This window comes from Roseomonas mucosa ATCC BAA-692, assembly GCF_000622225.1.
In the GTDB taxonomy this organism is placed as follows: Bacteria; Pseudomonadota; Alphaproteobacteria; order Acetobacterales; family Acetobacteraceae; genus Roseomonas; species Roseomonas mucosa.
On the sequence record NZ_JHWD01000012.1, the window covers coordinates 6,639 to 63,585 of the forward strand.

The 56,947-nt window shown below is 70.2% G+C and carries 45 protein-coding genes and 2 pseudogenes (1 of these 47 running past the window's edge); 17 read left to right on the forward strand and 30 right to left on the reverse strand.

Annotated elements, in window-relative coordinates:
- Positions 1 to 72: 72 nt before the first annotated feature.
- From BT98_RS24335 to BT98_RS0113350, 4 genes are all read right to left on the reverse strand, one after another.
- Positions 73 to 528, reverse strand: a complete 456-nt coding sequence (locus BT98_RS24335) for a type I CRISPR-associated protein Cas7 (protein ID WP_019462120.1) — start codon at positions 526 to 528, stop codon at positions 73 to 75.
- The gene (gene cas8c, locus BT98_RS0113340) at positions 521 to 2,311 is read right to left on the reverse strand and encodes a type I-C CRISPR-associated protein Cas8c/Csd1 (RefSeq protein ID WP_019462121.1); all 1,791 of its coding nucleotides are present in this window, start codon (positions 2,309 to 2,311) and stop codon (positions 521 to 523) included. The genes BT98_RS24335 and cas8c overlap by 8 nt, the downstream gene beginning before the upstream one ends.
- Positions 2,308 to 2,985: a type I-C CRISPR-associated protein Cas5c gene (gene cas5c / locus BT98_RS0113345; RefSeq protein ID WP_026033380.1), complete on the reverse strand. Its 678-nt coding sequence runs from the start codon at positions 2,983 to 2,985 to the stop codon at positions 2,308 to 2,310. The genes cas8c and cas5c overlap by 4 nt, the downstream gene beginning before the upstream one ends.
- A 196-nt stretch (positions 2,986 to 3,181) precedes the next feature.
- The gene (locus tag BT98_RS0113350; protein WP_026033381.1) at positions 3,182 to 5,437 is read right to left on the reverse strand and encodes a CRISPR-associated endonuclease Cas3''; all 2,256 of its coding nucleotides are present in this window, start codon (positions 5,435 to 5,437) and stop codon (positions 3,182 to 3,184) included.
- 41 nt (positions 5,438 to 5,478) lie between these two features.
- Here BT98_RS0113350 and BT98_RS26640 point away from each other — a divergent pair, with 41 nt between their 5' ends.
- On the forward strand, positions 5,479 to 5,916 hold the full coding sequence (locus tag BT98_RS26640; RefSeq protein ID WP_202801215.1) for a DDE-type integrase/transposase/recombinase: 438 nt from the start codon (positions 5,479 to 5,481) through the stop codon (positions 5,914 to 5,916).
- A gap of 113 nt (positions 5,917 to 6,029) precedes the next feature.
- On the opposite strand, the pseudogene BT98_RS28080 reads toward BT98_RS26640, so the two are convergent.
- A pseudogene (locus tag BT98_RS28080) lies at positions 6,030 to 6,188 on the reverse strand (IS6 family transposase); the annotation flags it as partial.
- Between BT98_RS28080 and BT98_RS28085 the strand changes: the two are divergent.
- Positions 6,189 to 6,368 (forward strand): annotated as a pseudogene (locus BT98_RS28085) (IS5/IS1182 family transposase); the annotation flags it as partial. It lies immediately after the preceding pseudogene.
- On the opposite strand, the gene chrA reads toward BT98_RS28085, so the two are convergent.
- On the reverse strand, positions 6,365 to 7,597 hold the full coding sequence (gene chrA, locus BT98_RS0113370) for a chromate efflux transporter (RefSeq protein ID WP_019462127.1): 1,233 nt from the start codon (positions 7,595 to 7,597) through the stop codon (positions 6,365 to 6,367). The pseudogene BT98_RS28085 and the gene chrA sit on opposite strands and share 4 nt — an antisense overlap.
- 185 nt (positions 7,598 to 7,782) lie before the next feature.
- On the opposite strand from chrA, the gene BT98_RS0113380 reads away from it, so the two are divergent.
- The 3 genes from BT98_RS0113380 (at position 7,783) to BT98_RS0113390 (ending at position 13,964) form a co-directional block, all read left to right on the forward strand.
- On the forward strand, positions 7,783 to 8,376 hold the full coding sequence (locus BT98_RS0113380; RefSeq protein WP_081798591.1) for a transposase: 594 nt from the start codon (positions 7,783 to 7,785) through the stop codon (positions 8,374 to 8,376).
- Between the two features lie 158 nt (positions 8,377 to 8,534).
- Positions 8,535 to 11,330, forward strand: a complete 2,796-nt coding sequence (gene treY, locus BT98_RS0113385; protein ID WP_019462129.1) for a malto-oligosyltrehalose synthase — start codon at positions 8,535 to 8,537, stop codon at positions 11,328 to 11,330.
- 174 nt (positions 11,331 to 11,504) lie between these two features.
- Positions 11,505 to 13,964: a glycogen/starch/alpha-glucan phosphorylase gene (locus BT98_RS0113390; protein WP_019462130.1), complete on the forward strand. Its 2,460-nt coding sequence runs from the start codon at positions 11,505 to 11,507 to the stop codon at positions 13,962 to 13,964.
- A 26-nt stretch (positions 13,965 to 13,990) separates the two neighbouring features.
- On the opposite strand, the gene glgA is transcribed toward BT98_RS0113390, so the two are convergent.
- From glgA to BT98_RS0113415, 4 genes are all read right to left on the reverse strand, one after another.
- Positions 13,991 to 15,427: a glycogen synthase GlgA gene (gene glgA, locus BT98_RS0113395; protein WP_019462131.1), complete on the reverse strand. Its 1,437-nt coding sequence runs from the start codon at positions 15,425 to 15,427 to the stop codon at positions 13,991 to 13,993.
- Positions 15,427 to 16,611 (reverse strand): glucose-1-phosphate adenylyltransferase, encoded by a 1,185-nt coding sequence (glgC, locus tag BT98_RS0113400; protein ID WP_456307565.1) that lies wholly within the window; start codon positions 16,609 to 16,611, stop codon positions 15,427 to 15,429. The genes glgA and glgC overlap by 1 nt, the downstream gene beginning before the upstream one ends.
- A 335-nt stretch (positions 16,612 to 16,946) precedes the next feature.
- Positions 16,947 to 20,411: a PAS domain-containing protein gene (locus tag BT98_RS26180; RefSeq protein ID WP_019462133.1), complete on the reverse strand. Its 3,465-nt coding sequence runs from the start codon at positions 20,409 to 20,411 to the stop codon at positions 16,947 to 16,949.
- Between the two features lie 243 nt (positions 20,412 to 20,654).
- Positions 20,655 to 21,275: a zinc-ribbon domain-containing protein gene (locus tag BT98_RS0113415; protein WP_026033383.1), complete on the reverse strand. Its 621-nt coding sequence runs from the start codon at positions 21,273 to 21,275 to the stop codon at positions 20,655 to 20,657.
- Between the two features lie 59 nt (positions 21,276 to 21,334).
- Here BT98_RS0113415 and BT98_RS24355 point away from each other — a divergent pair, with 59 nt between their 5' ends.
- From BT98_RS24355 to BT98_RS0113435, 4 genes are read left to right on the forward strand one after another with little or no spacing between them, the layout of a single operon-like run.
- Positions 21,335 to 22,120, forward strand: coding sequence for a cell division ATP-binding protein FtsE (locus BT98_RS24355; protein ID WP_019462134.1), 786 nt, complete (start codon positions 21,335 to 21,337; stop codon positions 22,118 to 22,120).
- Positions 22,113 to 23,075 (forward strand): cell division protein FtsX, encoded by a 963-nt coding sequence (locus BT98_RS0113425; protein ID WP_027297244.1) that lies wholly within the window; start codon positions 22,113 to 22,115, stop codon positions 23,073 to 23,075. The genes BT98_RS24355 and BT98_RS0113425 overlap by 8 nt, the downstream gene beginning before the upstream one ends.
- Positions 23,076 to 23,106: 31 nt before the next feature.
- Positions 23,107 to 23,793 carry a YdcF family protein gene (locus tag BT98_RS0113430; RefSeq protein WP_081798593.1) on the forward strand — a complete coding sequence of 229 codons (687 nt, stop codon included), beginning with the start codon at positions 23,107 to 23,109 and terminating at the stop codon, positions 23,791 to 23,793.
- On the forward strand, positions 23,790 to 24,509 hold the full coding sequence (locus BT98_RS0113435) for a lysophospholipid acyltransferase family protein (protein ID WP_019462137.1): 720 nt from the start codon (positions 23,790 to 23,792) through the stop codon (positions 24,507 to 24,509). Before BT98_RS0113430 ends, BT98_RS0113435 begins: the two co-directional genes overlap by 4 nt.
- Positions 24,510 to 24,797: 288 nt before the next feature.
- Here BT98_RS0113435 and BT98_RS0113440 read toward each other — a convergent pair whose 3' ends face one another.
- Positions 24,798 to 25,472, reverse strand: coding sequence for a gamma-glutamylcyclotransferase (locus BT98_RS0113440; RefSeq protein ID WP_051004934.1), 675 nt, complete (start codon positions 25,470 to 25,472; stop codon positions 24,798 to 24,800).
- Between the two features lie 34 nt (positions 25,473 to 25,506).
- Between BT98_RS0113440 and BT98_RS0113445 the strand changes: the two genes are divergently transcribed.
- Positions 25,507 to 26,766 carry a DUF2125 domain-containing protein gene (locus tag BT98_RS0113445; RefSeq protein WP_019462139.1) on the forward strand — a complete coding sequence of 420 codons (1,260 nt, stop codon included), beginning with the start codon at positions 25,507 to 25,509 and terminating at the stop codon, positions 26,764 to 26,766.
- 26 nt (positions 26,767 to 26,792) lie between these two features.
- Here the strand turns inward: BT98_RS0113445 and BT98_RS0113450 are convergent, their stop codons facing one another.
- From BT98_RS0113450 to hmgA, 8 genes are all read right to left on the reverse strand, one after another.
- Positions 26,793 to 28,205 carry a helix-turn-helix domain-containing protein gene (locus BT98_RS0113450; RefSeq protein WP_019462140.1) on the reverse strand — a complete coding sequence of 471 codons (1,413 nt, stop codon included), beginning with the start codon at positions 28,203 to 28,205 and terminating at the stop codon, positions 26,793 to 26,795.
- Between the two features lie 173 nt (positions 28,206 to 28,378).
- Complete coding sequence (locus BT98_RS0113455; protein ID WP_019462141.1) at positions 28,379 to 30,043, reverse strand: alpha-amylase family protein; 1,665 nt, start codon at positions 30,041 to 30,043, stop codon at positions 28,379 to 28,381.
- Between the two features lie 72 nt (positions 30,044 to 30,115).
- Positions 30,116 to 31,156: a WD40 repeat domain-containing protein gene (locus BT98_RS0113460; protein WP_019462142.1), complete on the reverse strand. Its 1,041-nt coding sequence runs from the start codon at positions 31,154 to 31,156 to the stop codon at positions 30,116 to 30,118.
- Entirely contained in the window at positions 31,156 to 32,166 is a 1,011-nt protein-coding gene (locus BT98_RS0113465; protein WP_019462143.1) for a CobW family GTP-binding protein, read from the reverse strand. Before BT98_RS0113465 ends, BT98_RS0113460 begins: the two co-directional genes overlap by 1 nt.
- A 155-nt stretch (positions 32,167 to 32,321) precedes the next feature.
- The gene (locus BT98_RS24360; protein ID WP_019462144.1) at positions 32,322 to 32,576 is read right to left on the reverse strand and encodes a KTSC domain-containing protein; all 255 of its coding nucleotides are present in this window, start codon (positions 32,574 to 32,576) and stop codon (positions 32,322 to 32,324) included.
- A 651-nt stretch (positions 32,577 to 33,227) separates the two neighbouring features.
- Positions 33,228 to 33,860 (reverse strand): maleylacetoacetate isomerase, encoded by a 633-nt coding sequence (gene maiA, locus BT98_RS0113480; RefSeq protein ID WP_026033386.1) that lies wholly within the window; start codon positions 33,858 to 33,860, stop codon positions 33,228 to 33,230.
- 20 nt (positions 33,861 to 33,880) lie between these two features.
- The gene (fahA, locus tag BT98_RS0113485) at positions 33,881 to 35,194 is read right to left on the reverse strand and encodes a fumarylacetoacetase (protein WP_019462146.1); all 1,314 of its coding nucleotides are present in this window, start codon (positions 35,192 to 35,194) and stop codon (positions 33,881 to 33,883) included.
- Between the two features lie 23 nt (positions 35,195 to 35,217).
- Positions 35,218 to 36,585 (reverse strand): homogentisate 1,2-dioxygenase, encoded by a 1,368-nt coding sequence (gene hmgA / locus BT98_RS0113490; RefSeq protein ID WP_019462147.1) that lies wholly within the window; start codon positions 36,583 to 36,585, stop codon positions 35,218 to 35,220.
- A 68-nt stretch (positions 36,586 to 36,653) separates the two neighbouring features.
- On the opposite strand from hmgA, the gene BT98_RS0113495 reads away from it, so the two are divergent.
- Complete coding sequence (locus BT98_RS0113495; RefSeq protein ID WP_019462148.1) at positions 36,654 to 37,211, forward strand: MarR family winged helix-turn-helix transcriptional regulator; 558 nt, start codon at positions 36,654 to 36,656, stop codon at positions 37,209 to 37,211.
- A gap of 6 nt (positions 37,212 to 37,217) precedes the next feature.
- Here the strand turns inward: BT98_RS0113495 and BT98_RS0113500 are convergent, their stop codons facing one another.
- The 4 genes from BT98_RS0113500 to BT98_RS0113515 form a co-directional block, all read right to left on the reverse strand.
- Positions 37,218 to 38,195, reverse strand: a complete 978-nt coding sequence (locus BT98_RS0113500) for an MBL fold metallo-hydrolase (RefSeq protein WP_019462149.1) — start codon at positions 38,193 to 38,195, stop codon at positions 37,218 to 37,220.
- 36 nt (positions 38,196 to 38,231) lie between these two features.
- A complete protein-coding gene (locus tag BT98_RS0113505) occupies positions 38,232 to 38,468 on the reverse strand; it encodes a DUF2783 domain-containing protein (RefSeq protein WP_019462150.1) in 237 nt (78 codons plus the stop codon).
- A gap of 13 nt (positions 38,469 to 38,481) precedes the next feature.
- Positions 38,482 to 40,209 carry an FAD-dependent oxidoreductase gene (locus BT98_RS0113510; protein WP_237719391.1) on the reverse strand — a complete coding sequence of 576 codons (1,728 nt, stop codon included), beginning with the start codon at positions 40,207 to 40,209 and terminating at the stop codon, positions 38,482 to 38,484.
- A 184-nt stretch (positions 40,210 to 40,393) separates the two neighbouring features.
- On the reverse strand, positions 40,394 to 41,698 hold the full coding sequence (locus BT98_RS0113515; protein ID WP_019460346.1) for an NAD(P)/FAD-dependent oxidoreductase: 1,305 nt from the start codon (positions 41,696 to 41,698) through the stop codon (positions 40,394 to 40,396).
- Positions 41,699 to 42,106: 408 nt separating this feature from the next.
- Here BT98_RS0113515 and BT98_RS0113520 point away from each other — a divergent pair, with 408 nt between their 5' ends.
- From BT98_RS0113520 to BT98_RS0113535, 4 genes are read left to right on the forward strand one after another with little or no spacing between them, the layout of a single operon-like run.
- Positions 42,107 to 44,158: a hydantoinase/oxoprolinase family protein gene (locus BT98_RS0113520; RefSeq protein WP_026033061.1), complete on the forward strand. Its 2,052-nt coding sequence runs from the start codon at positions 42,107 to 42,109 to the stop codon at positions 44,156 to 44,158.
- The gene (locus tag BT98_RS0113525) at positions 44,155 to 45,813 is read left to right on the forward strand and encodes a hydantoinase B/oxoprolinase family protein (RefSeq protein ID WP_019460348.1); all 1,659 of its coding nucleotides are present in this window, start codon (positions 44,155 to 44,157) and stop codon (positions 45,811 to 45,813) included. Before BT98_RS0113520 ends, BT98_RS0113525 begins: the two co-directional genes overlap by 4 nt.
- 37 nt (positions 45,814 to 45,850) lie before the next feature.
- Entirely contained in the window at positions 45,851 to 47,374 is a 1,524-nt protein-coding gene (locus BT98_RS0113530) for an ABC transporter substrate-binding protein (RefSeq protein WP_019460349.1), read from the forward strand.
- A 19-nt stretch (positions 47,375 to 47,393) separates the two neighbouring features.
- Complete coding sequence (locus BT98_RS0113535) at positions 47,394 to 48,089, forward strand: SDR family NAD(P)-dependent oxidoreductase (RefSeq protein WP_019460350.1); 696 nt, start codon at positions 47,394 to 47,396, stop codon at positions 48,087 to 48,089.
- Between the two features lie 34 nt (positions 48,090 to 48,123).
- On the opposite strand, the gene BT98_RS0113540 is transcribed toward BT98_RS0113535, so the two are convergent.
- From BT98_RS0113540 to BT98_RS0113570, 7 genes are read right to left on the reverse strand one after another with little or no spacing between them, the layout of a single operon-like run.
- Positions 48,124 to 49,212, reverse strand: coding sequence for a Gfo/Idh/MocA family protein (locus BT98_RS0113540; RefSeq protein WP_019460351.1), 1,089 nt, complete (start codon positions 49,210 to 49,212; stop codon positions 48,124 to 48,126).
- A gap of 11 nt (positions 49,213 to 49,223) precedes the next feature.
- A complete protein-coding gene (locus BT98_RS0113545; RefSeq protein ID WP_019460352.1) occupies positions 49,224 to 50,276 on the reverse strand; it encodes a Gfo/Idh/MocA family protein in 1,053 nt (350 codons plus the stop codon).
- 3 nt (positions 50,277 to 50,279) lie between these two features.
- The gene (locus BT98_RS0113550; RefSeq protein WP_026033062.1) at positions 50,280 to 51,566 is read right to left on the reverse strand and encodes an ABC transporter substrate-binding protein; all 1,287 of its coding nucleotides are present in this window, start codon (positions 51,564 to 51,566) and stop codon (positions 50,280 to 50,282) included.
- Positions 51,567 to 51,597: 31 nt separating this feature from the next.
- Positions 51,598 to 52,830, reverse strand: coding sequence for a Gfo/Idh/MocA family protein (locus BT98_RS0113555; RefSeq protein ID WP_019460354.1), 1,233 nt, complete (start codon positions 52,828 to 52,830; stop codon positions 51,598 to 51,600).
- On the reverse strand, positions 52,820 to 53,926 hold the full coding sequence (locus BT98_RS0113560; protein WP_027297245.1) for an ABC transporter ATP-binding protein: 1,107 nt from the start codon (positions 53,924 to 53,926) through the stop codon (positions 52,820 to 52,822). Before BT98_RS0113560 ends, BT98_RS0113555 begins: the two co-directional genes overlap by 11 nt.
- Positions 53,923 to 54,789, reverse strand: a complete 867-nt coding sequence (locus tag BT98_RS0113565; RefSeq protein WP_019460356.1) for a carbohydrate ABC transporter permease — start codon at positions 54,787 to 54,789, stop codon at positions 53,923 to 53,925. The genes BT98_RS0113560 and BT98_RS0113565 overlap by 4 nt, the downstream gene beginning before the upstream one ends.
- On the reverse strand, positions 54,782 to 55,717 hold the full coding sequence (locus tag BT98_RS0113570) for a carbohydrate ABC transporter permease (protein WP_019460357.1): 936 nt from the start codon (positions 55,715 to 55,717) through the stop codon (positions 54,782 to 54,784). The genes BT98_RS0113565 and BT98_RS0113570 overlap by 8 nt, the downstream gene beginning before the upstream one ends.
- Positions 55,718 to 55,935: 218 nt before the next feature.
- Here BT98_RS0113570 and BT98_RS0113575 point away from each other — a divergent pair, with 218 nt between their 5' ends.
- Both BT98_RS0113575 and BT98_RS0113580 read left to right on the forward strand, forming a co-directional pair.
- Positions 55,936 to 56,574 carry a TetR/AcrR family transcriptional regulator gene (locus tag BT98_RS0113575; protein WP_019460358.1) on the forward strand — a complete coding sequence of 213 codons (639 nt, stop codon included), beginning with the start codon at positions 55,936 to 55,938 and terminating at the stop codon, positions 56,572 to 56,574.
- A gap of 62 nt (positions 56,575 to 56,636) precedes the next feature.
- A protein-coding gene (locus tag BT98_RS0113580) for a Gfo/Idh/MocA family protein (protein ID WP_019460359.1) crosses the window boundary here: on the forward strand, positions 56,637 to 56,947 show its beginning. The gene runs 844 nt beyond the window's last position; 311 of the gene's 1,155 nt are visible here — the first part of the coding sequence; the start codon lies at positions 56,637 to 56,639; the stop codon falls past the right edge of the window.

Below are 56,947 nucleotides of genomic sequence, written 5' to 3' on the forward strand. Positions count from 1 at the left end.
CCGGATCAAGCGTGCGGAAGTCCCGACAGAGCACCATGCCCGCAGCATCGCAGAAAGCCCGAAAAATGATACCTATTTGATGGCCGGTTTAGTAAGCTGCACCGGCCCGCGCACCTGCCCGGCATTGACTCCCGTGGTCATCACCGCGCCAAAGCTGCGGATGTCCCAGAAATTCGCACACATCCAGCGCGTCAGGGCCTGGGACTTGGCCTCGTCCTTCGGCAGCTTCTTCTGTTCGTCGGCCTTGGTCACCTCCGGCATCACGGCGGCCCAGGCGCGCCTGTGCTCGACGTTCAGCGTAGCTCCATCGCGCATGTAGATCTCGTGCCCCGGCCGGTCGCCCCGGGCAAGCGCCACGTAGTTGCGCAGCTTGCGCTTCAGCGCGACGTCCGACACCAGACCGCGGTTGGTCTCGGGGTCCAGGCGCGGCAGGTTGCCCGCATCCGGATCACCGTTCGGGTTGCCGTTGGTGACGTCAAAGAACAGCACGAACTCGTGCCGCCGGGTCAGCGCGGCCGTCTCACTCATCGGTATCGCCTTCCTTGCTCTCTTCCTCGTCCGCGATCTGCCCGGCGGATTTGCTGCCGATGCGCGCGCTGCGCTGGTGGTAGTAGCCGATGGCGAACTCCCCCTGCTTCTGCAGCGCAAGCGAGCGCGGCAGCGAGGGCGGGAGCTGCGCGAAGATCTGGTCGATCTCCTTCTCGATCCAGCCACCCTTGCCTTCCTTGCGCAGCCGGCCGAGATGGTTCTGTACCCCCCGCAGCAGCAGCGGGAAGACGTTGGCCGGCGTGGCGGAGGCGGCGCCGAAGTAGCGGTCGCGGATGGTGGCGTTCACCTTGCCCAGCGAGACGCGCTGGGCGATCTCGGCCATCGCGAAGAGTCGGCCGAGTTGATAGGCCGAACTGGCATTCTCCCGATCGAGGCTCACGGGCGGCGATTCCTTTCGATGGTGCGAGGCGAGCACGGCGCGGATCGCGGCGGCGTGCCAGCCGGTGCCGGCATCGTCGCCCGCGCGCAGCCGAATGATGGCGGTGGCGAGCAGGCTGCGCGGATAGGGCGTGCCGGCGAGGATGGCGCGCGTCACCTCCCCGGCGAGCAGAGGCGGGATGTTGTCGAACTTCTCCTGCAGGGCGACGGTCTTCACCAGCAGACGGTTCACCGAGGGCGGCAACGCGCGCCAGGGCGGCGGCTCGATCGCCAGCGCCGCATAGTGGTCGGCCAGCCTACGGGCAAAGACGGCGAAGTCGTCCGACAGCCAGAAGCGCACGGAAAGACGCGCGGCATTGGGTGCGAGGCCCAGGATGTGGAAGCGCACGCCCTCGGTGAGCTTCGGGTCGGCGTCGCGCAGCGGGCGGCCCTCATGCAGCGCGGCGAGAAGGGCGCGCAGCTTCGCGGCCTCCTCGCCGTCGCGCGCCGGATCTCCCTCCGGGGCGGGCGGGTTGAACAGGGTATCGAAGGCGCTCTCGGCCGCCTCGGCTGTCTCCTCGCCGACATCCGAGGCATCGGCCCAGAACACCACGGTGGTGTCGCCGACCGGGCGCGGCAGGCGATTGCGGCTGCCGCGGTCCAGCATGCGGTTCAGCGCGGCGCCGTAGCGGAAGGCGACCGCCTCCGAGGTCGGGGCATTCGCGCCCTGCTCCTGGCCGTAGGAGCCGAAGGCTTCGAGGTTGAAGGAGACCAACGCCGCGCCGGAACTCTGCGCGCCCTCCACCCCCTTGATGGTCGGGTGCAGCCGCGTGATCGGCGCCTCCATGCCGGAAACGAGGCAGATGGCGCGCTTCCCCTCGCCACCCCCGCGCGCCGCGACCAGAGCGCGCGCGGCCTCCCGTTCATGCAGATAGCGGTGCTCGCCCTCCAGCGCGAAGATCAGGTTGGCGTCCAGCATCTCCGCCTCGAAAGGCGGCGCGTCGAAGCGTTCCGGCTGCCAGGCTTCCAGGAAGCGGCGCAGTGCGAGCAGCCCCGGGTCCTTCGTTTCCGCCAGCAGGTCCAGATGCAGCTTGCGGAAGGCCGCGTGCTCGTCGGCGGTGCGGCGCCCCTGGCCGGCAGTGCGGCCGAGCACATAGGCGCTCTTGTCCCAGAGCAGATTGGGCGAGATGCCCGCCGTCCGCTTGACGGCGGCCGGCACTTCCACCAGGCGAGGCTGCAGCTTCCTGCCGACTTGCTCACGCAAGTCCTTCTGATTGACCGGCTCGCCCTCCGGGGAGAGCAGGATGGCAAAGCCGATCTTCTCGCGGGAGTAGCCGGGCGCCTCCACCTCCCCCCGCGCTGCCATACGGTCATAGTAGCGGTCGAGCGATTGAAGGATGGTCACGTCGCGCTGCCCTCCTCCAGGCAGGCGCGCACATCCACCACCCCGTCACGCATCCGTGCCCGGAAGAAGCGCGAGACCGCGCCCGCCTCATGGTCGATGTCGTGCAGCATCCAGCCCAGGTCGCGGTCGCGCTGGTCCGGCGGCAGGGTGCTCGCCGGCAGCGGGGCCCCGGGCGGGAGCAGCGCGAACTCCGCGGCGAACTCCCGTGTGCCGAGGCAGGGGCGATGGAAGCACTGCCCGGCCTCGGCGCGCCGGTTGAACATCGACAGGTGCTTGGCCGGCGTGTCCTCGGCGCCAGCGCGCGGCGTCATGACGAAATGCGCCTCGATCACATAGGCAACGTCGACGAGCAGGGTGGCGGCCCGCTGCTGCCGCACCTCCTCCATCATCATCCCCAGCCCAGCGACGGAGCCCGCCCGCATGGCGCGTTCCGCCGTGGGGCCGGGGATCTTGCTGGACACCTCGTTGCGGCGGAAGGACTGGAAGCGGATCGGGCGAAGGACATGGAGCCGGTCCACCACCCAGCGGATCGCCGGCTTCCAGTGGATCGCTTCCAGAATGCCGCGCGCGGCGGAAGGGGTGATGACGTCGTAGGAGACACGCTCGACCTTCATCTCCGGGCGGGAGAAGCAGGCGCGGTCACCCCAGACATGCAGCCGGACGCCGAAGCTCATGCCGGGTGCCATGAAAACAGCATGTCTCCCTCCCGAGTTGGCCCGCATCCAGAACGCGAAGATGCCAGACCGATTCGCATCTGACCCGTGGAGAAAGATATACGCTCTATCGTCGCGCGAAAGATGTTCTGGGGACGATATCGTTACGGGAAATTCCCACCGCCCCGATCCTGAGCCGCGGCCGGCAGACGAGGTCTCACCATACATTCTCCTCCACCCGCCGGAGCAGCGCACTGTCCCCCAGCCGCAACCCCGTCTGCTGGTCGTAAGGCGCCTCGGCCACGAAGGTCAGCAGTGCATCGCCCAGCCCGACATGCACCGGGCGCAGTGCCCCTGTCGCGAGCCACTGCGCCCGCGCTTGCCGCAGCACGGACACCGTGTAGGGCTGCAGCTTCCGCAGGTCGGCGGGCAGTGGCCGATCCATCGCCTCGATCTTCCGCAGCAGCTCCTTGGCCTCCGCATCCCAGGCGACGACGACCGGCAGCATGGTTTCGTCGATCAGCCGGAAGGCCTCGGACAGGCTGCGGAAGGGGAACTCGCCGCTCCTCCGCCCCTCGGCGAGGGCCGGCAGCACGCCGCGATACCCGTCCACCATGGTCGCATCCAATGCCTCGTCACCCTGCGTCCAGTACAGCGCCTGGAAGTAGGCCCGGATGGCCTCCAGCCCCAACGGGTCCTCCGTGCGCCCCAGCACGCCCTGCGCCGCCTGCCGGAACCGCTTCAGGCTGTGCGGCACCTTGTCCTCCTGCGGCGTGAACACCACCACCCGCCCGGCCGGCAGCTCCCCATGACGGTTGCAGCGGCCCGCCGCCTGGGCGATGGAATCCAGCCCCGCCTCGGCACGCCAGACCTCGGGCAGCGAGATGTCCACGCCTGCCTCGATCAGGCTGGTGGAGACCAGCCGCACCGGTCCACCGTCACGCAGCCGCTTCCGCGCCTGGGCGAGCACCTCCCGACGGTGCTTCGCGCACATCAGCGTGCTGAGATGCATCGCCCCGGGCAGTTCGCGGATCGCTTCGTACAGCGCCGCGGCATGCGCGCGGCTGTTGACGATGCACAGCATCTGCGGCTGGTCCGCGAAGCGCGTGGCGATTGCGGCGTCGGATACGGGCTGCGGCATCACCTCAACCCGCACGCGCTTCAGCGCGGCGTAGAGGGCACGGGGCTCCGGGGCCAGCTCGCGCGTGTCGTCGAGGTCGAATCCGCCCTTGAAGCTGTCCTTCTGTCGCAGCGCCGGCTGGGTGGCGGTGCAGAGCACGACGCTGCTGCCGTAGTTGCGCGCCAGCTCCTCCAGCGCCGCCATGCAGGGGCGCAGCACTGGCAGCGGCAGGGTCTGTGCCTCGTCCAGCACGATCACCGCCTTGGCCAGGTTGTGCAGCTTGCGGCAGCGGGAGGTGCGGCTGGCGAAAAGGCTCTCGAAGAACTGCACCGCGGTGGTGACGACGATCGGCGCGTCCCAGTTCTCCGCCGCGCGCTTCAGCCGGGTGAGGCTGTCCGGCTCCGTCCCCTCCTCCGATTCCGGGCCTTCCCAGTCCACGCCGGAATGGTGCTCCAGCACGTCGTCCTGCGTGCCCAGGGCGCTGCGGAACACGTCGACGGTCTGTTCGATGATCGCGGTGAAGGGCACCACATAGACCACGCGCCGCAGCCCATGCCGGCGCGCATGCTCCAGCGCGAAGGCGAGCGAGGTCAGCGTCTTGCCGCCGCCGGTGGGCACGGTGAGGGTGAAGAGGCCCGGTGCCAGCGCGGCCTTCGCCCGCGCATGCTCCAGCACCCGCTGCCGCAGCGCGTTGATATCGGGCGCTCCCGTCGTCGGCAGGGCTGCCAGGGACACTTCGAGTCGCTGGCGGAGCATGTCCAGCGGGCTATGGCCGCCGCGGTGCGGGGCCCCGCCCCTGGACCGGGCAAAGAAGGCTTCCGTCGCCAGGAAATCGGCATCCACCAGGCACGAGAACAGCATCCGCGTCAGGAATGCCTGGGAGAAGCCGGGATGAGGGGAGGGCTGGAAGCCGGCCGGCGGCACCATCGCCTGGGCGGGCGGCAAGGGGCCGGTATGCGCCTGCCACCCATCATATGGTTCCAGCCGGTAATCCACACCGAAGCGCGTGGCCCGCAGTTTCTTGCCATCGGCCAACCCAGCATGGTGCGCCGCGATAATGCCAGCCAGCAGCCATCCCACCCCTTTTGGATAGCTGTTCAGGGCCTCCCTTGCTCCGGCCGTGGAATGGTCCGGCCCCTTACGACCTGGGACCGCCGGGGACGCGATGTAGGCCTGATAAGCGTTGGAGACTTTTCCGATGTCATGAAGGAGGCCGGCGATTCGCGCCATTTCTGACCATCCAAAGGCGGCTGCGAAGGAAGCCGCCCGGGTGGAAACATCCTGAAGATGGGAAGAGAGTTCCTCCCAGGAAACGGCTTCCTTGCCTTGAATGGAATGGGCGTACTTCCGCATTGACCTTCCCGATCGTTCTTCTGTGACAGTATCTCTGGTTCCTGCCCGAGGTTGTCGACAGCCGCGGCCAGACGATCGACTTCCTGCTCTCGGCCAGGCGGGACGCGGCGGCCGCGAAGCGCTTCTTCCGCAAGGCGCTGGGGCAGCCGCATACGGTCAACCCTCGTACCATCACGGTGGACAAGAACCCGGCCTGTCCGTCTGCCATCGAGCAGTTGAAAGGGAATGGCGAGCTGTGGCGCTTCTCCCGCCTGCGGCAATGCAAGTTCCTCAACAACATCGTGGAACAGGACCACCGGCGCGTGAAACGCCTGGTCAGACCGGGGCCTGGCTTCGGCAGTTTCCATATGGCGCGACGAACACTGGCGGGCCGCGAGGCGATGGCCATGAACAGGAAGGGACAGGTTCGGGATATCGGCGGGCGGAACATGCGGGTCCAGGCGAGTTCCACCGCCGAGCTGTTCCAGGCTGCTGCCTGATCCGCCTGCTATCCACGCCATTTGCTGCCCGCCGCAAACTGCGCAACACAACCAACGAGGATGTCCAGCACCACCTCGTGCCGGTCTACCACTCACCGGAAATAGTGCAGCACGCCATTGATGCGCAGAAGCACCTCATCGAGGTGCCAGATGTCGCTCGGCTTCGGACGGCGCCGCCGCAGCTTGGCCGCGAACTCCGGGCCGAACTTCCGGCACCAGCCCCGGATGCTCTCGTGCGTGACGGTGATGCCCCGCTCCGCCAGGATCAGTTCCCCCCGACCCGCAGCCGGAAGATCCCGATTCCCTACGATAAGGCACTCTACCGCCAGAGCCATCGCATCGAGGATTGGCGCCGCGTCGCCATGCGCTACGACCGCTGTGCCCATACCTTCCTCTCAGCCATCTCCCTCGCCGCCACCGTCCTCTTCTGGATCAATGAGTCCTGCGCCTAGGCGGCCAGGACCACCCCCATGGCTGCCGTCAGGACGACGGCCAGCCAGACCGGAACCCGCCACCAGACCAGTGCAGCGAAGGCCAGCACGGCAATGGCGAAGTCGGCAGGGGTACGGACGGTGGATATCCAGATCGGGTCGAACAGGGCCGCGGCGAGGATGCCGACGACCGCGGCGTTGACGCCCTGCATGGCAGCGCGTGCCGCCGGCCGGTGCCGCAGCGCGTCCCAGAAGGGCAGCATGCCGTACATCAGCAGGATGCCCGGCAGAAACACCGCCAGCAACGCGAGCACCGCCCCGGCAATGCCGTTCGGCGCCAGATTCTGCGCGGCGCCTACGAAGGCGGCAAAGGTGAAAAGCGGCCCGGGCACCGTCTGGACCACGCCGTAGCCCGCGAGGAACCGGTCGGCGCTGATCCAGCCGGCCGGCACATAGGCACGCTCCAGAAGCGGCAGCACGACGTGCCCGCCGCCGAAGACCAGCGACCCGGCCTGGTAGAATGCCTCGACCGTGGCGACCGCATGGGACCCGGTGGCCGTGGCCAGCACGGGCAGGCCGATCAGCAGGACGGGGAACAGGACGAGGGCTGCGGCCGCGGCACCGCGAGAAACCTGGAACGGCATCGCCGCGCCCGGCGGCCCCGCATCGCCGCCCCGGTAAAGGACAAGGCCCGCCGCGCCACCGGCGAGGATCACGCCGACCTGGGTGAAGGCGAAGGGCAGGAGCAGGACCGCGACGGTGGCCAGCACCGCGATCGTCCGTCGCGGCCGATCCGGGCACAGGCTTCTCCCCATGCCACGGACGGCCTGCGCCACCACGGCGACAGCAACCAGCTTGAGGCCATGCACGATGCCCACGCCCATGCCGCCCGTCGCCCACTCCACCCCATAGGCCGCCAGCAGCATCACCACGGCCGACGGCAGGGTGAAGCCGAGCCAGGCCGCGCACCCGCCGGACAGGCCGCCCCGCAGCACGCCGAGCGAGAAGCCGACCTGGCTGCTGGCCGGACCTGGAAGAAACTGGGCCAGCGCGACGAGATCGGCATAGCCCTTCTCGTCGAGCCAACGGCGGCGGGTCACGAACTCGTCCTGGAAATAGCCGAGATGGGCGACCGGTCCACCGAAGGAGGTCAGGCCCAGGCGAAGAAAGAGCAGCAGGATTCCGAGAAAGCTCCCGCGCTGATCCCCGGCATTCTCCGGGCGCCGGGAACAACGGGAAAGGCCGTCCATGCGCAGTTCCTTCAGGGAACGGCAATCTGGGTCACGGGCTGCGACCTGTCCAATGAAGATCCCGGATCGCGGCCCGATGCCGCGAAGAGGCCGTCCAAGGCCGGCAGCGGCCATGACACCTCCCATCCCTCACCAACAAAAGGAAAATCTTCCTAATTCCGGCCCACCGTGCTATACTTCCTCCCATGCTCCTCCCCCGCCTCTCCCCACCCCAGCCCTTTCGCCCCCTCACCGATGCCGAGTGGCACGCCCTCCTCCCCTATCTCCTCCCCCGCACCCCGGCCGGCCGCCGCGTCGCGGACCTCCGCCGCCGCATGGACGCCATCTTCCATCTCGCCCTCACCGCCTCCCCCTGGCGCGCACTGCCCGCCCACTACGGCAACCCCGACAGCATCGCCCGCCATTTCCGCCGCCTCACCCATGCCGGCCTCTGGGAACACCTCCTCAAGGCTCTGGCCACCGCCGCCCCCACCCACCCGCTCCGCGCCATCGAGCACCGGATCTGCCGCGCCGCCCGCCGCGCCCACCGCATCCTGGGCTTCCGCCTGGTCCTGCTCGCCCGCCGCCTGGGGCTCCGCTCCGCCCTCCCCGGCCCGCCCTGGCTGCTGCCCGATCCCGATTTGTCCGAAACCCTCGCCCACGCCAAAATCCCTGTCTTCACAGGCGCCTACGGCACTATCGGCCCCTACCGTGCCCTGCTCCGGACGTTGCGCGCCCTCCACCGCACCGCCGCCGGCCGCGCGCGCCTGCCCAACCGCCTGCGCCACGCCTGGCCATGACCCCGCCGCCACCGCCCCCCTCCGGGAAAACCGCGCCCCCGGAACCACAGATCCGGCTTTCCGTCCCCCGCCCTGCCACCACCCGCCCCCCTGGCGCGTTGTGCGCGGCAACGAGCCTTGCGCCCCCGGCGCGGCCCTGAGCACGGAGAGCCGAAACAGTGATCCCCGAAACCCCGCGTGCGACGGCGCGTCTGCAGTTCCACAAGGACTTCACGCTGGACGACGCGGTGCCGCTGGTGCCCTATTACAAGGCGCTCGGCATCAGCCACCTCTACGCCTCGCCGCTGCTCAAGGCGCGCCCCGGCTCCACCCACGGCTACGACATCGTGGACCCCACCCGAATCAACCCGGAGGTCGGGGGAGAGGAAGCCCTGCAACGCCTCGTCGCCGCCCTGCACGCGGCGGACATGGGCCTCATCCTCGACATCGTGCCCAACCACATGGGCGTGGGCGGCGCCGACAACGGCTGGTGGCTGGACGTGCTGGAATGGGGCCCGCGCTCGCCCTTCGCCAGCTTCTTCGACATCGACTGGAACCCTGCCGACCCGGCGCTGAAGGACAAGCTCCTCGCTCCCTTCCTCGGCGGCCCCTATGGCACCGTGCTGGAATCGGGCGACCTCGCCCTGCATTTCGAGCCGGAAAGCGGCAAGATCTACGCCGAGTATTTCGAGCACCGCTTCCCCATCGCCCCCGCCACCTATGCGACGATCCTGCGCGCCACCGGCGACGCCTCGCTCGACGGCATCGCCCAGGTCTTCGCCGGCATCGCACAGCCGGGGAGCGCGGAGGCCATGCGCGCCGCCGCCGGCGTGGCGCTCGACGTCCTCGCCCGCTTCGCGAAGGAACCGGGTGGACAGGCCAGGATCGCATCCGTCCTCGCCGCCTTCGACCCGAAGCAACCCGAGAGCCGCACCCGCCTGCACCATCTGCTGGAGGCGCAGAACTACCGCCTCGCCTGGTGGCGCGCCGCCACCGACGAGATCAACTGGCGCCGCTTCTTCGACGTCACCAGCCTGGGCGGCCTGCGCCAGGAGGTCCCCGAGGTCTTCGAGGCCACGCACGAGCTGATCCTGAAGCTCTATGCAGAGGGCGCGATCGACGGCGTGCGCGTGGACCATGTGGACGGCCTCGCCGACCCGCGCGCCTATTGCCGCAAGCTCCGCCGCCGCCTGCGCGCCGCCGGCCGCCACCGCCCTACCACCGCGCCAAAGGGGGAGCCGCTCCTGCTGGTCGAGAAGATCCTCGCCCCGCACGAGCGCCTGCGCCAGGACTGGATGGTGGACGGCACCACCGGCTACAACTTCATGGACGAGGTCGCGGGCCTCCTCCACGACCCGGCCGGCGAGGAACGCCTGACCCGGCTCTGGGCCGACCTTACCGCCCGTTCCCCCCGCTTCGAGGACGAGGCCCGCGAGGCCCGCCGCCAGATCCTGCGCGAGAACCTCGCCTCCGAGCTGAACGGCACCGCCACCGCCCTGCACCGCATCGCCCAGACCGACCTCGCCACGCGCGACTTCACCCTCACCGCGATCCGCCGCGCCATCTCCGAGGTCCTGGCGCATTTCCCCGTCTACCGCACCTACGTCTCCATGGCCGGCCGCAACGAGGAGGACGAGCGCACGCTGGAATGGGCGCTCGCCGGCGCCCGCCGCACCGTGCGCGCCACCGAGCGCCCCCTGCTCGACCTGCTCGATGGCTGGCTCGGCGGCGAGGTGCCGCGCAGCCTGCCCATCGCCGGCCGCCGCCAGCGCCTGCGCGCCGCGGTGCGCTTCCAGCAGCTCTCCGCCCCTGTCGCCGCCAAGTCGGTCGAGGACACCGCCTTCTACCGCTACGGCCGCCTGATCTCGCGCAACGAGGTCGGCTCCGAACCCGGCCATCTCACCGAAAGCCCCGCCTCCTTCCACGCCATGTGCCGGGAACGCGCGCGCCACTTCCCGCGGGAGATGCTCGCCACCGCCACCCACGACCACAAGCGCGGCGAGGACAACCGCATCCGTCTCGCGGTCATCTCGGAGCTGCCGGAGGAATGGGCCACGGCGCTGACCCGCTGGACCCGCCTGAACAACAGCCTGAAGCGCGAGGTGGACGGCACCCCGGCGCCGGACGCGGTGGACGAGCTGATGCTCTACCAGACCCTGGTCGGCGCCTGGCCGCTGGATCTCGACCCCGCGGATGAGCAGGGCGTGCAGGACCTCATCCAGCGCGTCGCCGCCTGGCAGGAGAAGGCCCTGCGCGAAGGCAAGCGCCGCTCGGAATGGGCCGTGCCGAACGAGGCCTATGAATCCGCCTGCCAGGACTTCCTGCGCAACATCCTGGCCGCCGACCGCGCCAGCCACATGCGGGAGGAGATCGCCGGCTTCGCCCTGCGCCTCGCCCCCGCCGGGGCGGTGAACGGGCTGGCGCAGACGCTGATCCGCTGCACCTCCCCCGGCATCCCGGACCTGTACCAGGGCACGGAGTTCTGGGACTTCTCCCTGGTGGACCCGGACAACCGCCGCCCGGTGGACTTCCCCTCCCGGCGGGCGGCGCTGGAGGCGGGCGAGTCCCCCGCCGGCCTCCTTTCCCACTGGAAGGACGGGCGGGTGAAGCAGGCAGTGATCGCCCGCGCCCTGGCGCTCCGCGCCCAGCGGCCGGAGCTCTTCGCGGAGGGCGACTACCTGCCCCTGGAGATCCAGGGCGCGAAGGCGGCGCACCTCCTGGCCTTCGCCCGGCGCCGGGGAGGCCAAGCGGCGATCACGGTGGTCACGCGCCTGCCGGCGGCCCTGCTGGGCGAGGCGAGGCAGCCCCTGGTCCCCGCCGAGGCCTGGGGCGACACCGCCATCCTCCTGCCGCCGGACATGCCGGGGGCGCTCACCGACGTGCTGAACGGCGGAGAGGTGCCAGCCCCGGATGGCTCGCTCCGCGCCGCCACCCTGCTCGCGCGGCTCCCGGTCGCACTGCTCTCCCTTGGTTGAGTTCCACGAAGCGATCCGAAACCAGGCCGGGCGCCTTGCCCGGCCGGTTTTTTCCCTGGACGTAACGGGCGCCTATCCGCACAACCATGACAAGAAGCCTTGGAACCGCTCGCGAGGCGCGAGAGGATGGGCCCAGATCTCCCCGCTTCCGCCCTTCCAGGAGGACATGCCCGCGTGAACATCACCGACCTGCCCGCCCCCGCCCGCGAGGCGACCGAAGGCGCGGTCTCGCCGGAGACCTTCCGCCAGAGGATCCTCGACCGGCTGACGTATCAGGTCGGCGGCTCGCCGGAACGGGCAAGCAAGCGGGACTGGTTCCTGGCCACCGCCCTGGCGACGCGCGACCTGGTGATGGACCACTGGCGCTCCTCGAATGCCGACACGCTGGCCCGGGGCGACAAGCGGGTCTGCTACCTCTCGATGGAGTTCCTGATCGGCCGGCTGCTGGCGGACACGCTGGGCAACCTGCGGATCACCGAGACGGCGCGGGAGGCCCTGTCGGGCCTCGGCGTGGATCTCGATGCCATCGCCGCACAGGAGATGGACGCGGCCCTGGGCAATGGCGGGCTCGGCCGGCTGGCCGCCTGCTTCATGGAAAGCCTGGCAAGCCTCGGCATCCCCGCCTTCGGCTACGGCATCCGCTACGAGCACGGGCTGTTCCGGCAGGTGATCCCCGCCGACGGCACCCAGCACGAACTGCCGGAGGACTGGCTCTCCCTCGGCAATCCCTGGGAGTTCGAGCGCGCCAACCTGCGCTACAAGGTCGGCTTCGGCGGCCACGTGGCGGTGGATGGCGGTCGACTCGTCTGGCATCCCGGGGAGACGGTGCGCGCCATCCCCTACGACACGCCCGTCACCGGCTGGCGCGGCAAGCGCGTCAACACGCTGCGCCTCTGGTCGGCCCGGGCCAGCGACCCGCTGCACCTCGCCGCCTTCAATCATGGCGACCATCTGGGCGCGCAGGCTGAGCGGATCAGGGCGGAATCCATCTCCCGCGTGCTCTACCCGGGCGACGAGACCCCGGCCGGGCAGGAGCTGCGCCTGCGCCAGGAATACTTCTTCGCCTCGGCCTCGCTGCAGGACGTGCTGCGCCGCCACGTGGCGGAGTTCGACCGGCTGGACAATCTCGCCGACAAGGTCGCGGTGCAGCTGAACGACACGCATCCGGCGATCGGCGTGTCGGAGCTGATGCGCCTGCTGGTCGACATCCACCACATGGAATGGGACCTGGCCTGGGACATCACTCGCGCCGTCACCTCCTACACCAACCACACGCTGATGCCGGAGGCGCTGGAGACCTGGCCGGTCTCGCTGCTCGAACGCCTGCTGCCACGCAACATGCAGATCATCTACATGATCAACGCCCGGCACCTCGACACCGTGCGGAAGGAGCAGGGCGCGGACGACCGCCTGCTCGCTGCCGTCTCCATCATCGACGAGGAACACGGCCGCCGCGTGCGCATGGGCCATCTCGCCTTCATCGGGTCGCACCGGATCAACGGCGTCTCGGCGCTGCACACGCAGCTGATGAAGGACACGGTCTTCGCCGACCTGAACCGCGTCTGCCCCGGCCGCATCACCAACAAGACCAACGGCATCACCTTCCGCCGCTGGCTGCTGCGCGCCAATCCCGGCCTGACCAGGCTCCTGGTGGACACGCTGGGGGAGGAGGTGCTCGACAATCCGGAGAAGCTCGCCGGGCTGGTGCCGCATGCGGAGGAGGCGGAGTTCCGCCGTCACTTCGCCGCGCAGCGCCGTGTCGCCAAGGAGAAGCTCACCCGCCTCATCCACGACCGGATCGGTCTCGCCGTCGATCCCGACGCGCTGTTCGACGTGCAGATCAAGCGCATCCACGAATACAAGCGCCAGCTCCTGAACATCCTGCAGGCGGTGGCGCTCTACAACGCCATGCGGGCACGGCCGATGAACGAATGGGTGCCGCGGGTGAAGATCTTCGGCGGCAAGGCGGCGGCCAGCTACTGGCAGGCCAAGCTGATCATCCGGCTGGCGCATGACGTGGCGCGCGTGGTCAACAACGATCCCACCCTGAACGGCATGCTCAGGATCGCCTTCCTGCCGAACTACAACGTTTCCCTCGCCGAGGCGATCATCCCCGCGGCCGACCTGTCGGAGCAGATCTCCACCGCCGGGCTGGAGGCCTCGGGCACCGGCAACATGAAGCTGGCGCTGAACGGCGCGCTGACCATCGGCACGCTGGACGGCGCCAATGTCGAGATCCGCGAGCATGTCGGCGCGGAGAACATCTTCATCTTCGGCCTGACCGCCGATCAGGTGACACGGAAGAAGGCCGCCGGCTACGACGCCCGCGAGGCGGTGGCGGCCTCTCCCGCCCTGTCGCAGGTCCTCGATGCCATCCGCGGCGGCGTCTTCTCGCCGGACGAACCGGACCGCTATGCCGGGCTGGTGGACGGGCTGCTGAACGACGACCGCTTCCTGGTGACGGCGGATTTCGACAGCTACAACGCCACGCAGCGCGAGGTCGCGGCCCGCTGGCGCGAGCCGGAGTCCTGGTGGCGCAGCGCGGTGCTGAACACCGCCCATGTCGCCTGGTTCTCCTCCGACCGCACGATCCGCGAATATGCCGAGGATATCTGGGACACGCCGCCGCGATAAGGCGGGAGGTCCCGCCCCCGGCCCGCCTATCGCATGATCTCGTGGTACAGCGCCGCGTACTGGCGGGCCGGGCGGGACCAGCCCACATCCGCCGTCATGGCGTTGTGCTGCATCCGCTCCCAGGTGGCGCGGTCGCGCCACAGGACGCCGAGGCGGGCAAAGGCCAGTTCCAGCGCCTCCCGCGTCGTGGGCGCGAATTGCAGGCCGTTCGCCACCCCGGCCGCCAGCGCCGCTTCGTTGGCGTCGATCACCGTGTCGGCCAGGCCGCCGACCCGCGAAACCAGCGGCAGGGCGCCATAGCGCAGCGCGCAGAGCTGGGTGAGGCCGCAAGGCTCGAAGCGCGAGGGCACCAGCAGCGCGTCGCAGCCCGCCTGGATGCGGTGCGCCAGGGCCTCGTCATAGCCGAGCACGGCACCCACCCGTCCAGGCCAGGCCTGGGTGGCGAAAAGGAAGCCTTCCTCCAGCGTCTTGTCGCCCGCGCCGAGCAGGGCGAGTTGCATGCCGCCCTCGGTCAGCGCCGGCAGGGCGGCGAGGACGAGGTCCATCCCCTTCTGCCAAGTCAGCCGGCTGACCACGCCCAGCAGCGGCGCCAAGGCATCCACCTCCAGCCCCATCGCCGCCTGCAACGCTGCCTTGTTCGCGGCCCGTCGCTCCAGATGCTTCCGGTCATAGGGCTCGGCCAGCAGGAGATCGGCGGCGGGGTCCCAGACCGTCTCGTCGATGCCGTTCAGGATGCCGGAGACATCCGCCCCGCGCGAGCGCAGCAGGCCGTCGAGCCCCATGCCTCCCTCCGGTGTACGGATCTCGGCGGCGTAGCTGGGCGAGACGGTGGTGATCCGGTCGGCGAAGTAGAGCCCGGCCTTCAGGAAGCCGATGGCGCCGTAATACTCCACCCCGTCGATCGACCAGGCTTCCGGCGGCAGGCCCAGTTCCGCCAGCAGGTGCGGCGGGAACTGCCCCTGGAAGGCGAGGTTGTGCACCGTCATCACGGTGCCCGGGCAGCGCCCCTCGCCATAATGCAGATAGGCCGGGGCGAGGCCAGCCTGCCAGTCATGTGCATGGACGATATCAGGCGCGAAACCGGGCAGCAGGCCCCGCGCCAGCCGCTCGGCCACGCGGCCCAGCGCGGCGAAGCGCTGGGCGTTGTCGGGCCAGTCGCCCTCCGGCCCGGCATAGGGGTTGCCCTCGCGCCCGTAGAGATGCGGCGCCTCGATCGCCAGCACTTCCAGCTCCCCCGCCCGCCCCGACAGCAGCCGGGCCGGGCCGCCGAAGAGGTCCGGCAGTTCCGCCGCGACCTCCCCGCCCTCCAGCCGCCGCAGCACGGCGGGATAGCCGGGCAGCAGCGTGCGGGCGGCGAAGCCCTCCCGCGCCAGGGCCGCCGGCAAGGCGCCCGCGACATCGGCCAGCCCGCCGGTCTTGATCAGCGGATAGGCCTCCGAGGCCACCGACAGGACGGAAGGCATCAGTCGGACAGCCGGTCGATCATCGGCTGGGTGATCAGGCAGACGCCCTTGTCGGTCCGGCGGAAGCGCCGCGCGTCCAGTTCCGGGTCCTCGCCCACCACCAGCCCTTCCGGAATTCTGACCTCGCTGTCTATGACGACGTTGCGCAGGCGCGCATGACGCCCGATGTCGCAACGGGGAAGGATCACGGAGTTCTCGATCTCGCCATAGGAATGCACGTGCACGCTGGGGAAGATCAGCGACTTCCGCACCAGCGTGCCGGACACGATGCAGCCGCCCGAGATCAGGGAATCCATGGCCTGGCCGCGCCGGTCGTCGTCGTCATGGACGAACTTCGCCGGCGGCGTCAGCTCGCTGTAGGTCCAGATCGGCCATTCGTGGTCATAGAGGTCGAGCGCCGGCACCACGTCCGTCAGGTCCACATTCGCCTGCCAGTAGGCATCCACCGTGCCGACATCGCGCCAATAGGCCTCGGCCTGATCGCTGGAGCGGACGCAGGATTCGGCGAAGCGGTGCGCCACGGCGGTGCCGTGTTTCACCAGATAGGGGATGATGTCCTTGCCGAAGTCATGCTCCGAATGCGGCTCCGCCGCGTCGCGCCGCAATTGGTCGGCGAGGAAGGCGGTCTCGAAGACATAGATGCCCATGCTGGCCAGGGCCATCTCCGGATTGTCCGGCATGGCGGGCGGGTCCTTGGGCTTCTCCAGAAAGGAGATGATGCGGTCGTTCTCGTCCACATGCATCACGCCGAAGCCCGTGGCCTCCATGCGCGGGACTTCGATGCAGCCGACGGTGACGTCGGCACCGCTCTCGCAGTGCTGCCGCAGCATCTTCTCGTAGTCCATCTTGTAGACATGGTCGCCGGCGAGCAGGACGATGTAGCGCACGCCGTAGCTCTCGATGATGTCGAGGTTCTGGTACACCGCGTCGGCGGTGCCGGCGTACCAGGCGCTTTCCGAGACGCGCTGGCTGGCCGGCAGGATGTCGAAGCTCTCGTTGCGTTCCGGCCGCATGAAGTTCCAGCCGCGCTGGAGATGGCGGATCAGGCTGTGCGCCTTGTACTGCGTCGCCACGCCGATGCGCCGGATGCCGGAATTGATGGCATTCGACAGGGCGAAGTCGATGATCCGCGACTTGGCGCCGAAATAGACGGCGGGCTTGGCTCGCCGGTCGGTCAGCTCCATCAGCCGACTTCCTCGGCCGCCGGCCAGCACATAGGCCATCGCCTGACGCGCGAGCGGGGATCCTGCATGCGGCCGTAGAGGCATGAATGGGTGACTCCCTTCGACGACGCTTCCTCGTGCACGTCCAGTATGGCGCGCCGGGCGACTGTCACACGCACAGAGCCGCAAGTCTCTGCCCGCCTGCGCTTAATTTTCCGTGCGCGGCGGCCGCTGGGGCAGGCAACGGGGATAATTCGGCCCGCGTCCGGCACGCAGCCAGCAGGGGCACACTGGAAGGGAGAAGGACCCGAACAAACCTCGCGCCCGGATTGCATTCATCCTGGCGGCAACACCGCTCAACGCGTTCCCTGTTCCGGGGCGGGCTCCATTCCCACCCGTGCCTGGGCCACGGCTTCCAGCAGCATCGCACCGGACACGGGCTTGTGGAGCAGCAGCAGCGGCCCGCCTTCCAGAGCCTGGGCCACGCCGGCCACGGTGTCGCTTTCGGCATAGCCCGTGACCAGCAGCGCCGGCAGGCCCGGCAGGATGTCACGGACGGCCCGCAACAGGTCGAGCCCGGTCATGCCGCCCGGCATGGCGAAATCCGTGACCAGCAGGTCCGGCCGCTCTCCGTCCCGCAGATGCCGCAAGGCCTCGGCGGGCCCTTCGGCGCAGACGAGGCTGTGGCCGGCATCGGACAGGGTTTCGGCCAGCACGTCCCGCACCAGGGGCTCGTCATCCACAAGCAGGATGCGGCACGCCGCGTCAGGCGTGGCCGGGCGCGCCGCGCCGTCCTGCTCCACCCTGCCTTCCGCCTGCGGAAGCCAGAGGGAGATCACGGTGCCCTGTCCGAGCCGGCTGTCGATCTCCAGCGCTCCGCCGGACTGCTCCGCGAAGCCGCGTGCCATCGCCAGGCCCAGCCCGGTGCCCTCCCCCACCGGCTTGGTGGTGAAGAAAGGCTCGGTGACGCGATTCAGCACCTCCGGCGCCATGCCCATGCCGTGGTCGGCGACGCGCAGGCACAGGTAGCGCCCCGGCTTCAGCGCGGGCGAAGCCCCGGCCGTGCCCGGCAGTTCCAGCGCCTCGGCCGAGAGCCGGATCACGCCGCCATCCGGCATGGCATCCCGGGCATTGGCGGTGAGGTTGACCAGCACCGTCTCCAGTTGCGCGCGATCGGCGAGGACCGGCGGCAGGGCCGGATCGACCGCCAGGGCGATCGAGACGCGGCCGCCCAGCGTGTGCAGCAGCACCTCCCGCAAGCCGGTCAGCAGAAGGCCGACATCCTGCGGCTCCGCGCGCAACTCGCCCTGTCGCGCGAAGCTCAGCAGGCGCCGGGTCACCGCCCCGCCCCGTTCCGCCTGCTCCGAGACCAGGCGGGCGAGGCGCCGAACGCTTTCCGGCTCTTCGGCCCGCAGCGCCATCAGCCGCGCGCCGCCCAGCACCGCCTGCAGCACGTTGTTCACGTCATGCGCGACACCACCGGCGAGGCGGCCCAGCGCCTCCATCTTCTGCGCCTGCGCCAGGCGGCGCTCGCTTTCGGTCAGGGCCGCCGTGCGTTCCGCGACCAGCTGCTCCAGCCGCGCCGCCTGCCGCGCGCGGTCCTCGCGCGCCGCCACGATTTCGTCGATCCCCGTGCTGGAGCCGAGCCAGCGCAGGATGCGGCCGGAGGCATCGCGCTGGGCCAGCGCGCGGACCAGGAACCAGTGATAGGCGCCGTCCGCCCCCAGGAAGCGGGCCTCGATGCCAAAGTCCCCCCCGGTTTCCAGGCAGTGCCGCCACAGGCCGAGGCAATGTTCGTAGTCCTCGGGATGCAGCACCCGCCGCAAGGTCCCCTTGTCGATCCGGTCCGGCTCCTGCCCCGTGAATTCGTACCAGCGGCTGTTCAGGTAATCGAAGCGTCCATCCGGCTGGCAGGTCCAGATGATCTGCGGCATGACCTCCGCCATGGTGCGGAACCGGGCCTCGCTTTCCCGCAGCGCTTCCGCGGCACGGATGCGGTCGGTGATGTCGCGCAGGACCCCGATCAGCCGCACCGCCCGGCCATCCTCGTTGCGCAGCACGCGGGCACGGCCCTCGAGCCAGACCTCGCCGCCATCGCGCGCGGGACGCAGGGGGCGGAAGTCCACGGCGAAGGTATCGCCCTCGCGCGACATCCCCTGCCAGGCTGCGCCGATCCTGTCCCGGTCCTCCGGGTGGGTCGCCGTCATCCAGTCGGCCGCCAGGATGCGCCCCTCCCGGGCCGTGACGCCGAGCAGTTGGGCCGCCACGGGCGACAGCGCGCCCTCCTGCTTGCGCAGGTCCAGGTCCCAGGTGCCGAGCCCGTCACCCTCCACCGCGAGGCGCAGCCGGGTTTCGCTCTCGGTCAGGGCGCGGGAGGCGGCGCGTGCCTCGGTCACATCCTCCAGCAGCCCCACCCATTCCCGCACCCGGCCGCCGGCCTCGATAAGCGGCACCGCCCGGACCGAGAACCAGCCATAGAGCCGCTGCTTCCCACCCGCCTCCACCTTCCCCGCATCCGCCGGCAGGGCGCGCCGGATGCGCCATTCGCCGACATAGGGCCGCCGGCTGGCCAGCGAGGCATGCCAGAGCGCATCCGCCACGCTGCGGTCGTCCGGGTGCAGGGCCTCGAACCAGCCGCTCCGCCGCAACCGCTCCACCGGCAGTCCGGTGAGGCGCGCCCAGGCCTCGGCCCCTTCCGGCAGGAGCCGGCCCGCGGGATCGGCGATCCAGACCAGCTCGCTGCTGGCCTCCACCAGGGCGCGGTAGCGGGCTTCCTGGGCCCGCAGGGCGGCGGTCACCGCCTCGCGCTCCACGGCCGCGACGCTGAGCGCGGCGGAAACCTCGGCGATCTCCCGGATCCCCGTGGGCAGGGCCAGCACGGCGCCGGACCGGCCCTGGTCGGCCAGCAGGCCCAGCGCGTCGCGGATACGGCGCGTGATCCGCAGGGTCAGCAGCAGGCTCCCGGCCAGCAGCAGGAGCGCCACCCCAGCGGCGGGCAGGTAGTCCCGCAGCATCCGTTGGTAGAAGGAGGCACGGGGCATCGACAGGGCGAGCGAATAGCCCTCCGTGGAAAGGCGCGACCATGCCATGATGGCCATCACGCCTTCCTGGTTCCGGACATAGGGCAGGACACCCTCCGGCGCCCGCGCGAGGCCGGCCACGATCTCCGGCGGGGCCGGGCGTCCTACCATCTCCTCGCCCCCGCGGGTGCGGGCGACCACGACCCCGTGCCGGTCCATCAGGGTGGCGGTCCAGTCCTCCTGCATCAGGCGTTGCCGCAGCGCGCCGCTCAGGGTCTCGGGCGCCAGCCAGAGCGCCATGACGGCGAAGGGCAGGCCGGGTGGAGCCGGAACCAGGATGCCCACCCGCCGGTCCAGCAGGTCGGTGACCTCGACCTGCCCGTCGCGCGCCACGCGCACCAGGGCCTGGCGCCAGCTCTCCGGGACAGGATCGGCCGGGGTGGCGGCGGACAGCGCCTCGATGTCGCGGCCCCGGGCATTGTAGAAGCGTAGGCTGCCCATCCGCGCCAGGGTCCGGGCCGGCGGGGTGGCACGCAGGGCCGTGAGGACAGAAGGGGCGTCCGGGACATTGGCCGGAGACGCTGCCGGCGGCAGCGCGGCGGAGGCCAGCAGTTCGCGCAGCCGCACCTCGCCCAGCGCGAAGACCTGGTCCGGCACCACCGAAAGCGCGCAGACGCTGGTGACCAGGTTGGAGGCCGTGCGCCGCATGTCGCGGTTGTGCAGGCTGGCCATGGCCCAGACGGCATAGAGCGCGAAGGGCAGCACCGTGCAGGCCACCACCAGAAGCAGGTGGTGGCGCATGCCATGGAGCCGGCGCCCGGTCGGGCGCGGTATCCGTGGCCCCCGCCCAGCCCGGGGGTCTTCGGTGGGCGCTTCAGGTGACATGGAACCGGATGGCCCGCTGAGGGGCCTCATGGAACCGCATTTCGCGGCCTGCCGAAAGCATTCCGGCTGCCGCACGCCCTTGCCCGGGGGCGGCCGGGCGGCGGGGCAGGCGCGGGACGGCCCGGCAACGGGGCCGCCACCGCCCCGCGAAGGCGTGCGTCAGGCGAGGCCGAGGGCACGGTAGAGCCATTGCGACGGCGGCCAGGCGGCGGCGACCTCCCCCCGCCAGACCAGCAGGGCCGCCACCACGGCGAGCAGGAGGAGGACCGAGAGCGTCCAGGCCAGGGTCAGGCTGGGACCGCGCTCCGGCCGCGCGACGGGCGGAGCAGCGCGCGGCGGGACCACGATCCCCTCGCGCGGCGGGCGTTCCCGTGTTTCCGCCGGGGGAAAACCGTGTTCCCGTTCCACCGGATGGGAGAGCGGCTCCTTCGGGGTCGTGGCGTGGTCCGCCTCCAGGGCCATGGCGGGCAGATCCGGGGCAGGCGCCTCGGCAGCGTGGATCGATCCGTCGCCGGCCTGCTCCTCCAGCAGCCCGCCGCCTTCAGGCCGAGCCTCCGCGGGTCCGGCCACAACGGCCGTGTCCGGATCGCCCGCCTCCGTCGGAAGCTGCCCGGCCGGAGGCTCGGCCAGGGGGTCTTCCTCCGGCGAGACGGCCCGGCCCTGCTCCGGCAAGGGGATCCAGCCCCGGCCGCAACGGGCGCAGCGCACCGTACGTCCGGGCGACAGCATCGCCTCCGGCACCTCGTAGGCCGCCTCGCAGCCGGGACAAACGATACGCATGCGAACTCCCTCGGAGCGATCCTAGCCTCATGCGGGCACGCGTGGCACACCCTGCCCCCATGGTGCGCTTCAGTGATGCGACCCTCCGCTACCCGGACCCGAATGGAGGAACCGGAAAGGAGGCCCTGCATGGTCTGCGTTTCTTTCTGCCCGCGGGCTCCTTCACCTGGCTGACCGGCGAATCGGGGGCGGGAAAGACGACCCTCCTCCGCCTCATGCAATGCGGGCTGCGCCCCAGCGAGGGGGAGGTCGAGATCCTGGGCGTGCGACTGTCGCGTGCCCGCCGCACCGCCCTGCCCGCCCTGCGGCGCCGAATCGGCTCGGTCTTCCAGGACTACCGGCTGCTCCCCTATCTGAGCGCCTTCGACAACGTGGCCCTGCCGCTGCGGCTGGCCGGTCGTTCCGAATCCTCGCTGCGGGCCGATGTGACCGAGATTCTGCGCTGGGTCGGGCTCGGCCACCGGACGGATTCGCTGCCGCAGCAGCTTTCCGGCGGCGAGCAGCAGCGCGTGGCCATCGCCCGGGCGGTGGTGGCGCGGCCGGAGCTGCTGGTGGCCGACGAGCCGACCGGCAATCTCGACCCGCGCCAGGCACACCGCACCCTGGCCCTGCTGAACGAGATGAACCGCCTGGGCACCACCGTGGTGGTGGCGACCCATTCCCAGGAGTTGGTGGAGGCTTTCCCAGCCCCGGTGATGACCCTCTCGCGCGGGCGGCTGGTGCATTTCACCGGCCACGATCAGGGCGAGCTGGACGCCTACGACGCCTGGACCGAGCAGCTGGAGCCGGGTTCGGACCCGGAGGACGACGAATTCGATGAGGATGGGGAGGCCCCGCATGGCTGAGCGCCGGCGCTCCCGCGATCCGCTCGGCCTGCGCCGGGCGCTGTCGGGCAAGCTGCTGCCCGGGCTGGTGGCGGCCATGGCGCTGCTCGCTGCCCTGGCCCTCGCGGGGGCGCATGGCGCCGCGGCGCTGGCCGAGCGCTGGCAATACGGCGCCGCGGCGGCGGTGACCGCGCAGGTGCCCGATCCGACGCCGGAACGCATGGCGGCGGCGCTGTCGGTGCTCCGCGCCTCGCCCGAGGTCGCCTCGGCGGAAACAGTGGACCCGGAGCGGATGGCGGCGCTGCTGCGACCCTGGCTGGGCCAGTCCTCCGCCGCTTCCTTTCCGCTGGCCTTGCCAGGAGTGATCGAGGTGCATCTGCGCGACCCCTGGGGCGACGGGGATGGCGATCCCGAGGCGCTGGCCGGGCTGCTGGCCCAGAAGGTGCCCCGGGCCGAGCTGGAATCGCACGGCATCTGGGTCGCCCGCCTCGCCGCCCTGGCCCGCAGCGTGGAGGGTATGGCCTTTGCCGTGCTGGCGCTGGTGGCCGGGGTCTCGGCGGCGGTGGTCGCGGTGGCGACGCGGGCGGGTCTGGCGGCGAGGCGGGAGGCGATCGGCATCCTGCACGACCTGGGCGCCACGCATGGCGCCATCGCGGGGCGCTTCGCGGCGCGCGTTGCCGGGCTGGCCGCGAGCGGAGCGCTGCTGGGGACGGTGCTCGCCGCCCCGGCCCTGATGGCGCTGGCCCGGCTCGCCCCCCCCTTCATGAGCGGGGGCGGCGTCGGCGGCCCACGGGGCGCCGTTCCGGGTGCGGCTGCGCCGATGACCGGCCTTCCCTGGGGCGGGCTCCCCTGGGGCGGGCTCCCCTGGGGCAGCCTGCCCTGGACCGGGTTGCTGATCCTGCCCTTCGCCGCCGCCCTGATCGGATGGCTGACCGCCCAGGCCACCGTGCGCCGGTGGCTGCGCCGCCTGCCGTGACCGCGGCGTCCGGGCCGGGCCGGTCTCCGCGGTGGCGAGCCCCCCTGACGAAGCCGTGCCGCCCGGTGCCCGCCGGAACGGCACCGTGAACCTGCCGCCGCGCCTGAAGGCCCTCACGCCGACCCTGCGCCGCGCCTTCACCGGGCGCCGGCTGCTGCGGCGGGGCTTCTTCGCCCTGCTCCTCGCCGCCACGCTGGCCACCGGGGCGGGCTATGCCTGGTTCCTGGATGCCGCCTCGGTGCCGTCCCCGTCCCGGCTGCCGGAGGGGACGGGAATCGCGGTGCTGACCGGCGGCCCCGACAGGGTCGAGACCGGGCTGCGCCTGGCGGCTGCCGATCCCGGCGCGCCGCTGATCATCTCGGGCGTCGGGCAGAACACGGATATCGCCGCCCTCGCGCACGAGGTCAGCGTGGAACCCTGGCCCTACCTGGACCGGATCACCCTGGGGCATGCGGCCCGCAGCACGCGCGGCAATGCGCGGGAGATCGCCGCCTGGGCGCGGCAGCACGGAATCGGGACGCTGGCGGTGGTCACCGCGGGCTTCCACATGCCCCGTGCCCTGTTGGAGATGCGGCGGGAGTTGCCGGAGGCCCGGTTGATCCCGTATCCCGTCGCTCCCGCCCGTGCCCGGCCCCCGGCCATGCTGCGGGAGTACCTGAAGTTCGCCGGCGCCCTCGCCGGCCTTTCCGCCTATGGCCGCTCGGAGCCGGACCCTTGATCGCCTTGCGCTCCGCGCTGTTCAACGCGCTCTTCCTCTTCTCGATGGCCGTCTTCCCCTGGATCGGCCTGATGCTGCCCCGGCGCATGACGCGGCCCTTCGTGCGGGGCTGGACGCGCTGGGTGCTGTGCTGGATGGCGGCGATCTGCGGCATGCGGGTGCGGGTGACGGGGCTGGAGAACATTCCCGCCGGCCCCTGCATCGTGGCCTCCAAGCACCAGTCGGCCTTCGACACCTTCGTCTGGCTGACCCTGCTGCCCCACCCGGTCTATGTCATGAAGCAGGAGCTGCTCCGCCTGCCGGGCTGGGGGGCGCTGGCGCGGCGCTTCGGCGCGGTGGGGGTGGACCGCGCCGGCGGCGCCGCGGCGCTGAAGTCCATGGTGCGACAGTCGCGCGAATTCGCCGAGCGGGACAGGGCACAGCTGGTGATCTTCCCGGAGGGAACCCGGACCGCACCGGGCGAGCGTGTGCCCTGGCAGCCGGGCGTGGCGGCGCTGGCCTCCGCCACCGGCCTGCCGGTGGTGCCGGCGGCCACGGATAGCGGTCGCTTCTGGGGACGCCGCTCCTTTGCCAAGCGGCCGGGCACCATCACCCTGGCGATCCTCCCCGCCCTGCCGCCCGGCCTGCCCCGTGCCGAGCTGATGCGGCGGCTGGAGGATGAGGTGGAAACCGCCTCCGCTGCGATGCTACAGGGTTCCCCGCTCCCAGGACCCTGACGAGGGCTGTCAACAAGCATCTGTGGATAAATTGGTGGAATAGCTGCGGGGCGATCCTGCCACGCGGCGCCATCACCACGCGTCAAGGGCTTGCCAAACCTCGGTTTTGGTGCATCGGCCGTTGGCCGCCCTTTGTTCTTATTCATTTGTTTTCAGCTTATTAGACCCGAGTTTGCGCTATCCCCAGCCCTCTGTGGGCAAGGGAGCGCAAACCAGCCTGGCGCTGGGGACGACTCCGCCCCTCCCTGTGGACAACTCTGCGGAAAGCTGCGCCGCGGCTGGGTTTTTTCAGCCCCGGCTTTTCCGGTCCGGCTTTTCCCCAGCCCGGTTGTCGCCAGAGGCAGCGCCAACCGGGGGCAGCAGGTCTGCCAGCCTTTCCAGTGCCGCATCCCGCACTCCCAGGGCCCGGAGCTGCGACACGGTGTTGAGCAGGTAGTCGCGGTTGCTGCCCATTGCTCCGATCCCGAGGCCAATGGCACGCGCCGCCTCATCGGGACCCAGCCCGGCGCAATAGGTGTCTGACCGGCGGTCCACGACATAGGCCACCGCGCGCACGTCGCGTCCTTCGTCCAGCAGCCGAACCTTCAGGCGCATCTGGTGGTAGGAGCCTCCGGACATCTCCCGTTCGTGGAGATAGCCCAGGACCTCCGCCGCCCGACTCCGGGCGACGCGCAGCGCCACGCCCCGGCAGGCGCCGCCACGGTCGAGGCCCAGCACCAGGCCCGGGCGCTCCGGCGTGCCGCGATAGCGTGTGGAGCGGATGCAGAAGCGGCGGTGATAGCCCCGCAGCAGGGCCGGGTGCGCCCCCTCCACCGCGAAGCCCGGTTTCCAGATCAGGGAGCCATAGGCGAAGACGTAGAGCGAGCCATCCGCGTCCAGCAACGCCTCGTCCAGGACGGGGGACGTCTCGGTTTCCGGTGGGTTTCGGGTGCCTTCGGGGGCTGCGGAGGGGTCAGGGGTCATGCGATCGGCCGGGGGGCGCGCTATAGCGGGTGGCGTGGATACCGAGAAGAACGGCGCGCACGCGCCAGGCACATGGCAGGCCTCCCAGGCAGGTCGGGATGCCCCCGCCCGGAATGCCCCTGCACGGACGGCCGATGGTCAGGGCACCGGAGGCGGCGAGGTCGTCCAGGCCCCTCCAGGGCGCCGTGCCGCCCGGCGCCGCTGGCTGCGGCCCGCGCCGCTGCTGCTGGGGCTGACCGTGCTGCTCGCCGGGCTGGCCGCCGCCCATGCCATGCTCTGGCACTGGATGGGTGGGCGGCTGGAGGAAGGCTTCACCGCCTGGGCGCAGAGCCGCCGCGCGCAGGGCTGGCGGGTGGAATACGGCACGCCGCAGCGGGGGGGATGGCCTTTCTCCGCTACGCTGCGCCTGCCGGATTTCCGGCTGAGTGGGGGCGATGCCACGCTGCCGGGCGGGATCGACTGGCGCGCACCGGCACTGGACCTGCGGGTCGTGCTGCCGCGCCTGGACGAGCTGCGCATCGAGCCCAAGGGGCCGCAGAGGCTGCGCCTGGGCGCGCTGGAGCTGCCCTTCGCGGCGGACCGGCTGACCGGGCTGTTGCCGTTGCAGGCGGATGTGCTGCCGCGCGGCGGCGAGTTCCGGGCCGACCGCCTGCGCCTGGGCCTTCCCGGCACCGCCGCGGATGGCGGACCGGGCGGGCTGGAGATCCGCCGGCTGGAGGTCACGCTGGACACGCGCAGCAGCGCCACGGAGGGCGAGAGCGCCATCGCCCTTTCGGTCCAGAGCCAGGGCATCACCCTCCCCAGCCTGTCGCAGGGGCGGAGCTGGCCCCTGGGCCCGAGGATCGAAACGGCGGGGCTGACGGCGTCCCTGACCGGCCCCCTGCCCGTCGGCCGCGTCCCGACCCGGCGGGCCGAGATCTGGCGGGATGCCGGCGGCGTGCTGGAACTGCGCGACGTGACCCTGCGCTGGGGCCCGACGGCGGCTTCCGCCGCGGCGACGCTGGCGCTGGACGAGGCGCTGCAGCCGATGGGGGCCGGCACGGTACGCCTGGTGGGCGCGCAGGAGGCCCTGTCGATGCTGGGCGCCGGCGGCGTGATCGACGCCCGCACGGCCGAGACCGCATCCCGCATGGCGGCGCTTCTCGCCCGGCCCGGCGGCGAGGGCGAGCCGCCGCAGATCGAGCTGCCCCTCACGCTGCAGGACCGCCGGCTTTCGCTGGCGCGGCTGCCTGTCCTGCGGTTGCCGGAACTGGTCTGGCCGGTGCCGCCCGGCCGCCGCGACAGCGAGGAGTAGCGCCGCGCCGGCCGGCTGCCTCCCCCTCAGGCCGGCGCCGGAAGCTCCGCCTCCTGCCGGAAGCGGAAGGGGGTGGAGCCGGTGGTGCTGGGGTCCATGGCGAGGCGATGCGCCAGGGGTGGAAAGGCGCGAGAGCGGCAGTCCGGCCGGTCGCAGAGGCGGCAGGACAGGCCGATGCCGACGCGGGCGCGGTCGAGGTCCAGCCCGTCGGCGTAGAGCACCTCCCCGGCGCGGGAGATCTCGCAGCCCAGCGCCACCACATGCACGGGCACCGGCTCGCCCCAACGGGCGGTCCGGCCCTCCACGGTACGGGCGAGGCAGAGAAAGGCGGCGCCGTCGGGCAGTTCCACCGCCTGCACCCGCAGCCGCCCCGGCGTGGCGAAGGCGTTGTGGACGATCCAGCGCGGGCAGGAGCCGCCGAAGCGGGCGAAGGGGAAGCCGGCGGCGGAGAAGCGCTTGCCGACATTCCCCGCCGGATCGACGCGCAGAAAGAAGAAGGGCAGGCCGCGTGCCTCCTCCCTTTGCAGCGTCGTCAGGCGCTGGGCGGCCTGCTCGAAGCTGACGCCGAAGCGCGTGGCGAGGCGGTCGAGGTCGTGGCGCAGCTCGGCGGCGGCGGCGCGATAGGGCTCGTAGGGCATCAGCAGCGCCGCGGCGGCATAGTTCAGCAGGCCGATGCGGATCAGGTTCGCGGCCTCCGGCGTCGAGGGCGGCTGCGGCAGGAGGCAGGCCTCCACCGCCTCCCGCGCCTCCAGCAGCATGAGCTGGAAGGCAAGGTGGAAGGCCCGGCTCTCGCGCGTCAGGTCCTCCGACAGGTCGAGCCTGCGGGTGGCGGGGTCGTAGTGGCGCAGGTTGCCCTCGGTGGGGCCGACGAAGATCGAGACGCCGTGGCGCGTCCGGAGCCGCTCGCCGATCGCATGGCCCGATTCGGCGCCGCCCTCGGCCAGATCCCGGCCGATCGCCTCGGCGGCTTCCTCCAGCAGGGGGAAGTGGTTGGCACGGTCCTGGAAGAAGTCCCGCGCCTCCTCGGTCGGCAGGATCAGCCGCCGGCCCGAAGGCAGGGCGATGCCGCCGGCATCCTCCCGCGCCACGCGCAGGGCGCGGTAGAGGGCGAGCATGGCGCGGGCCGCCGTGGGCGAGCCCTGGACCAGCGTGGCGAACTCGGCCTCCGGCACGGCCTCCAGCCCCAGCAACGGATCGCGCAGGACCTCCCGCAGTCCCGTTTCCACCTGCTTCTCGCGCTGGCCGGACAGGGCGGCGAGGTCGACGCCGAAGGCATCGGCCAGCTTGAGCAGGAGCGAGGCGGTGACGGCACGCTGGTCGTGCTCGATGAGGTTCAGGTAGCTGGCGGAAATGCCCAGCCTCGCGGAGAGCGCCTGCTGGGTGACGCCGCGCTCCTGGCGCAGGCGGCGGATCGTGGGACCGATCAGGGTCCGGGACATCTCTTTACAGACCTTACATATTTACCGGCTTCACAGTGAAGTTCTTCACAGTGCGCCTTTGCAAAACAAAGAAAGCGTGGCTGGCCCGGGACAGCAATGTCAATCCTTCACGAAACCGCTCACATGCCGGAGACGGCCGTTCCCGCATTCCGCCGTGGCCCCATCGGACGCCTTCAGACTTCGCTGCGGCGGAGCAGGTAGTCGAGGCCGCCGACGCGATACCAGTGGTAGCCATAAGCCTCCATCAGGATGCGATGGCGGCCGCGCTTGTCGGGGCGGCTGTGGTTGCCGGACAGGAGGTTCACCAGCAGGCTGTCGTGGGAGCCTTCGGCGCCCGGGTCGATCGTGATCTCCCTCGCCTCGGCGCCGAGGTTATGGATCACCAGCACGGAGTTGCGGCGCCAGTCGTAGCGGACCGCCAGCACCTCCGGCGTGCCGGTGGGCACGATCCTGAAATCACCCCAGCCGATCTCCGGCACCTCCTTGCGCATGCGGATGATGCGTTCGGTCCAGTTCAGCAGGGAATCCGGATCGCGCCGCTGATCGGCCACGTTGACATGCTCGAAGCCGTAGGCGCCGCCGGAGATGACGGGTTTCGCCGGATGGTCGCTTCTGGTGAAGCCGGCCTGCGGCTCGCTCGACCACTGCATCGGCGTGCGGGCGCATTCGCGCTCCGGAAGGCTCAGGTCGTCTCCCATGCCGATCTCGTCGCCATAGCGCAGGACGGGCGTGCCCGGCAGGGTCATCATCAGGCTGTAGGCGAGCTCGATCCGGCGCCGGTCGCCCTGGAGCATGGGGGCGAGGCGCCGGCGGATGCCGCGCCCGTAGAGCTGCATCGAGGGATCGGGGCCGAAGGCGTCGAAGACGGTCTGGCGCTGCTTCGCCGTCAGGCGGCCGAGGTCGAGCTCGTCGTGGTTGCGCAGGAACAGGCCCCATTGCCCCGTGGCGGGGCGGGGCTTCGTCTTCTCCATGGCCTTTGCCAGCGGCCCGCTGTCGCCACTGGCCAGGGCGTAGAAGAGCGCCTGGTTGACCTGGAAGTTGAAGATCATGTGCATGCGGTCGCCGTCGTCGCCGAAATACTGAAGGTCGGCCTTCGGCAGCACATTGGCCTCGGCGAGGATGATGGCGTCGCCGCGCCGCCATTGCAGGAACTCGCGGAAGCTCCGCAGCATGTCGTACTGCTCGACGGGCTTGGTGACGCCGGGGCCCTTCTTCGCGATGACGAAGGGCACGGCATCCATGCGGAAGCCGGATACGCCGAGTTGCAGCCAGAAGCCCATGATCTTGAGGATCTCCGCCTGGACATGCGGGTTGGCGGTGTTGAGATCGGGCTGGAATTCGTAGAAGCGGTGGAAGTACCATGATTTCGCGACGGGATCGCGGCTCCAGGTGCTGTCCTGCACGCCGGGGAAGACGACGCCCTGGTCCGCATGGGCGGGCTTCCGGTCGGCCCAGACATACCAGTCGCGATAAGGCGAATCCGGGTCCTGGCGGGCGGACTGGAACCAGGGATGCTGGTCCGAGGTGTGGTTGACCACGAGGTCGATGATCACTCGCATCCCGCGCTGGCGGCAGGCATGGGTGAACTCCACGAAGTCGCCCAGCGTGCCGTAGCGGGGATCGACGCCGTAATAGTCCTGGATGTCGTAGCCGTTGTCGCGGCCCGGCGAGGGCTGGAAGGGCATCAGCCAGACGGTCGTGATGCCCAGGCCCTGGAGGTAGTCGAGGCGCCGGGTCAGCCCCTCGAAATCCCCGACGCCGTCGCCATTGGCATCCATGTAGGTGCCGACCGACAGGCAGTAGATGACGGCGTTCTTGTACCAGAGGTCGTCGATCAAGCGGGGCTCCCCGGGGCTGCTTCGCGGCGCTGGCGGCAGAGGCGCCGCCCGCCGGCGAGGCCCCGGCGCCCGTTACCGGCGCGCCAGGTCGATCAACGCCGCGAAGCCCGTTTCGCTGCCGAAGGCGAGATGCGTTCCGGTGCTGTTCCAGCTCAGCGCCGAGACCGGGCCGCGGCCGGGTGCCGCCAGCGGCACGATCTTGCCCGAGGCGATCTCCGCCATCAGCACCAGCCCGTCGGAGAAGCCGGCGGCGAAGACCTCTTGGCTCGGATGGCAGGCGACCGCGGTGCAGAGCACGCCGTCGCCGCCCGCGATCTCCTCCGGCGCCTTGCCCATCGGGCCGCCGCCGAAGAAGGGCCAGCAGATCACCGCCTCGGAGCCCGAGGTGCAGAGCCAGCGGCCCTTGGGCGTGAAGGACAGGAAGCGGGTCTTGGACGGGTAGCCGGACATGCGCATGTGCTGCCCGTCCGTCAGGCGCCAGCCGTGCAGCGCGTTCTCCTGCATCGCCGTGACGACATGCGTGCCGTCGGGCGAGAAGGCGATGGCGTGGTGGCTGCCCTTCCAGTCCAGCTTGCGCGGATTGTCCTCCTTCGCCGCGACGAACCAGATCGAGGCGCCGTTGTAGTGGCTGGCCGCGATCCGCTTGCCCTTGGCATCGAGGGCGACGCCGCCGGCGGTGGAGGGGGTGGCGAGGGTCTTGAGGGTCTTTCCCTTGCCGTCCAGGACATGCACCGCCTTGCCCACCGCCGCGACGCGCACGCCGGAGGGATGGGTGGCGAGGTGTTCCACCCATTTCATCATGCCGAAGCTGGCGAGTTCCATGACCTCGCCCGCCGGGCTGGTGCGCAGCAGGCGGCCGTCGTCGCCGCCGGAGAGGTAGCCGTCGGCACAGTCCGGCACCAGGGACTGGGCGGCGCCGTCATGCGCCCCGACCCGGCGCCACTCGCCGGACAGGTCACGCAGGTCGGCCAGATGCAGCGTGCCGTCGCCCAGGGCGAAGGCGGCGGAGCCTCCGTCATGGCCGAAGGCGGCGCCCACCACCCAGGCGCCGAGGTCGCGCGAGGTGCCCCGGCTTTCCAGCACGAAATCGACGTTGCCGAGCGTTTCCGACATCAGGCGGCGACCGTGGATTCGAAGCCGCGGCGCAGGCGGGGGCGGTTGATGTTGCGGCCGATGAAGACGATGCGCGACTTGCGCGGCCCCTCGGCATCGGCGGCGGCGAGCGGGATGTAGTCGCCGTCGGCGATCATGTGCACGGCCTGGAAGGCGAAGCGGCGGCCCTCCTGGCCCTTGTAGTAGAGGATGCCCTTGGTGCGGAGCAGGTCCTGCCCCTGGGTGGCAAGGACCTCGCTGATCCAGGCGTTGAACTTCGCCTCGTCGACCGGCTTGTCCACCTCGAAGGAGACGCTCAGCACCTCGCTGTCATGGCTGTGCTCGTCCTCGCCGGAAAGGAATTCCGGCTCGCGCTGCAGGATGCGCTCCAGGTTGAAGGCGTCGCGGCCGATCACGCTTTCCACCGGGATGTCGGACTTGGTGGCGCGGCGGATCTCGACGGTGGGGTTGATGGCGCGGATGCGGCGCTCGACCTCGTCGGCCTGTTCCGGTGTCACCAGGTCCATCTTGTTCAGCACGATCAGGTCGGCGAAGGCCACCTGCTCCTCGGCCTCCGGGCTGTCGCCCAGGCGTTCCAGCAGGTGCCTGGCGTCCACCACCGTCACGATGGCATCCAGCCGGGTGGCCTTCTTCACGTCCTCGTCGACGAAGAAGGTCTGGGCCACCGGCGCCGGGTTGGCGAGGCCGGTGGTTTCCACGATGATGCCGTCGAAGCGGTCGCGGCGCTTCATCAGGCCGCCCAGGATGCGGATCAGGTCGCCGCGCACGGTGCAGCAGATGCAGCCGTTGTTCATCTCGAAGACCTCCTCGTCGGCATCGACGACGAGGTCGTTGTCCACCCCGAGCTCCCCGAACTCGTTGATCACGACCGCGAATTTCTGGCCGTGATTCTCGGTGAGGATGCGGTTCAGCAGGGTGGTCTTGCCGGCGCCGAGATAGCCGGTGAGCACGGTCACGGGGACGGGCTCGCGCTCCTGCGGCTTGGCGTCCTGGGTGGTCGTGGCGGACATGCGGAGGCCCTCCGGAGATCGGGGAAAACGGGGTTCGGAGTGTTATATGGTACGGTTTGCGCTCCGGGTCACGGGGCGGGAGGCGGATCTGCGCCCCGTTCGGGGCGGAACCGCCCGCCCCTGCCCGGCATAGGGGCGCCTTCCGGGGCGTTTCCCTAGGGCCCCGGGAGGGATGCCCCGGCGGGATCGTCCGTCCAGGCGGCGATCCTGAAGCGGTCCTTGATCCGCCGGTTGTAGAAGCTGCCGGGCGACGGGGAGCGGGCGAATTCCTCGTAGAGCATCCGCGGCACGCCCTGGAACAGGTAGGGGCCGCGTTGCCGGCCGCTTTCCTGCCGGAACCAGACCGCGAGCAGGGAGGAGCCGGGATCGTGCTCGATGCGCTCGATCGCGCTGGAGTTCAGTTGGGGCATGGTGGGAGCGATGTTTCCACCCTGCGGATATGGGGCCGGTCATCTGCCGGAACCAGATCGTGCGGGCAGCGAAGCCGGGCCGGAGCCTTCCGCTCTCCGTATCGTTTTCGGGCTTTGGCACTTTAGGATTTTAGGCCTTTATCCGGCCGGACGGGTGCGGCTCGAACTCCACCTCGGGGGCAGGCGACGCTGCGCCGGGAGGGGCGCGCGCGATGGGGTATCGCGTTGACTTTATTCCTATATCGCGGGGTGGCCAGGGAAGCAAGGGGCATTTGCGGTGGCGGGGCCCGACCCATGCGGCTGTGGGGCGCGTGGCCCGGGGGAAAGGCCCTGCCTTCCCCCCGATACCCCCCATCCGCCAGGAGCCAGTGGCTCCTGGACCTGCCGGTCGCTTGGCGCTTGCTGCGGACGGACCGCGCCGGAGAGCCTGGCTCTCCGGCGACGGCAGGCGCCACGCGCGGAGAGGATGTTTCCTTCATCCGGCTCCCGCTGTTTCCGCTTGCCTGGCGGGATCAGCCCCAGGAACTGGCCTTTGCCGGAAGCGCCAACACATCGGGTCCAGGGCACGCAGTGTCCTGGCGGTGAGGGGGTCCGGGCGGAGAGGCAGGGCCTCTCCCCCGGGGATGGCCCCGGTGCATTCCGCCGTTCGTACTATTCCGCGTCGGGCTGGCGGTCCGGGGCGGCCTCGGCGAAGGCCGGAAGGGCGTTGCAGGCCGCCTCCGCCGCCAGGAGGCGCGGCAGGGCCGTGAGGTCGCAGCGGAAGCGGCGGGCATTGCCGAGCTGCGGCACCAGCGCGATGTCGGCCAGGGTCGGGGCCGCGCCGAAGCAGAAGGGGCCGGGCTCGCCACGGATCAGCGCTTCGCAGGCGGCGAGGCCCTCGCCGATCGCCCAGCGGGCCCAGGCGGTGACCTCCTCCTCCGGCAGGCCCAGGCCGCGCAGCCGGGCCAGGACCTTGAGGTTCTGCACCGGATGGGTGTCGCAGGCGATGACCTGGGCGAAGGCGCGGACCCGGGCGCGGGCGTCGCGCCCCGAGGGCAGCAGCGGCGGCTCGGGCCAGCCTTCCTCCAGCCATTCGCAGATGGCCAGGGACTGGGTGAGGACCGTCCCCTCGCCGGTCTCCAGGGCGGGCACCAGGCCCTGGGGGTTCAGGCGGAGATAGTCCGGCGCCCGCTGCCCGCCATGGCGCAGGTGGTGGAAGGCCTGGCCGGGGCGGAGGCCCTTCAGGTTCAGGGCGATCCGCACGCGCCAGGCGGCGGAGGAGCGGAAGTAGCCATGCAGGCGCATCGTCTCGCCTTTCGCCAAGGTCAGCGGGCCGGAAGGATCGTGGCGCGGCACTCGCCGAAGCCGATGGGGGCGGCGCCGTCGCGGCGGGCGCGCAGGCGCAGCGTGACCTCGTCGCCATCCTCCAGGAAGCGGCGGCTCTCGCCGGAAGGCAGCACCAGCGGCTCCCTGCCGCCGCGCGTGGTTTCCAGCAGCGAGCCGAAGCCCGTGGGATCAGGCGCGGAGATCGTGCCGGAGCCCAGCAGGTCGCCCGGCTGCAGGTTGCAGCCGTTGCTGGTATGGTGCGCGATCATCTGCGCCACGGTCCAGTACATGTGCCGCGTGTTGGACAGCGAGACGCGGTGCGGCGGCAGCCCCTGCTCGCGCATCCGGGCCGTGGCGAGCAGCACCTCCAGCTCCAGGTCGAAGGCACCGGCGCGCTGGTCGGCCTCGTCCAGCAGATAGGGCAGCGGGGCCGGGTCGCCCTCGGGGCGCGGCGGCTGGGCGATGCGGAAGGGGGCCAGGGCCTCCGGCGTCACCACCCAGGGCGAGAGCGTGCTGCCGAAGTTCTTGGCCAGGAAGGGGCCGAGGGGCTGGTATTCCCAGGCCTGGATGTCGCGCGCCGACCAGTCGTTGAGCAGGCAGTAGCCCGCGACATGCGAGGCCGCCTCGCCCACCGGGACAGGTTCCCCGAGCTCGTTGCCGGGGCCGACCCAGATGCCGAGCTCCAGCTCGTAGTCCAGCCGCTCGCAGGGGGCGAAGCGCGGCGCCTCGGCCTCCGGCGCTTTCAACTGGCCCTTCGGCCGGCGGATGCCGGTGCCCGAGACGCGCAGCGAGGAGGCGCGGCCGTGATAGCCGATGGGCACGTACTTGTAGTTCGGCAGCAGCGGATTGTCGGGGCGGAAGACCTTGCCGATGTTGGTGGCGTGGTGGATGCCGACGTAGAAATCCGTGTAGTCGCCGACCTGCGCCGGCAGGTGCAGGGTGCAGTCCGCCGCGGGCCGCAGGCAGGGCTCGGCCCGGGCGCGGTCGTCGCTGCCCAGCGACAGGATCTCCGACAGGCGGACGCGCAGGGCGCGGCGCGGGCCGGCGCCGAGGGCGAAGAAGCTGTTCAGCGTTTTGGCGGAAGCGGCCCCGGCCGCCCGGGCGGCCTCCCCGGCGAAGAGTCCGGCGGCCAGCGCAGCCGGGAGGTCCAGCACCTGGTCGCCGATCGCCACGCCGCCGCGCGGCGCACCGCCCGGCGGGGAGAAGATGCCGAGGGGCAGGTTCTGGATCGGGAAATCCGCGTGCCCGTCCGCCCCCGGCACCCAGGAGCGGCGCGCGGGGTCGTGGGTGGCGTCGGGGGCGGTCTCTGTCATGCTGTCTCTCACGGTGCGGCTGCTCAGGGTCGGCTCGGGTCGAAGTTCTTGCGCAGGCCCAGGCCGTAGCCGGCGTAGTCGGACTGCAACTGCGGCGCCTCGGCGGCGAAGCGGGTGACGCGCTGCGGGAAGCGGGTCTCGAACATGAAGGCCAGCGTGCCTTCCAGCTTGTGCGGCTTGAGCTCGGCGCTGCTCGCCTTCTCGAAGGAAGGCTGGTCGGGCCCGTGCGGCAGCATGGTGTTGTGCAGGGAGAAGCCGCCCGGCGCGAAGCCGCCGCCGGTCTTGGCGTCATAGACGCCGTAGATCAGGCCCATGAACTCGCTCATCACGTTCATGTGGTACCAGGGCGGACGGAAGGTGTTCTCGGCCACCAGCCAACGGTCGGGGAAGATGACGAAGTCGATGTTCGCCGTGCCGGGGGTCTCGGAGGGCGAGGTGAGCACGGTGAAGATCGAGGGGTCGGCGTGGTCGAAGAGGATCGGGCCGACCGGCGAATAGCGGCGCAGGTCGTATTTGTAGGGGGCGTAGTTGCCGTGCCAGGCGACCACGTCGAGCGGCGAATGCGCGATCTCCGCGCGCCACAGGCTGCCGCCCCACTTGATGGTGAGGGTCGAGGGCGCGTCGCGGTCCTCGTAGGCCGCCACGGGGGTCAGGAAGTCGCGCGGGTTGGCCAGGCAGTTGGCGCCGATCGGGCCACGGTCGGGCAGGGTGAAGGCGCCGCCGTAGTTCTCGCAGAGATAGCCGCGCGCCGGCTGTTCGTCATGCAGTTCCACGCGGAGCTTCACGCCGCGCGGGATCACCGCGATCTCGCCCGGCTCGATGTCGATGATGCCGAATTCGGTCCAGAGCCGCAGATCGCCCTGCTGCGGCACGAAGAGCATCTCGCCATCGGCGTTGTAGAAATACTCGTCGCGCATGGAGCGGGTGACGAGATAGAGATGGGTGCCCATGCCCGCCTGGGTCGCCGCATCGCCGGCCGTGGTGATGGTGCGGATGCCTTCCAGGAAGCCCGTGCCCTGCCCCTCCGGCAGCGGGACCGGGTCCCAGCGCAGCGGGGCCGGCGCCATCTCCACCTCGGTGCAGGGCGCGGTGCGCCAGAGGCCGGCGCCGATCTTCCGGAACCGGCCCCAATGCGTCACGGTCGGGCGGATGCGGTAGAGCCAGGAACGCTCGTTGGTGGCGCGCGGCGCGGTGAAGGGGGAGCCGGAAAGCTGTTCGGCATAGAGGCCGTAGGCGCAGCGCTGCGGCGAGTTTCGGCCGATGGGCAGGGCGCCCGGCAGAGCCTCCGTCTCGAAGCCGTTGCCGAAGCCGGACAGGTAGGCCGCCTGGTTCGCCGCGGTGGACGGTGCCGCCATCGAGGGGGCCAGCGCGGGCTTCACGGTCTGGTTCATGCGTCTTGCTCCCGATCCGGGTCAGAGCCGGTTATGATGGTTCGGCAAGGGATTTTATATCGTCTCATATGATATCGAAAGCACGAAATGCGGCCCGCGCGGCGCGGTCCGGGACCAGAGCGGCGGAAGCCGGTGCGGAGGCCCCCCGCCCGCTGGTCCTGGGGGAGTTCCTCCCCTATCGCCTGTCGGTGGTGACGGAGGCGGTGAGCGGCCTCTTCGCCACCCGCTACCAGGAACGCTTCGGCCTCAGCATCCCGGAATGGCGCGTGGTGGCGGTGGTGGGCGAACAGGGCTCGCCCACCACGCAGGAGGTGATCGAGCGCACCGGCATGGACCGGGTGCGGGTCAGCCGCGCCGTGATCCGCCTCGCCGACAAGGGGCTGCTGGACCGCCGCGCGCATCCGCGCGACCAGCGGGCGCAGATCCTGAGCCTGACGCGGCAGGGGCTGGCGACCTATCGCCAGATCGTGCCGCTGGCCCTGACGCTGCAGGCGGCGCTGGCCTCGGCGCTGACCGAGGCGGAGCGGCGGCAGCTCGACGGCATCCTCGACAAGATCGGCGCGCGGGCGCGCGAGATGCTGGGCGAGGAAGCCGGGCACGGGGAGGCGGAGGAAGAGGCGGGCTGAGCGGGATCAGCCCTCCAGCTCGGCGGATTTCACCGGGCGGCTGCCTTCCAGGGCGCGCCACATCTCCACGTCCCGCTCGGCGGTCCAGATCTGCGGGCGGTCGAGGCCGCGCGCCTCGTCATAGGCGCGGCTGACGTTGAAGGGCATGCAGTGCTCGAAGATGACCCAGTGACCGTATTTCGGGCGCATCCGTTCCATGGCGGCCGCGTAGATCTCGCCGAGCTCCTGGCCGGCGGCCACGCCTTCCTTCGCGATGCGGAAGAGGTCGGTGGTGAAGGAGGCGGTGCCCTCGATGCCTTCCGCGATATCGGCCTCCGTGAGCAGCGAGCGGCCGCGGCCCGGCACCATGGCCCTGGGCCCCAGCGCCTTCAGCGCCGCCAGCGTGTCCGGCCAGTCGGTGAAATGCGCGTCGCCGCAATAGGGGGTGGCGCCGAATTCCACTGTGTCGCCGGCGAAGGCCACGCGCTCCTCCGGTAGCCAGACCACCGTGTCGCCCGCCGTGTGGGAGCGGCCGATGTGGATGATCTGCACCTCCCGCCGGCCGAGCCAGAGCGTCATCTTCCGCTGGAAGGTGATGTGGGGCCAGGTGAGGCCGGGGATGCTTTCCTTGCCCTGGAACAGGCGCGGGAAGCGGCCGATCTCGCTGTCCATGTCCTGCTGGCCGCGTTCCACGATCATGTCGCGCGTGACGTCGGAGGCGATGATCTCCGCGCCCTCGTAGCCCGAGGCGCCGAGCACCCGCACGGCGTGGTAGTGCGAGAGCACCACGTGCTTCACCGGCTTGTCGGTCACGGTGCGGATGCGGGCGATCACGTCCTGCGCCATGCGCGGCGTCGCCTGGGCATCCACCACCAGCACGGAATCGTCGCCGATGATCACGCCGGAATTGGGGTCGCCCTCGGCGGTGTAGCCGTAGAGGCCGGGGCCGAGCTCCTCGAAGGAGACCTTCTTCTCGGCGAGGTCCGTGGTGCTGGCGAATGACATGGCGTGGTCCTCGTTCTGTTCGGTTCGTGCCACGCTTCATTGCGTGACGCGCAGGGTCTCGTCGGCGCCGGCGGGGAGGATGCCCTGGCGGGCACGGGCCAGGGCCTGCTCCAGCACCCGGGCATCGCCGATATGGTTGGCAAGAAGCAGGACGAGGCGCGCATTGACCTGCTGGCTTTGCGCCGGGGTGAGGCCGCGCTGGGCATCGACCAGGGCGGCGTAGAAGTCGTCCGGCGCATCGAGGTTGGGTTCGGTGTTCAGCGTGCCGGGCATGGCGGGCGTCCCTTCAGGCATTGCCGCTGGCGCGGGCGAGCGCGGCCAGGATGCGGGCGGGGTCGGCGGTGCGCCAGCGGGCGCAGACATGCTGGTCGGGGCGGAGGAGATAGAAGCCCCCTTCCCCGCCATCGTAGCGTTCCCAGGCCAGGCCCTCCGCATCCTCCAGCACCGTGGCGCCTTCCACGGCGAAGGGCGCGGAGCCGGCCGGGCGAAGGACCACGAGGCGCATCGGCACGGCGCCGGAATCGAGCGCGCGCAGGGCGGCCAGCAGGCCGGGCGCAGGCGGCGCCGCGGCAAAGAGCAGGCCGGTGAAGGTGCCGCCGAGATGCCGCAGCAGCCATTCCGGCTCCCCGTCCCGGTGCCTCCCATCCTGGGACACGGGCGCGTCCGCCGCCACCGCGCCGGGCACCATGGCGCCGGCGAAGCTGTCGGCATCCGGCGTGTTCAGCGGAGAATCGCGCAGCACCGCCGGGACGGAAAGGCGGCCGCTGTTGACCATGCGCCGGGCGAAGTTGCAGTCGCGCGCCAGGTCCAGCACGGCATCGCGGAAGGCGCGGCTGGCCTCGTTCTTCGGCGTGATGAAATCCGTGCTGCGGGTCGAGTTGCGGATGTTCTCGTCGGCGGCGAAGACACGCTCGCCGTCATAGCTGTCGAGCAGGCCCTCCGGCGCAGCGCCGCGCAGCACGAGGCCGAGCTTCCAGGCGAGGTTCTCGGCATCCTGCACGCCGCTGTTGGCGCCGCGCGCGCCGAAGGGGGAGACGCCGTGCGCGGCGTCGCCAGTGAAGAGCACGCGGCCGTGGCGGAAGCGGTCCATGCGGCGGCAGACGAAGCTGTAGACGCTGACCCATTCCAGGGTGAAGGCGCGGTCCTCGCCCAGCAGCGCCCTGACGCGGGGGATGACCTTCTCGGGGCACTTCTCCGCCTCCGGATCGGCGTCCCAGCCGAGCTGGAAGTCGATGCGCCAGACCTGGTCCGGCTGGCGATGCAGCAGCACGGACTGGTTGGGGTGGAAGGGCGGGTCGAACCAGAACCAGCGCTCGGAGGGGAAGTCCGCCTCCATCCGCACATCGGCGATCAGGAAGCGGTCGCGGAAGACCTGCCCCCTGCTTTCCAGCCCCATGAGGCGGCGGGTGGGGCTGCGGCCGCCATCGGCGGCGACCAGCCAGTCGGCCTGGAGGCTGTAGGGGCCGTCCGGCGTTTCCACCTCCAGCCACACGCCGCCGGGGGCGTGCCGCAGGCCGGCGAGGCTGTTCTTCCAGCGGATTTCCAGGTTCGGCAGTTCCCGCGCGCGTTCCAGCAGGAAGCCTTCGACGTAGTATTGCTGCAGGTTGACGAAGGCCGGGCGGGCATGGCCGGTCTCGGGCAGCAGGTCGAAGCTGTAGACGGGCTCGTCGCGGAAGAAGACCTTGCCGCAGTTCCAGACCACGCCCTTCTCGACCATGCGGTGGCCGCAGCCGAGGCGGTCGAAGATTTCCAGGGTGCGCTTGGCGAAGCAGATGGCGCGCGAGCCGCCGGCGAGGCGGTCGTCGTCGTCCAGCACCACCACCGGCGTGCCGGATTGCGCGAGATCGATGGCCGTGGCCAGCCCGACCGGGCCGGCGCCGACCACCACCACCGGATGGCGGACCGGCTGGGCGGCGTCCTGGTCGGCGGAACGGCGATAGCCGAAGCGGAGGGTCTGGTAGTCGGGGGCCGGCGGCGCGAGGTCCGGCACGGATGGCGAGACGGCTTCCTGCAACCCCTTGGTCCTCCCTTTTTCACGGACGCCTTGCCGGCGTTCCTGTACGCTTCCGGGAAGATGTGTCTCATATGATATGATCTGGTCAAGGGACTTCGCCGCCTGGGTGCGGGGTGGGGGCCAGGGGTGGGCCAGGGGTGGGCCAGGGGTGGGAAGGAGCGGCCCCGGCGGGGCCGCCCTGGCGTCAGGCCGCCATGCGGCGGAAACGGTCGTGGCGGAAGGGCGCCGGGTCCACGATCGGGGTGTCGTTGGCCACCAGATCGGCCATCAGGCGCCCCGCCCCGGGCCCGATGCCGAAGCCATGACCGGAGAAGCCGGTGGCGATGTGCAGGCCGGGGATGCGCTCCACCGCGGAGATGACGGGCACCACATCGGGCGTCACGTCGATCAGCCCGCCCCATTCCTGCGCCACCCGCATCGCGGCGAAGCCCGGGAAGGCGCGCGTCAGGTTGGCACGGGCGCCGTCGAGCAGGGCGCGGGAGGGGACGGGGTCGAGGACCCGCACCGCCTCGAAGGGCGAGGCTTCCTCCATCCCCCAGTGGCGCGGGATGCGCCATTCCTCCAGGAAGCGGCCGCCGATGCGGAGGCGCAGGTCGCTCCAGGTCGCGCGCAGATTGGGCAGGAAGTCGAGGAAGAGGCGGAAGCTGTCCGGCGTGATGTCCGACACGGCGGCCCGTTGCGAGATGGTGTAGCCGCCATCGGCGCGCTTGCGGAAGGCGAAGTCCGAGGCGGCTGCCGCGGTTTCGGGCAGGCCCTCCAGCGGCTGGGTGCGCAGCACCGAGCCCAGCACCTTCATCTGCGGCAGGTCGAAGCCGGAATTGCCGCAGAACAGGCGCGACCAGGCGCCGCCCGCCAGCACCACGGAATCGCAGGCGATGCGGCCCTTCTCCGTCACCACCCCGGCGATGCGGCCGCCCTGCCGGTCCAGCCCGCGCACGGCGCAGCCGGTCAGGATGGCGGCGCCCCGCTCCCGCGCGGCGCGGGCGATGGCCGGGGCGGCGCGCTGCGGCTCGGCGCGTCCGTCGCTGGCGGTGTAGAGCGCGGCCGGCCAGCGGCGGGCGGAGCCGGGCAGCACCGCATCGACCTCCGCCGTGCCGAGCATGCGGCTGTCGAGCTGGTAGAGCTTCGCGTGTTCCAGCCAGGCCTCGTGCCGGGCGATGTCGGCCGGCCCCTCGCAGAGATAGACGATGCCGGACTGGCGGTAGCCCGTGTCGATGCCCAGGCGTCGGTCGAGGCCGCGCCAGATGCGCTGCGCCTCGATGCTGAGCGGGATCTCGCGCGGGTCGCGGCCCATGGTGCGGCACCAGCCCCAGTTGCGGCTGGACTGCTCCCCGCCGATGCGGCCCTTCTCGCAGAGGGCGGCGGAGATGCCCTTCTCGGCCAGGGCCAGCACGGTGCTGACGCCGATGATGCCGCCGCCGATCACCACGACATCGACGCGCGCCGGCAGGCTGGGATCGGATTCCACGGGATCGACGGGTGGGGACATGGTGTCTCTGTTTCTCCAGCGCCCGGATGGCGGATGGTGCCGGGCGGGCGACCCCGACGGTATACAGGAGAACTGGAGCAGCAAGTTCCGGACCGTCGCAAGCCCGCATCGCTTCCCCGGTGGTGTGGCCGGCTGGAAAACCGGCCCCGGCGGATGGTGGCTGGCCGGGTATACCGGAATTTCCGCGTCACCCCCGCCCCGGCCAAGGTAGGGGCATCGTTCCTGGCCCGGCTCTTGCTTCTGGCCAGGGCATCCAGCCCGGACAGGCGGCTTGCCGCAGCGCATGAAGACATCCTGCCCGTTGTGGGTGGAGAGTGCCGGAATCGGCGGCGGGATGCCGGCAGGACTGGGGCGACGAACAGGGCCTGGCACATGCCCGGCCCGGAACCGGATGAGGGGATCGATCGGATGGTCTGGCGTATCGGAGTGGATTCCGGCGGCACCTTCACCGATGTCTGCCTCTTCGAGGAGGAGACCGGGCGGATGGCGGTGTGGAAGGTGTCTTCCACGCCGGACGATCCCTCGCGCGGCATCGCGCAGGGCTTCGAGGAGGGCATCGGCCAGGTCGGCGTCGCGGCCGGCGAGGTGGGCTTCCTGGGCCATGGCACCACGGTCGCGACCAATGCGCTGATCCAGCACCGGGGCGTGAGGACCGGGCTGATCACCACGGACGGGTTCCGCGACCTGCTGGAGATCGGGCGGCAGAAGCGGCCGGAGCTCTATGACCTGCAGGCCGACAAGCCGGAGATCCTGGTGTCGCGCGACCTGCGGCTGGAGGTGCCGGAGCGCGTCCACCACGACGGCCGGGTGGAGACCGCGCTGGACGAGCAGGCGGTGCGCGAGGCCGCACGGGCGCTGCGGGCGGCGGGGGTGAAGTCCGTGGCGATCTCTTTCCTCTATGGCTTCGTGCGACCGGAGCACGAGGCCACCGCGAAGCGCATCGTGGAGGAGGAGTTCCCCGAGGCCTTCGTCTGCGCCAGCCACGAGGTGGCGCCCGAGTTCCGCGAGTTCGAGCGGCTCTCCACCACCGCGGTGAACGCCTATCTCGGCCCGGTGATGGAGGGCTATATCCGCCGGCTTTCCGCCCGGCTGCGCGACCTCGGCCTCGCCGTCACGCCGCAGCTCACGCAGAGCAATGGCGGCGTGATCGGCTTCGAGGCGGCGGCGCGGCTGCCCGTCCGCACCGTGCTGTCCGGCCCCTCGACCGGCGTGGTGGCGGCGCAGGAGATCGGGCGGATGGTCGGCATCCCCGACCTGATCACCTTCGACATGGGCGGCACCTCCACCGACGTGGCGCTGCTGAAGGACAGCCAGTGCCGCCTGACCGGGGAGGCCGAGGTGCATGGCTATCCGATCAAGGCGCCGATGCTCGACATCCACACGGTGGGCGCGGGCGGGGGCTCCATCGCCTATGTGGACAGCGGCGGGCTGCTGAAGGTGGGGCCGCGCTCCTGCGGCGCCTTTCCCGGGCCGGTCTGCTATGACAAGGGCAGCACCGAGCCCTCCACCACCGATGCGAACGTGGTGCTGCAGACGCTGAACCCGACACATCTGCTGGCCGGGCGCATGCCGGTGCGGCAGGACCTGGCGAAGGAGGCGATCGGGCGGCTGGCGGAGAAGCTGGGGCTGGACGTCATGGCCACGGCGCAGGGCATCATCAGCGTGGTGACGGCGAACATGGCGCGGGCCATCCGCGTCATCTCCGTGCAGCGCGGGCACGATCCGCGCGACTACACGCTGGTGGCCTTCGGCGGCGCCGGGCCGCTGCATGCGGCGCGGCTGGCGAAGGAGCTCGACATCTCCCGCATCCTGGTGCCGCTGACGCCGGGCATCCTTTGCGCCACCGGGCTGCTGCTGACCGACCTGCGGGCGGATTTCGCCTCCACGCGGCTGGCGGTGCTGGGGGAGGGCTCGCTGCCGCTGATGCGCGAAGCCTTCGCCGGGCTGGAGACCCAGGCGCGGGCCTGGTTCGAGGCCGAGGGCATCGCGCCGGAGGCACGGCGCCTGAAGCGCACCGTGGACATGCGCTATGCCGGGCAGAACTACGAGCTGAGCATCCCGCTTCCCGAGGGGGAGATCGGGAGCGCGACGCTCGATGCCCTGGCCGAAGGCTTCGCCGCCGCGCACCGGCAGCGCTACGGCTTCGTGGCGGAGGGGGAGACGGTGCAGCTCGTCACCTATCGCGCCGAGGCGACGGGAGTGGTGCGAAAGGCCGCCTTCCAGCCGCGGCCGGAGGTGGGGCCGGATGCCTCCGCCGCGCGGATCGGCGAGCGCGAGGTCTGGATGCCCGAGGCGGGCGGCTGGACCCCCTGCCCCATCTACGACCGGGCGAAGCTGCGGCCCGGCAATGCCGTCCAGGGCCCGGCCATCATCGAGCAGATGGACACCACCACCGTGGTGCTGCCCGCCATGGTCGCCCGCGTCGAACCCTATCTGAACCTGATCCTGGAGGCCGCATGAGCGCCGCCGCGAAAGACCGGGCTGTGGTCGATCCCATCACCGTCGAGGTGATCTCCTCCGCCCTGTCCTCGATCACCGAGGAGATGGGCGAGGCGCTGGTGCGCGCCTCCTATTCCACCAACATCAAGGAGCGGCGGGACTGCTCCACGGCCCTGTTCAACACGGCGGGCGAGACGCTGTGCCAGGCCGAGCACATCCCGATGCACCTCGGTTCCTTCATCGGGATCATTCCGCATATCCTCAAGCGGCATCCGGTCGCGGAGATGCGGCCGGGCGACGTCTTCATGGGCAACGACGCCTATGAGGGCGGCGGCACGCACCTGCCGGACATCGTGCTGGCCGAGCCGGTCTTCGTGGAGGATGGCGGGACGAGCCGCATCGTCGCCTGGGCGGTGAATACGGCGCACCATGCCGATTTCGCCGATCGCGGCCATGCCCACATCTTCCAGGAAGGCATCCGCATCCCGCCGATCCGTCTGTACCGCGCCGGCGAGTTGCAGAAGGATGTGCAGGAGCTGCTGCTGCTGAACTGCCAGGTGCCGCGCGAGCGCCTGTCGGACCTGCGGGCGCAGATGGCGGCGAACCGGCTGGGCGTGGAGCGGATGCAGGCGCTCTGCGCGAAATACGGCACGGACACGGTGCTGGCGGCGGGCGATGCGCTGCTGGACTATGCGGAGCGCAAGATGCGCGCGGGCATCGCCACCATCCCGGACGGCACCTACCGCTTCGAGGACCTGTTCGACAATCCCGAGATCGACCGGGACCTGCCGATGTCCTGCGAGATCGCCGTGGCGGGCGACGAGATGCGCCTGCATTTCGAGGCGCCGGACCAGGTCCGGGCCGGGCTGAACATGGTCTACACCGCGCTGCTTTCCACCGTGTACTACGCGGTGAAGACGGTGGTGGACCCGACCATCCTGCCCAATGCCGGCCTCGCCCGGCCGCTGGCGGTCACGGCGCGGGAGGGCAGCATCGTCAACTGCACCGCCCCCGCAGCGGTGAACGGGCGCATCGCCGCCTGCCAGCGCGTGGTGGACCTGATCCACGGCGCGCTGGCCCAGGTGGTGCCGGAGCGGGTGATCGCCGCCTGCAACGGCTCCGTCGCCTCCGCCACCTTCGTCGGCACGCAGCCGGGCACGGGGGAGATCTGGGTCTATCTGGAGACCATCGGCGGCGGTTCCGGCGCGCGTCACGACAAGGACGGGCTGGATGGCGTGCATGTGCACATGACCAACACCTCCAACCTCCCGGCCGAGGCGCTGGAGCTGGAATATCCGCTGACCCTGCTGCGCTATGAGCTGGTGGACGGTTCCGGCGGCTGCGGCACGCATCGGGGCGGCATGGGGCTGCGCCGGGTCTATCGCGCCGAGGCCGAGTGCCGGCTGCGCGTGGACGGCTCCCGCCTGCGCTCCGCGCCCTGGGGGCTGGCCGGCGGGTTGCCGGGCGGCATGGGCGGCTTCGTCTATGGGGAGGGCGTGGCGCCCTTCGACCACGGTTCCGGCGTGCTCAGGCCTGGACAGGTGGTGGAGATCGTCACCCCCGGTGCCGGGGGCTATGGCCCGCCTTCCGGCCGCACCGCCGCGGAAGTCGCCCGCGACGTGGCGGAACGCCGCATCGACCCCGGAACCGCGCGCCGCGTCTACGGCGCGTCCTGAACGCCTCCTGCTGACCCTGGGTAAGGATTGACGAACCATGTCTCCACGCATCGCCCGTCGCTCGCTGCTCGGGGCCGGCATGGCCCTGCCACTGCTGGGTCTCGCCGCCCGGGCGGCGGAATCCTCCGGCGTGCTGCGCCTCGGCCTTTCCTCCTATCCGCCCAACCTGACGCCCTGGATCAATGCCGGCTCGGCCGCCGGCACGGTGGTGTCGCTGATGCACCGGGGGCTGCTGTCCTTCGACGGGGATGGCAGGCTGCAAGGCGAGATCGCCGAGCGCTGGGAGGCCGACGGCAAGGACTGGGTCTTCCATTTGCGTGACGTCACCTGCCACAACGGCCGGAAGATGACCTCCGCCGATGTGAAATGGACGCTGGAGCAGGTCGGGGGTGAGAAGTCCACCGCCTATATGCGCCCGCAGATGCAGGCGGTGGAGCGCATCGAGACGCCGGATACCCGCACCGTGCGGCTGGTGATGAAGCAGCCGATGGTCACCATCCCCGAATGGCTGGCGACCTATTTCATGCCGATCGTGCAGAAGGATTCGATCGAGCGCGGCGGGGTGGGCGTGGGCTGCGGCCCCTTCGTCATGAAGTCCGCCGAGCGCGGCACCTCGATCGAGCTGGAGGCCTTCCCCGGCTTCTACAGGCCCGGCCTGCCGAAGCTGAAGGGCGTGCGCGCCGTCGCCTATCCGGACGAGAATGCCCGCGTGGCGGCGCTGATCGCGGGCGACGTGGACCTGATCGACTATGTGCCGTGGCAGTCCATGGGGCGGATCGAGTCCGAGCCGAAGCTGCGGCTGGACACGCAGAACGGCCCCTTCATGTACCTGCAGTTCAACGGGCGCAGCGGGCCGCTGGCCAATCCGCTGGTGCGGCAGGCGATCGGCTTCGCCATCAACCGGGACGACATCATCAAGGGCGCCTTCTTCGGGCGCGGCACGCCGATCCACGGCGTTCCGCTGCTGCCCGCCAACCCGTTCTATTCCCAAAGCGCGAACAGCACCTTCCGCTTCGATCCCGCGCAGGCCCGGGCGCTGCTCGCCAAGGCGGGAGTGGCGGAGGGATTCTCCTGCAACCTGCTCTCCACGGCGCAGTACGGCATGCACAAGGACACGGCCGAGGTGGTGCAGCAGAACCTCGCCGCCATCGGCATCCAGGTGCAGATGAACCTGCCGGACTGGGCGACGCGCGTGCAGCTCGGCAATCGCGGCCAGTATGACCTCGCCATCGGCGGCACGGCGGTGGAGATCACCGATCCGGACGGGCTGAGTCCAATGATCGACAACAGCCTGCCCGCCTCCTACATCCGCAGCACCGGCTTCACCACGCCGGGGCTGAGCGAGCTGCTGGCCCAGGGGCGCGCCGAGAGCGACGTGTCGAAGCGCAAGGAGATCTATGCCAGGGTGCAGGATCTGGTGGTGGAGAACGTGCCGATGCTGGGCCTCTGCTACCGCTCGCAGGGCTATGCCATGACCTCGGCGCTCAAGGGCTTCGTCAACCTTCCGGGGCCGCTGACCTTCTATTCCCCGGCCACGCTCGAAGCGGCCAGCCTGTCGTGATGCCGCGGAGGACGATCTGATGCTGGAATCCCAGGGGCGCGTGGCGATGGTGTCCGGTGCCTCGCGCGGCATCGGCCGGGCGGTGGTGGAGCGATTGCTGGAGAGCGGCTTCACCGTTTCCGCCGGGATGCGGAGCCCGGATGCCCTGCCGGAGCATCCGCGCCTGAGCCGCCATCGCTATGATGCCGAGGACCTGGCCAGCGCGGAGGGCTGGGTGGCCGGGACCCTGGCGCGGCACGGGCGGCTGGACGGGCTGGTGAACGCGGCGGGGATCAACCCCATGGCCGGCCTGCACGATGCCGACGAGACGGCGCTGGACGCGCTGTGGCGGGTGAACGTGAAGGGACCGGCGCGGCTGATCCGCCTCGCCTGGCCGCATCTCGTGGCCGCCGGGCATGGGCGGGTGGTGAACCTGTCCTCGCTTTCCGGCAAGCGGGTGAAGAACGCCAATCTCGGCTATGCGATGAGCAAGTTCGCCGTGGTGGCGCTGACGCACGAGGTGCGGCGCGAGGGCTGGGAACAGGGCATCCGCGCCACCGCCGTCTGCCCTTCCTTCGTCAATACGGACATGACCGGCCATGTCACGAGCTGGCCGCGCGAGAAGATGACGCAGCCGGCCGATCTCGCCCGGCTGATCGAGACCTGCCTGCTGCTGCCGGACGAGGCGGTGGTGGCGGAGCTGCTGGTCAACTGCCGGCTGGAAGACCTGTTCTGAGGGCGGGGAGGGTGTTTCCCCTCCCCTTCCCTTCTCAGGCGGCGGCCTGTTCCAGCGGCCGCCAGCCCGCATAGCGCGGATGGTTCGGGCCGATGGGCAGGAGGACGGCCTCGCCGGTTTTCGCGGAATGGTACATCGCCGTCAGCAGTTCCAGCGAGCGGCGGGCATCGGCCAGCGTCACCGGCAATGCGCCGCCGCTTTCCAGCGCGGCGTGGAAGTCGCGCATCTGGCCGGTGAAGCGCGGGGGCACCGGCACCCAGCCTTGCAGCGCCTCCTCGACCCGGGCCGCCGTGGCGGCGTCGCGCGGGACGATGCGCCAGGGGTCCTCGCCGGGGTTGTAGGGGCCGGGGCTGCTCTCGAAGGTCAGGTTCTCGAAGCAGAGGTACAGGCGGGTGATCTGTTCCTGGCATCCCACTGTGGCGGCGAGCGAAACCAAGGCGCCGCTTTCCATGGTCAGGCTGGCCACGGCGCAGTCCTCGACCTCGATATGGGGATGGACGCGCGTGGCGGTGCGGGCATAGACGTCGCGGATCGGCCCCATCAGCTCGCAGAGCATGTCGTGCGGGTGGATCGCATGGGTGATCAGCGTGCCGCCCAGCTCCGTGCTCCAGCGGCCGCGCCAGGGCACGGCGTAGTATTCCGGCAGGCGCTGCCAGGCCGTCTCCACCGTCGCCAGATAGGGGCGGCCGGCGATGCCACTCTCGACGAGGTGCCTCGCCTTCTGGAAGCCGTCGCCGTAGCGGTACTGGAAGATGGGCATGACCCGGCCCGGCGAGCGCGCCTCGGCGGCGATCACCGCATCCACCTCCCGCAGGGAGCCGACCAGGGGCTTCTCGCAGACCGCGTGCTTGCCGGCGGCGAGCGTGGCCATGATCTGCTCGCCATGCAGGCCAGGCGGCGTGCAGATGTCCACGATCTCCACATCCGGCATGGCCAGCACCTCGGCGAAGCTCTGCGTGGCGCGGGGGATGCCGTAGTCGGCGGCGAAGCTGGCGAGGCGCTGCGGGTCGATGTCGCAGATCGCGACCACCTCGAAGAGGTCCAGATAGGGAAGGTAGCCTTCCTCCATGTGCCGCCGGCCGATCCCGGCGCCGACGATGGCGAGTTTGCGTCTGATGGGCATGGTCCGACTCCTCACATCCCGGCGAAGGCGCGATCCGCCATGGCCTGGGCGGTCAGGGCGAGTTCCATGGCCCTGAAGCCGAGCTCCTGCGGCATCGCGGTTTCCGTGCGGTCGCGCAGATCGTTGGCGAAGAGGCGCCCGAAGGGCCGCACCGTGTCGTTGCAGTCGATGTAGCGGACGCCGTCCCGGTTCGAGAGGAAGAGGTGATCGCCTCCCGGGCGTCCCTCGGGGTCGAAATACTTCCGCAGCTCGATCGTGCCCTGGGTGCCGAGGATCACCAGTCGCCCGTCGCCCCAGACAGGCATCGCATCGGGGGTGTACCAGTCCACCCGGACATAGCCGGTCACCTTGCCGGCGCGCAGGTGCATGTCGCCGAAGTCGCGGAAGCGGGGGTGTTCCGGCAGGGCGCGGTTGCCGACCGTGGCGGAAAGGACCTCGCCCTCCACGCCCTGGCCCATCCCCTGGCCTATCCCCTGGCCCATCGCATCGGCGAAGAAGAGGAACTGCTCCGCCTGATGGCTGGCGATGTCGGTGAGGATGCCGCCGTTGCGGGCGGGGTCGAAGAACCAGTCCGGGCGCTTCGGGGCGCTGAGGCGGTGCGGGCCGAGGCCGACGGTGTTCACGACCTCGCCGATCGCGCCCTGGCGCACGAGCTCCCCGGCCCGCACCGTCGAGCGCTGGTCCAGGTGTTCCGAGAAGAAGATGCTGAAGAAGCGCCCCGTTTCCGCCCGCGCCGCGCGGACCGCCGCCAGATCCTCCAGCGTCAGCATGCCGGGCTTGTCCACCAGCACGTCCTTGCCATGCCGCATCGCCTCGATGCCGATGCCGGCGCGGTCGGCGGGGATGGCGGCGCTGAGGATCAGGCCGATCTCCGGGGACTCCAGGATGCGCCGGCGATCGGCGATGCGCGGGATCTCCGGGTAGCGGTCCTGGAAGGTGGCGGCGAGGTCGTCCTCCGGCGCGTGGAAGCCGGCGCATTCCCCGCCGGCCTCCCGCATCGCGCGCATCATGCCGTGAATATGGTCGTGGTTGATGCCGATGACCGCGAAACGGAACGGTGCCATGGTTCAGCCGCGCTCCAGCACGTCATTGGCCTCGTTCACGAAGCGCCTGGCGCCGTCCCTGGGCGAAAGGCGGCCGAAGCCGATCTCCTCGTTGGTCCGCTTCAGGATGTTGGCGATCTCGCCCGCGCCCTTGGGCGGCGGCGGCGGCACGGGGCCGACGCGCGTGCTGACCATGTCGATATAGGCCACCAGCTCCTTGCTGGATTCGTCCATGCCCTTCTTGATGACCTCGCGCTGGGCATTGGCGATGGGCACGCCACGCTCCACGCCCAGGATCTCGCCGGCGCGCGGATCGGTGACGTAGAAGTTCAGCAGCTTCACCGCCTCCTCCGCCCGGGGCGAGCGGCCATAGACGCTCAGCAGCTGCGACGGCTTCAGGTACTGGCCGGGCGGGGCATCGGGGGCGATGGTGGGCACCATGGTCATGGTGACGCGGTCGCGGTTCAGCTTCTGCATCGCCACGAGCTGGTTGGAATGGGCGAAGTCGATGGCCGCCTTGCCCAGCGTCAGCGGGCTGGTCTCCAGGCTGTTCTGGTAGAGGGCCTGCACCTCCGCCGGCACGCAGGCCTTGCTCTTGCGCAGGCGGTCCCAGTAGCCGAACCATTCCTCCATGTCGGCGGTGGCGAAGCCCAGCTTGTCGTCCGGCGCGTAGAGCAGCTTGCCCTTCTGGCGCAGGAAGATCTCCAGGATCGGCTCCTGCTGCCCGGCATCCGAAAGCCCGTAGAAGTCGGCCCTGTTGGCCTTGCGGGTGATCTCCGCGCCCAGCTTCGCATAGGCGTCCCAGGTCAGATCGGGTGTCGGCAGCGGCAGGCCGGACTGTTCCAGCACCGTGCGGTTGAACATCATCGAGGGCGAGTTGGCCCCGAAATTGACGCCGTAGAGCTTGCCGGCCGCCTTGCCGACATCGACGAATTTCGGGTCCCAGTCGCTGATCTGCAGCGTGCCGGGCACATGGGAATCGAGCGGCAGCAGCACGCCGCGCCGCGCGTATTCGAAGAGGTAGCGGTAGTCCATCTGGATCAGGTCCGGCGCGTTGCGGCCGACGACCTGGGTGGCGAGCTTGGGCCAGTAGTCGCTCCAGCCCATGTTCTCGCTGTCCACCGACACGTTCGGATGGAGCTGGCTGTAGAGGGCGCTGACCTTCATGGTGCGGTCCGCCCGTTCCTTGGTGCCCCACCAGGTCATGCGCAGCCGCACCGGCGCCGCCTGGGCCCTGGCCAGTCCGCCGCCGCCCGCGAGAAGACCCAGCGAGGCCATCCCGCCCAGCATGAGGTTCCGTCTTGTGGACATGCTTCCTCCGATTGGTTCTTCTTGCTTCCGTTCAGCCGAGCTGCGCGGCCACGGGCACGGCCCGGCCGGTCTTCACGCTTTCCACCGCCGCGACGCCGCAGAGCACGGACAGCGCGCCGGCCCGCGCCCCGGCGCGCTGGTGCAGGGGGTCAGGCATCTCCGGATCGAAGAGCATGGCCTGCAGGCGCTTGTCGCCGCCGAAATGGCCGCCATGCTCGCGCGTGATGCGGATGGTCTCGGAGGGGCCGAAGTTCCGCATCAGCAGGATCTCGTCATGGTCTCCGATGCCGAAGGGGTCCTTCTCCTTGTGCCGGATCTCCAGCCGCCCCTTGCGCCCGTTGAAGGCGAGGTGGTGCCCCTCGACCGGCATGCAGGCGTTCAGGGAGTAGGAGACCTGCACGCCGTTGCCATAGACCAGCGAGGCGCTCATCGTGTCGTAGATGTCGATGTCCTCGCGGAAGACGCAGGCGTCGCGGACATAGCCGTCCTCCCGCGAGGGGTCCTCGTAGAGCATCTCCAGCCAGGGATCGGCGGCGATGTCGAGGTGGAAGTCGCAATCCGCCGCATGGAGGCAGCCGTGGCAGCGCTCGCCGCGATAGGGGCCGTTGGCGCCGTAGTGCCGCAGGTTGCCGCGCGCGAAGATCTCCTTCGGCTCGTCCGCCACGTACCAGTTCAGCAGGTCGAAATGATGCGTGGACTTGTGGACGAAAAGGCTGCCGGAGTTCTTCTGGTAGGCGTGCCAGCGGCGGAAGTAGTCCGCCCCATGGCGCGTATCGAGATACCAGTGGAAGTCGATCGAGGTGATCTCCCCGATCGCACCCTCCATCAGCAGTTCCTTGATCTTCGCACCGAAGGGTGCGTAGCGGTAGTTGAAGGCGACATTCACCTTGCGCCCGGTCCGCGCCTCCGCCTCCAGGATGCGGCGGCACTTGGCCGCGGTGGTGGCCATGGGCTTTTCGGTGATGACGTCGGAGCCTGCCTCCAGCGCCTGCACGATCAGGTCGTCATGCGTGTCGTCGCGGGTGCAGACCATCACCGTGGCGGGACGGAGGGTGGACAGCATCTCCCCGAAATCGGTGAAGACCGGGGCGTTGGTGCCGATCGCGCGCTGCGAGCGGTGGGCGCGCATCCCGTTGATGTCGCAGAGGCCGACGAGATCCACCTGCGGGCCGAGGCGGGAAAGCAGCTCCTTGCCCCACATGCCGGTGCCACGATGGCCCGTGCCGACCAGCGCAATCCGCTGCTGCGCGAGATCAAGCGACATACTCACTCCCCATGGACAGGACCGGCGCCAGGCGCGGGCAGACGGAGCCGTCGGCGCGGAACAGGTGGCAATCCCCCGCATCGCAGGTGATCGGGATGTTTTCGCCCGGATGGATGCGGCGCTGTCCTTCCAGTTGCAGCGTCACGGCCTGTCCGTCCGCCGTCTGGCCATAGACCAGCGAGGCGCTGCCGAGCTGTTCCACGAGCTGCACGCGCAGGCCGCCGAGTTGCACGCCGTCGCTTCCGGCGCGCAGATGCTCGGGCCGGATGCCCAGCACCAGCCCTTCCTCGGCGGGCGGGCGGAGGCCGGGAAGGCGCACCTCCTGGCCGCCCAGCATCACGCCCTCCCCCCCCGGCGCAGGGGCCACCGACAGGAAGTTCATCTTCGGGCTGCCGATGAAGCCGGCCACGAAGCGGTTGGCCGGGTTGTTGTAGAGATCGAGCGGCGAGCCGATCTGCTCGACCTTCCCGGCGCGCAGCACCACGATCTTGTCGGCCATGGTCATGGCCTCCACCTGGTCGTGGGTCACGTAGATCATCGTGTTGCCGAGCTTGCGGTGGAGATTGGCGATCTCCACCCGCATCTGCACGCGCAGCTCGGCGTCCAGGTTCGACAGCGGCTCGTCGAAGAGGAAGATCCCCGGCTCGCGCACGATGGCGCGGCCGATGGCCACGCGCTGGCGCTGCCCGCCCGAGAGCTGCTTCGGCTTGCGCTCCAGCAGATGGCTCAGTTGCAGCACCTCCGCCGCCTGCCGCACACGGCGGTCGATCTCCGGCTTCGGCATCCGGGCGGTTTCCAGCGCGAAGGCCATGTTCTTGTACACGTTCATATGCGGGTAGAGCGCATAGGACTGGAAGACCATGGCGATGCCGCGCTGCGCCGCCGGCACGTCGTTCATCACATCCCCACCGATCACCAGAGCGCCGTCCCAGATCCTTTCCAGCCCCGCGATCATGCGCAGCAGGGTGGACTTGCCGCAGCCCGAGGGGCCGACGAAGACCACGAACTCGCCGGGCGTGATGTCGATGTTCACGTCATGCAGCACGGCATGCTGGTCGAAGCGCTTGAAGACGTGCCGCAGGTTCAGGCCGGTCATCGTTTCATCCCCGTGGTGGCGATCCCCTCGATCAGCAGGCGCTGGAAGAAGAGGAAGAAGAGGAAGACAGGAACCAGGCCCAGGACGGACATGGCGAAGAGCGCCGGCCAGTCGGATTCCCCGCCCGAATCCACGAAGGAGCGCAGGCCGATTTGGGCCGTGTAGGTTTCCATGTCGTTCAGGTAGATCAGCGGCCCGAAGAAGTCGTCCCAGGTCCAGATGAAGGAGAAGATCGCGGCTGTCGCCATCACCGGCAGCGAAAGCGGCAGCATGATCTTCCAGTAGATCCGCCAGGGGCTGCACCCGTCCATCATGGCGGCCTCGTCCAGCTCGCGCGGGATGTTGCGGAAGAACTGGACCATCAGGAAGATGAAGAAGGCGTCCGTGGCCAGGAACTTCGGCACCACCAGCGGCAGGATGGTGTTCACCCAGTCCAGGTTCAGGAACAGGATGTACTGCGGGATCAGCGTGACGTGATAGGGCATCATCAGCGTGCCCAGCATCAGCGCGAACCAGAGGTTCCTGCCCCGGAAGCGCAGCCTGGCGAAGGCATAGGCCGCCAGCGAGCAGGATACGACGTTGCCGATCACCGACAGCACCGCGATCACTGCCGAGTTCCAGAAGAACCGCCCGAAGCTGACCTGGAGGCTGTTCCAGCCGCGGACATAGGCCTCCAGGCTGAGGCTCTGCGGGATGATCGAGATGGTGGAGAAGATGTCCTGGCTGCTGCGGAAGGAGCTCGCGAGCATCCAGAGCAGCGGGTAGAGCATGCAGAAGGCGACGGCGATCAGCACCGCATGCTTCAGGACCGGGCGGCCGCTTGCCGCCGCGCGGGGGCCGCCGTGGCGGAGGGCCTCACTCATCGTAATGCACCCAGAAGCGCGCGGAGAGGAAGGAGACCGCGGTGAAGCCCGCGATGATCAGCACCAGCACCCAGGCGAGCGCCGAGGCATAGCCCATGCGGAAGAAGCTGAAGGCCTCCTGGAACAGGTAGAGGGTGTAGAACAGGGTGGAGTTCACCGGCCCGCCCGTGCCCTCGCTGATGATGAAGGCGGGGGTGAAGGCCTTGAAGGCGTCGATCACCTGCACGATGGAGTTGAAGAAGATGATCGGCGTCAGCAGCGGCAGGGTGATGCGGAAGAACTGCCGGCGCGGCGAGGCCCCGTCCAGGCTGGAGGCCTCGTACAGGTCCTGCGGAATCTGCCGCAGCCCGGCCAGGAAGATGATCATCGGGCTGCCGAACTGCCAGATGCCCAGCACCACCAGCGTGTAGAGCGCCGTATCCGGGTTGGCGATCCAGCTCGGCCCCTGGATGCCGACCAGGGCGAGGAGCTGGTTCAGCAGGCCGGTGCCGGAGAAGATCTCCCGCCACAGCACCGCGATGGCCACGCTCGCCCCCAGCAGGGAGGGCAGGTAGAAGATGGCCCGGTAGATGGTGAGGCCGCGGATGCCCTTGTTGAGCACCATCGCCACGCCCAGGGCGAAGGCGAGCTTCAGCGGCACGGTCAGCACCACATAGGTGAAGGTGACGCGCAGGGATTCCCAGAACTTGGTGTCCGAGAAGAGGATGCGCCGGTAGTTGGCCATCCCCGCCCAGCGCGGGTCCGTCATCAGGTCGAAATGGGTGAAGGACAGCGCCAGCGAGGCCAGGGCCGGCCCCAGCGTCAGCCCGAAGAAGCCGATCAGCCAGGGCAGCAGGAAGAGGTAGCCGGGCAGGCTTGCCCAGCGTTTCCGGCTGGCCTTCCGCTTCCGGGCGGCGGTCCAGCCCGTTTCAGCGGCGGCGATCTGCATGATCCCCCGCCCCGTTTCCGGGTTTCGTCATCGGTCGTCCTCCCCATGGCTCTTGCGGCCATGTCCGTCAGCCCCTACTCAGCAAGCAGGTAACCGGTTGGTTCCCACGCTAGGGAGGCGCCTCCCTTCGTGTCAAGCACGGATATGATCGGTCGTGATCGCACACGAGCGTTCTTTCCGCTGGTCTTGTGCATCCTCCACGGCAATTTTGCGGAACCATGTCGGACATCCTCATCCCGCAGCGCAGCAAGCGCGCCGAGACCACCCGCCGGAAGATCCTGGACGCCGCGGTCGTCGAGTTCACCGCCAATGGCCTGGCCGGGGCCCGGGTGGACGAGATCGCCGCCCGGGCCGGGGTGAACAAGCGCATGCTCTATGTGCATTTCGGCAGCAAGGAGGAGCTCTGGATCCAGGTCCTGGAGCATGTCTATGGCGCCAAGCGGGAGGAGGAGCGGGCGCTCGACGTCGGCAGCCTGCCGCCGGTGGAGGCCATGGCACGGCTGGTGCGCTTCAACCTTCGCTACACGGCGTGGCATCCGGAGTTCGTCACCCTGCTGAACCAGGAGAACATGCACCGGGCCAGTTACCTGGGGCGCAGCGAGCAGGTGCGGGCGCTCTACTCGCCGCTGCTCGAATCCGTGCGGGATGTCTTGGTCAGGGGCGCCGAGGCGGGCGTCTTCCGGCGCGATGCCGATCCTTTGCAGACCTATGTGACGATCGTGGCGGTGGGCCATTTCTACGTGGCCAACCTCCATACCCTTTCGGCCATCTTCAAGACCGACCTGTCCACCGAGGTGGCGCTGGGGCTGCGCGAGGATCACTGCGTGGATGTGATCCTGGGCTATCTTCGTGCTTGACCGGCGGGGCAGTCCCGTTCTTAGGTAACCATGCAGTTACCTGAGAACGGGATGGAATCGTCATGGCGGAACGTCGCATTGGCCTGATCATGCATGGCGTGACAGGGCGCATGGGCATGAACCAGCACCTGATCCGCTCGATCGCCGCGATCCGGAAGGATGGCGGCGTCCCCCTGAAGAACGGCGACCGGCTGATGCCCGACCCGATCCTGGTCGGCCGCAACCGCGAGAAGCTGGAGGCCCTGGCCCGGGCGCACGGGGTGGAGCGCGTCGGCACCGATCTCGACGAGGCCCTGGCCAACAAGGAAGACGAGATCTTCTTCGACGCCGGCACCACGCAGATGCGCGCCGCGCTGATCCGCAAGGCCATCGC

Excerpts from the sequence above, each read along its gene's own strand:
- chrA (WP_019462127.1), bottom strand. The coding sequence starts at position 7,597 with ATGGACGGCCTTTCCCGTTGTTCCCGGCGCCCGGAGAATGCCGGGGAT.
- BT98_RS26180 (WP_019462133.1), bottom strand. The coding sequence starts at position 20,411 with ATGCGCCACCACCTGCTTCTGGTGGTGGCCTGCACGGTGCTGCCCTTC.
- BT98_RS0113500 (WP_019462149.1), bottom strand. The coding sequence starts at position 38,195 with ATGTCATTCGCCAGCACCACGGACCTCGCCGAGAAGAAGGTCTCCTTC.
- BT98_RS0113465 (WP_019462143.1), bottom strand. The coding sequence starts at position 32,166 with ATGTCCGCCACGACCACCCAGGACGCCAAGCCGCAGGAGCGCGAGCCC.
- BT98_RS0113415 (WP_026033383.1), bottom strand. The coding sequence starts at position 21,275 with ATGCGTATCGTTTGTCCCGGCTGCGAGGCGGCCTACGAGGTGCCGGAG.
- BT98_RS0113495 (WP_019462148.1), top strand. The coding sequence starts at position 36,654 with ATGATATCGAAAGCACGAAATGCGGCCCGCGCGGCGCGGTCCGGGACC.
- BT98_RS0113530 (WP_019460349.1), top strand. The coding sequence starts at position 45,851 with ATGTCTCCACGCATCGCCCGTCGCTCGCTGCTCGGGGCCGGCATGGCC.
- BT98_RS0113525 (WP_019460348.1), top strand. The coding sequence starts at position 44,155 with ATGAGCGCCGCCGCGAAAGACCGGGCTGTGGTCGATCCCATCACCGTC.
- BT98_RS0113380 (WP_081798591.1), top strand. The coding sequence starts at position 7,783 with ATGCTCCTCCCCCGCCTCTCCCCACCCCAGCCCTTTCGCCCCCTCACC.
- glgC (WP_456307565.1), bottom strand. The coding sequence starts at position 16,611 with ATGGAGCTGACCGACCGGCGAGCCAAGCCCGCCGTCTATTTCGGCGCC.
- BT98_RS0113520 (WP_026033061.1), top strand. The coding sequence starts at position 42,107 with ATGGTCTGGCGTATCGGAGTGGATTCCGGCGGCACCTTCACCGATGTC.
- BT98_RS0113550 (WP_026033062.1), bottom strand. The coding sequence starts at position 51,566 with ATGTCCACAAGACGGAACCTCATGCTGGGCGGGATGGCCTCGCTGGGT.
- glgA (WP_019462131.1), bottom strand. The coding sequence starts at position 15,427 with ATGCCTTCCGTCCTGTCGGTGGCCTCGGAGGCCTATCCGCTGATCAAG.
- BT98_RS0113515 (WP_019460346.1), bottom strand. The coding sequence starts at position 41,698 with ATGTCCCCACCCGTCGATCCCGTGGAATCCGATCCCAGCCTGCCGGCG.
- BT98_RS0113570 (WP_019460357.1), bottom strand. The coding sequence starts at position 55,717 with ATGCAGATCGCCGCCGCTGAAACGGGCTGGACCGCCGCCCGGAAGCGG.
- maiA (WP_026033386.1), bottom strand. The coding sequence starts at position 33,860 with ATGCGCCTGCATGGCTACTTCCGCTCCTCCGCCGCCTGGCGCGTGCGG.
- BT98_RS0113440 (WP_051004934.1), bottom strand. The coding sequence starts at position 25,472 with ATGACCCCTGACCCCTCCGCAGCCCCCGAAGGCACCCGAAACCCACCG.
- cas5c (WP_026033380.1), bottom strand. The coding sequence starts at position 2,985 with ATGAGCTTCGGCGTCCGGCTGCATGTCTGGGGTGACCGCGCCTGCTTC.
- hmgA (WP_019462147.1), bottom strand. The coding sequence starts at position 36,585 with ATGAACCAGACCGTGAAGCCCGCGCTGGCCCCCTCGATGGCGGCACCG.
- BT98_RS24360 (WP_019462144.1), bottom strand. The coding sequence starts at position 32,576 with ATGCCCCAACTGAACTCCAGCGCGATCGAGCGCATCGAGCACGATCCC.
- BT98_RS0113540 (WP_019460351.1), bottom strand. The coding sequence starts at position 49,212 with ATGCCCATCAGACGCAAACTCGCCATCGTCGGCGCCGGGATCGGCCGG.
- BT98_RS24355 (WP_019462134.1), top strand. The coding sequence starts at position 21,335 with ATGGTGCGCTTCAGTGATGCGACCCTCCGCTACCCGGACCCGAATGGA.
- BT98_RS24335 (WP_019462120.1), bottom strand. The coding sequence starts at position 528 with ATGAGTGAGACGGCCGCGCTGACCCGGCGGCACGAGTTCGTGCTGTTC.
- BT98_RS0113565 (WP_019460356.1), bottom strand. The coding sequence starts at position 54,789 with ATGAGTGAGGCCCTCCGCCACGGCGGCCCCCGCGCGGCGGCAAGCGGC.
- BT98_RS0113555 (WP_019460354.1), bottom strand. The coding sequence starts at position 52,830 with ATGTCGCTTGATCTCGCGCAGCAGCGGATTGCGCTGGTCGGCACGGGC.
- BT98_RS0113425 (WP_027297244.1), top strand. The coding sequence starts at position 22,113 with ATGGCTGAGCGCCGGCGCTCCCGCGATCCGCTCGGCCTGCGCCGGGCG.
- fahA (WP_019462146.1), bottom strand. The coding sequence starts at position 35,194 with ATGACAGAGACCGCCCCCGACGCCACCCACGACCCCGCGCGCCGCTCC.
- BT98_RS0113575 (WP_019460358.1), top strand. The coding sequence starts at position 55,936 with ATGTCGGACATCCTCATCCCGCAGCGCAGCAAGCGCGCCGAGACCACC.
- BT98_RS0113535 (WP_019460350.1), top strand. The coding sequence starts at position 47,394 with ATGCTGGAATCCCAGGGGCGCGTGGCGATGGTGTCCGGTGCCTCGCGC.
- BT98_RS0113350 (WP_026033381.1), bottom strand. The coding sequence starts at position 5,437 with ATGCGGAAGTACGCCCATTCCATTCAAGGCAAGGAAGCCGTTTCCTGG.
- BT98_RS0113505 (WP_019462150.1), bottom strand. The coding sequence starts at position 38,468 with ATGCCCGGCACGCTGAACACCGAACCCAACCTCGATGCGCCGGACGAC.
- BT98_RS0113560 (WP_027297245.1), bottom strand. The coding sequence starts at position 53,926 with ATGACCGGCCTGAACCTGCGGCACGTCTTCAAGCGCTTCGACCAGCAT.
- BT98_RS0113450 (WP_019462140.1), bottom strand. The coding sequence starts at position 28,205 with ATGTCCCGGACCCTGATCGGTCCCACGATCCGCCGCCTGCGCCAGGAG.
- BT98_RS0113460 (WP_019462142.1), bottom strand. The coding sequence starts at position 31,156 with ATGTCGGAAACGCTCGGCAACGTCGATTTCGTGCTGGAAAGCCGGGGC.
- BT98_RS0113545 (WP_019460352.1), bottom strand. The coding sequence starts at position 50,276 with ATGGCACCGTTCCGTTTCGCGGTCATCGGCATCAACCACGACCATATT.